Source organism: Buchnera aphidicola (Thelaxes suberi) (genome assembly GCF_964059005.1).
GTDB classification, from domain to species: domain Bacteria; phylum Pseudomonadota; class Gammaproteobacteria; order Enterobacterales; family Enterobacteriaceae; genus Buchnera_I; species Buchnera_I aphidicola_C.
On the sequence record NZ_OZ060389.1, the window covers coordinates 403,700 to 446,215 of the forward strand.

Consider the following 42,516-nt stretch of genomic DNA (forward strand, 5'->3'; position numbering starts at 1 on the left):
GCAGGTATGGCAATTGGTTTGGCTTTACAAGGATCTTTATCTAATTTTGCAGCAGGCGTGATGTTAGTAACATTACGACCATTAAAAACAGGAGAATACATAGACTTAGGAGGTGTTTCAGGTACAGTAATGAGTATTCATATATTCTACACCACTCTAAAAACATTAGATGGTAAGATTATCGTTGTGCCTAATGGAAAAATTATTTCGGGAAATATTATAAATTATTCTAGAGAACCAGCGCGAAGAAATGAATTTGCAATTAATGTCTCTTATCAAAGTGATATAGACTTAGTAATTAAAGTGCTTCAAGAAGTACTACAAAATGAAGATCGAGTAATTAAAAATAGAGATATGACTGTAGGTTTAAGTGAATTTGGTCCTTGTTCAATAAATTTTGTTGTAAGATGCTGGAGTAAAACAGAAGAACTAAATACAGTATACTGGGATTTAATGTTACAATTCAAAAAAGCATTAGATCAAAATAACATTAATATTCCATTTCCTCAGATGGATATTCGATTTTATAAAGGAAAACCAGAACAATTTAATTAAATTTAAAAAAATATTATTTATGTTAAAAATATATGAATTTAATCAATTAGAACAATTATTTGAAACAAATTGTAAAATTATTAAAAAAAAAAATAACGATTTTTTTGAGCCTGAAATATTTTTAATTAATAAGAATATTTTTCTTTCTCAATGGTTAAAAATCAATTTTGCAAAAAAAAATAGCATATGCGCGAATTATTATATTCAAAACATAGAAAAATTTTTTTATAAATTTTTAAAAAAAATATTACCAAAAAATCATTTTTACTTTCAATTATATTCTTCCTGTTTAATATGGAAGATTATGCAAATTAATGACTTAGATTGTTTTCCTCAATCATTACGCAATAATAATACAGCATTGAAAAAATACGAAATTGCTGTATCAATGTCTGTATTATTAAAAAAATATTTTTTACATCATAGTAATTGGAATACAGAATGGTTTTTAGAAAAAAAATTACATTTTTTAAATAATCAATATACATGGCAAAAAAAAATATGGAATAAAATTATTTTTAATAATCTAAATATAAAAAAAATAAATAATAAAAATTATAACATATTGAAATTTATTTTTAAAAAAATACGATATCTGTTCAAAACAAATAAAAAAATTATTCCGAAAAGAATTTTTATATATGATATCTGTTGTTTATCTCCTTTTTATATCAATATAATAAAAATATTAAGTTTATATTCAAAAATTTTTATTTTTTATGTAAATATACATATTTATAATTTAATATATAAAAAAAATTTAATACCGATTAAAAATATTGCTCATAATAATAAAAAAAAAAAAATAAAATCTAATGATTGGAATAACTATTTTTTTTATTTCGAAAAAATTATTAATAATAATATCCAAAAAAAATATTTTAAACTTACAACATTTAAAAATAATAATTTGCTTAATTTTTTAAAAAATGAAATTTTAAAAAATGATATCTTTTATCATACAAAAAAAGAAAAAAAATTTGATTTTATATATAACGATCAATCAGTATCAATTCATTCCTGCATTAACATTAGAAAAGAAGTAGAAGTAGTTTTTAAAGAAATATTATATAAGATTAAAAAAAATAATAAATTAAATCCGCAAGATATCTTAATTTTTGTAAAAAATATCGATGAATATAAACCATATATTACATCAATATTTAATTCCTATGATAAAAAAAAATATATACCTTTCATCATTATTACAAAAAAACAAAAAATAAATGACTCAATAATTAAATTTTTTAAAAAAATTTTATTATTAAATAATAGTAGAATTACATTAAAAGAAATATTTGAAATGATACAATTTAAATTTATTCATACAAAATTTTCTTTAAAAACTGAAGAAATAATGTTATTTAAAAAATGGAGTAAAAAAATCAATATTAAATGGGGGTATGATAAAAATCATTTTATTGATTTAAAAATGGAAAAATGTAATGTTGAAAATACATGGAAACATGGAATTAAAAGGATGTTGCTAGGAACATCAGTGCACAAAACAAGTAAACCATGGAAAAATATTCTTCCGTCTATTTATCATACATATGATTTCATGCATATAATTAGTGTGTTTACAGAATTTATATGTCTTGTTAATCAATGGAGAAAAAAGCTTTTAACGTCAAAACCATTAAAATCATGGAACAAAATATGTGATTTAATTATAGACCAATTTTTTAATACAAATGATTATGATATCAATCAAATAATTAATAATATTAAAATAAAATGGAAAAAAATTTTTCCAGAAATAATACAAAAAGAATATAAAAAAAAAATAAGCATTAAAATAATATATGCAGAATTTAAACGTCAATTTAAAAATAGATTACCTAAAAAAAATCTTTTTTCTAATTCAATAATTTTTTCTGATTTTAACTATTTTGAAAATATACCGTTTAAAATGATCGGAATACTAGGATATAATTCTGATATCTTACATCCAATAATTCAAAATAAATTAGATTTAACACAATATAATTTAAACATATCAGATATATGTTCTAATAATAAAGAAAAGAAACGTTTCTTAAACATAATTACTGCAAGTAAAGATTTTTTATACCTGAGTTTTATTAATAGTAATGTTCATGATGTATCAATGTCTACAGCTTCTCCTTTAATTATGCATATAATAGATTATCTTTCAAATAATATTAATTTTCCTCAACAAACAAAAATAAAAAAAAATAAAGAAACAATCAAACAATTCATTATTAAAAAATTATGTACATTTCATAACAATGATGTATTAATTACTGATTATATTAATGATTATATGTTAATACGTAAAAACATAGAAAAAATAGAAAATAATATTAAAACTATTTGTAATAATGATAACAAAATATTCAATAATAATAGTATTAATATACTAACATTAATAAATTTTTGGAAAAATCCAATTAAATTTTATTTTAATAAAATTATTAATGTTAATTTCAATAGTTATGCAACTAATATAATAGAATCTGAACCATTCACAATTGATCATTTAAATAAGTATAAAATCAATAAAAAAATTTTTAGTTTTATATTAAAAAAAAAAAATACAAAAGAATTATTAATCTTTTATAAAAGAACTGGAATTATTCCACATGGTCATCTAGGTAATATTTTATTCAATCAACAAATTAAAATTGTACAACAATTAGTCCAAAATTTTTTAAATATTGACAATGTCGTGATAAAAAAAACTGTTAATTTTAATATTAATAATATTAATGTATTTGGAAAGTATTATTTAGGAACAAATACAGGAATAATAATGTGGAAACCATCACTATTAAGATATGTAGATCAAATATCATTATGGATATACCACATAATATACTGCTATTTGGGAGGGAGAAATAATAGTTTTATTATAGGAACACAAAATTCTTTTTATGGGTTTTATAATATTAGTTATAACCAAGCAAAAAAATATCTTATTGAATATATTCAAGGGTATTATGAAGGATTAAATGATCCCGTGTATTTGATACAATCAGGTTATGAATGGATAACAAATTGTTTTGATAAGTCTTCACTTACAATATCAAACAAAAAAATAAATGTTGCTTTTAAAAAATGTTTACAAACATGGAATGGTAACAATTTTATAAAAGGAGAAAAAAAAGACAATTATATTAATAAAATTATATTAGATTTAAATCAAAAAAACAGGGATAAAATCTATATGACAACAGAAAAATGGATTTTACCAATTTTAAAAAATAAAATATGGAAGTTACCTATAAAGAAAATTAATAATAAATCATAAAAATAAAATATGAAAAACATAATACCATTAAAATTAAATATACTAAATAGCCCAATTAAAAATTATACCTTAATTGAAGCTTCTGCTGGAACTGGAAAAACGTTTAGTATAGCATTAATATATGTCAGAATTATTTTACAAATTAATATTAATAAAAATAAAATTCCCAATAACAGTATCTATTCAAAAATTTTATTATTAACATATACCAATCAAGCAGTATTAGAATTACAAAAAAAAATTTTTAATATTATTCATGAATTAAAAAAAGCTTTAATTACAAAAAAAACAAAAAAAAAATATATAAAAAATTTTTTTAAATATATTCATAATACACAAGACACTATTAATCTTTTACAAAAAATAGAAAATCACTTTCATAACATCTCTTTATTCACTATACATTCTTTTTTTTTAAAAATTATTAAAGAAAATCACTATTTATTTAACCAAATAAACAATTTTTCTATTACAAATAATATAAAAAAAATATATTTAAACGCTACTTACGATTTTTGGAGACAATATTGTTATACGTTACCTTATGATATTATGAAAATAATTTATTCATATTGTAAAAATCCTGAAGATCTTTTATTAAAAATTTATCCATTAATTCAGAATTCATCTAACTTTTTTAAGTTATCAAAGAAAAATAGTAATGCGTTATTAATTCATAAACATTTTACCTTAATTAAAAAAATTCAATATTTTAAAAAATATTTGTCTGGTAAAATTAATCAAATTAAGGTAATAATTCAAAAAATAGTACATAAAAAAAATAATATTATATCTAATAAAATATTATCTTGGATTAATGATGAAACAAAAGACTATTTTATTCCCAAAGAAATATTGCATATACAATTAATATTATTAAAAAGTTATTCATTAAAAAAAGAAAAAGAATGTAAGATTCTATTACATAAATTTATTGATTTTAATAAAAATAATTTTTCAATTAAAAAAGATTTTTTATCTTATGCTGTAAATAATATAAAAAAAAATATAAAAAAAATAAAAATTAATGAAAGTCAATTTGAGTTTGATGATTTAATTAATTTTATTTATAAAAAAATTGTAATCAAAAAAAATTACAGTTTAATGAATACTATTAGAAATTCTTTTCCTATAGCAATTATAGATGAATGTCAAGATATTGATAAAAAATCAAATGATATTTTTTTTAAAATATATAATAAACAAAAAAATCTTTCAATAATTTTAATAGGTGATCCTAAACAAACAATATACGAATTTAGAGGTGCAAATCTTAGTTTATATCAAAAATATAAAAAGGATATTCATCAACAATATTTTTTAAATACTAACTGGCGTTCATCACCTGAAATTACTAAAAATATTAATTTTGTTTTTTCTTTAAACAAAAATTCATTTTTAAATAAATATATTACATATAAAAAAATATTAACTCCTAAAATTAATTATAAAATGTTTTTTAAAATAAAAAACATTGTACAACCTGCATTCCGTATATTTTTTAATAATCAAATAGATTCAATTAGTTTACAGGATTATTATGATTGGAGTAGTAAACAATGCGCTGAAGACATTTATTTTTTAATGCAACAAATTCAACAAAATACTGCTAAAATATTTATTCAAAACAAAGAACGCTTACTTTCTATTCAGGATATTACTATTTTAGTACGAAACAAAAATGAAGCATTAATAATTGAAAATGCATTAAAAAAAAAATATATAGATTCTTATTACTGCTCTAATCAAAAAAGTATTTTTAATACACAAGAAGCTGAAGATATTCTAATAATATTAGAATCATTATTATCTATTAATAAAGAAAAAGATTTAAATAAATTATTATTAACAAGATTAATTCATATTACAGATATTTATTCTTTACAAAAAATAAATAATAATAAAAAAATAATTATATTAAACTTACTACATCAATATTTAAAAATTTGGAATAAAAGCGGATTTTTAAATTTAATTAAATATTTAATTAATAAAAACATACATAATAATAATATATTAATTACACCTGAATCAATTACTAACTATTTACATCTCGGTGAGATTATAGACAAAAAAAATACTCAAATAAATAAAAAAAATATGATTTTGTCTTGGTTACAAGACAAAATGATTAATAAACAACAAATTAATAATTTATTTTATTTTACAAGAAATTATATTAATACTAATTCTTTAAAAATTATCAGTATTCATCAATCCAAAGGTTTAGAATTTCCATTAATATGGATACCTTTTTCATCAAGCTATTCAAAAAATAAAATTTATTCTTTGAATAGATCTTCTTCTGATTTAAATATTTTTTTAAAAAAACGATATTTAAATCAAAAAAATCAACTACAAAAAAATATGTCTGAAGAAATTAGACTATTATATGTTGCAATGACACGATCAATATTGCATTGTAGTTTTACTATTGCTCCTATTGCGGAAAAAAAAAACGATGTATATACTACTTTTCATAAAAGCGGGCTTGGCTATTTAATCACCTCAGGAAAAAAAATTACAACAAATAATTTCAAAAAAAATATTCAAAAATTATTCAATAAACGACCAGAAATAGAAATTTTTTATGGATTATGTTTTTTAAAAACAAAAAATACATTAAAAAATACATCAAATAATATTATACAAGAAATAAAAAATCTACCGATATTAAATACATCAAGAAAAAATTTTATAATAACTAGTTATTCAAATTTAATAAAAAAATACAATAAAAAAATATCATTTAATGATAATTCTTTAGAAGAATACTGTGAAAATAACAAATATTTTTTACAAGAAAAGTTAAATAATAAGAATAAAATTGATTTTACTTTACAAAAAGGAATAAAAATTGGAAATTTAATACATAAAGCGTTAAAAATAATTAACTTTAATAAACCTGTCGATATAGATATAATATCTAATTTGCTTAAAAATGATTATTTACCTATAAAATGGATTGAAAAATTACAATTATGGTTAAAAAATATTATTAATACTCCTTTAACTCCTCTATCTGTAACATTGAATAAATTAAATTCAAATAATTATATTAAAGAATTTGAATTTTATATATCAGTTAAAAATAATTTAAATAATTCTGTGTTTAATAAATGTATTCAAAAAAATGATAAAATTTCTTTATTATCTTCACCTTTAAAATTTCATTCTTTTTCAGGTATTATTACAGGATATATTGACTTAATTTTTAAAAAAAATAATAAATATTTTATTGTAGACTACAAATCCACTTGGTTAGGAGAATCTAATCAAGATTATAATCAAAAAAATATAGAAAAAAAAATGATACTTCATAGATATGATATACAATACCATATATATAGTATAGCATTACATAGATATTTAAAACAAAAAATCAATAATTATTCGATAAAAAAAAATTTTGGAGGAATTTTTTATCTATTTTTAAGAGCAATGCATCCAAATAATAAAAACCCTGGTATATTTTTTATACCTCCTAACAAAAAATTAATTAATAATTTAAATATTATTTTATAAATATCGAAAGTAAATAAATATGTGTATAAAAAAAATATTATTACAAGCTATAAAAAAAAAAATGATTGATCCTTTTGATTTTTATTTTGCAACTTACTTATTTGAAGAAAAAAATACAGAAATGATATTAGCTGCATTATGTACTAATTATGTAACACGTAGAGGTCATGCATATTTAGATATAAAAAAAATGAACAAAAAAACAGTATTTCCCTATAAATATAATAATTTAACTGAAAAATTATGGAATTTTAACCAACATGTTAATAATTGGATAACATTTTTGTCAGATAAAATGTTTGTTTATAATAAAATTGATACATTTCCTTTATTTTTTGAAAAAAATAAACTTTATATAAAAAAAATATGGATAATGAAAAACTATATTAATAAATTTTTTTTTCATAAAAAAGTAGATACTAATATTGATTTATATAAAGCAAAAAAAATTATTCAAAATATTTCTGAGCAGAACTATGATGTTAATCAAAATATTGCTATATCAATTAGTCTCATTAAAAAAATTACATGTATTATTGGAGGTCCAGGTACCGGAAAAACTACTACAGTTACAAAAATATTATTATCTTTACTTCGATTATATAAAAACAATATTAAAATAAAAATTTGCGCACCTACTGGTAAAGCAGCAACAATTCTTTTAGAGTCATTGCATAAAACATTAAAAATATTTCAAACCAATATAGATGAAATAAAAAAAATACCAAAAACGGCTTTTACATTGCATGAATTAATTTTGTTAAACAATAAAAAAAAATATAATTGTAATAATAATAATAATAATGTAATGAATATATTAATAATAGATGAAGCATCAATGATAGATCTTGTTTTAATGTATAATTTACTTAAATCAATAAAAAAAAAAACAAAAGTTATATTTTTAGGTGATTTTAATCAACTCCCTTCGATAAGAATAAAATCAATATTAGCATTGATATGTAAAAAAGCAAAAAATATATACAATATCGAAACAGCTAAAAAAATTAATTTTCTTACTAATGAAAAAATTATATTTAGAAAAAAAAATATTCCTACTATTTATAATAGTATACACAAGCTACAAAAAAATTATAGATTTCAGTTAAATTCTCCTATTTATACTTTGTCACAATTAATTCTTAAACAAAAAAATAAAGCAATTTTTAATTTATTTAACGAAAAGAAAAATAAAATTAAATTCTATCCTATTATTAATGAAAAAATGTATCACTTAATAATAAACAAGATTTTTTTTCATTACTGTAGTTATTGGGAAAGTATTACAGAAAACACTGAATATGAATCAATATTAAAAAAATTTAATAAATTTAGAGTTTTATGTGCAGTAAATGAAGGATATTTTGGAACGAATAAAATTAATTTAATAATAGAAAAAATGATATATAATTTATATTTCAAAAAAAAGAAAAATCAAAAACTATATAATGAAAATGAATGGTACTTTGGAAAAACTATTATTATTACTAAAAATCAAAAAATATTAGGAGTTTTTAACGGTGAAATAGGTATTGTTTTAAAAGATAAGAATCAAACAAAAAAAGTTTTTTTCCATTCTTTAAATGGAAAAAAAAGATCGTTCAACCCCGAACTAATTAAATATTATCAACCTGCTTGGTGCACTACTGTACATAAAGCACAAGGCTCAGAATTTTCTAAAATTTATTTTATTATACCTAATAATTTTATATGTATATTAAGTGCATCACTTATTTATACAGCGGTAACACGTGCAAAAAAAGAAATTACTATTTTCGGAGATAAAAAAATTATAGAAAAAATGATACAAAATAAAAATTGTTAAAATAAAACAATTATATTTATACAATATTTAATATTAAAATTTTTGATCCTCTTTTATAATTATACATTTTTTTTTTACTATCTGGTAAAAAATTAATACTTGTTGGAATAAATCCTTTTTCTTGAAACCAATGAATACTATGAGTTGTTAAAACAAAAATTTTTTTTAAATTAAGCTTCTTAGCTTGAAGAATAACTTCATTTAATAACGATTCTCCTCTAGAAACACTACGATAATCAGGGTGAACAGCTAAACACGCCATTTCTCCTATTTGTTCTTGAAAAAATGGATATAATGCTACACAAGAAATAATTAAATTATCTTTTTTAATAATAGTAAAATTCTTTATTTCTATTTCTAATTGTTCTCTAGAACGGCGAACTAAAATTCCTTTTTTTTCTAAAGGTTTTATTAAATTTAAAATTCCTCCTATATCATGAATAGAAGCTTTTTGTATTTTTTCAGAAGATTCCATTACTATTTGAGTACCAATTCCATTACTAGAAAATAATTCTTGCAATAATGAACCCTTATCTTTATAACTAATTAAATGAATTCTCGATACACCATGGCGAGAAGAATTTATAACTCCTTCTAAAAATCTAGTAAATTCATAAGAATATTCTTGTTGTATTGAAAAAGATTTAATATATTTATGTAATTTTTCGGAAATTAATTCAGAAATTATTTGATTACTGTCATCTATAATTCCTTTTTGATCAAAAAAACCAATTAATTTTTTTGCATTAATTTTTAATGACACATAATTGGCTATTTCTTCTGAATTTATATTAAAACATTCTCCTGTCACTGAACTCGCAATAGGGCCAATTAAAACTATAGAGTTATTGTATAATTGACGATTTATTTCCTCAAAATTCACTCTTCGAACTTTCCCAGTATGAAAATAATCTATTCCTTCATCAACTCCTAAAGGTTGAGCAATAATAAAATTTCCACTTACTACACTAATATTAGCACCTTGTAAAGGAGTATTACATATACTCATAGACAACTTAGCAGTAATTTCTAGTTGTACTTTACCTGATATTTTTTTTGCAGAATTTAAAATTTTAGATGTAGTAACATGAATATTTTTATGTAATAAATATTCTATATTATTTTTTTTTAAATATGATTGTATTTGAGGGTAAATACTAAATACTATAACAATATGAATACCTAAACTATGTAATAAACCAATATCATTAATAATATCAGAAAAATTAGAATGATTAATTGCATCTCCTGTAAGGAATATAACAAATTTTTTACCCCGATGCATATTAATATATGGAAGAATGCGTCTAAAACTTTGAATCAATGTCGTTTCTATTTGATTCACATCAACACCTCACTATCTTATTATATAATAAAAATTTATTACACAATGATATTTAAAATTTAATAAAAATACATATAAATAAAAAAATTTTTCTTAATTTATTTATTATTATTATTTTTTTGCGAGAAAATTAAGTAATGAGGTTTTGTATCTAAATATTAATTAAAATGGTTGCGGGAGTTGGATTTGAACCAACGACCTTCGGGTTATGAGCCCGACGAGCTACCAGACTGCTCCATCCCGCGATTTGTTTTATAATTTAAATATTTTACTATTTTTTACAAAAAAAAACAACTTTTTTTTTTAAAATTATTTTTAACTTCGTTAAAAAATAAAATACATAAAAAAGTTAAAATTTTTATTAGCATAATTTTATTTTTTTAAAAACATGTTATATTAAATAAAGAATTATTTTAACTATAATGAAATCTTATAATTTAAATTAGGAATAAAATACATATGAATTTAATAAAATCAGAAATTTTCAATCAAAATATTAAAATTGTAATTATAGCTTCTAGAACAAACAATTTTATTAACCAACATTTAATAGAAGGAGCAACAGATATACTACATAGAATAGGGAAAATAAAATTAAAACAAATTAAAATTATACGAACTCCTGGTGCATATGAAATACCTTTAATAGCAGCTACATTATCTTCATCAAAAAAATATGATGCAATAATAGCATTAGGAACAATTATTAAAGGAGAAACTATTCATTTTAAAAAAATAGCTTTTACTGTAATTAATTCTTTACTTAAAATTAGTATAAAATATATTATACCTATTGCTTCCGGTATTATTATAGCTGAAACAACTAACCAAGCTATAGAACGAGCAGGTGTAAAACAAGGTAATAAAGGAAGTGATGCTGCTTTATGTGTTTTAGAAATGATTGATATTATTAATAGTTTAAAAAACACACATAATAATTAAAATAGCAGACAATTTATTTTTATTTAAAATATATTTTAATATATTAAATTAATACTAATATTTTATATATTATTACAATTTAAAAAAATATTTTTATACTTAATTATCACAATAAGAGATAAATATGGAAAAAGATTTTTATTTTATGGAGAAAGCTATTCTTTTATCAAAAAAAGGAGAATTCACTACTTCTCCTAATCCTAACGTAGGTTGTATTATTGTCAATAAAAAAAAAATTGTAGGTAAAGGTTGGCATCAATATGCAGGATCAGATCATGCAGAAATAATCGCATTAAAGGAAGCTGGAAACAAGGCTATTCATGCAACTATGTATATTACTCTAGAACCGTGTACACATTTCGGTTTAACTCCTCCTTGTTGTGAAAAAATTATTCAAAGTAAAATATATAAAGTAGTCATTGGATCAATTGATCCAAATCCTCATGTATCAGGAAAAGGAATAATACTACTTCAAAAGCAAGGAATTAAAGTAGTAGTAGGAGTTTTAGAACAAAAAATAAAAAAAATAAATTGCGGATTTTTTAAACGGATGCAAAAAAATATACCTTTTATTAGATTAAAATTAGGTATATCACTAGACGGTAAAATTGCAACCAAAAAAGGAGAAAGCAAATGGATTACATCAAAAGAATCAAGAGAAAATGTCCAGTATTTCAGAGCAAAAAGTTGTGCTATATTGACTAGTTATAAAACTGTATTATTAGATAATCCGCTATTAACAATACGAAAACATTTTTTTTATGAAAAAAAAATAAATAATTATCATAAAAAAAAACAACCTTATAAAATTATTATAGATAATAAAAACTTGGTTCAATTAGAACATAAATGTATTAATCCCAACGGAAAAGTCATACTTATAAAAACAAAAAAAGATAAAAAAATTTGGCCTAAGCACGTATCACAACACTTTTGTCCTAGCAAAGAAAAAAAGAACCAAATAGATCTAAAAAAAATGTTATATTTTTTAGGAAATAAAAAAATTAATAATATTCTAGTAGAATCAGGAGGAGTATTATCAGGAATGATGTTACAACTAAATTTAGTAGATGAACTAATAATATATATAGCTCCTATTATAATTGGTAATGAAGGAAAATCTATGTGTGTATTAAATAATATAGTACATCTATCAGAATCATTACACTTTTCTATTGTGAAAACTGATTTTTTTGGCCCAGATATACGTATAATTATGCAACCAAAAAAACAAAATGAATATTGAAAAAAAAAATAATATTCATCATTATAAAATAATAAGGAATTCAATCTTGAAATCCAAATCTCGAAGAAAAGCAAGGGAATATGTATTACAAGCATTATATTCTTGGCAAATTTCTAAAAATCATATTCAAACAGTTATGAATCAATTTAATAAAAAAATAAAAAAAAATAATGCTGATTCAAAATATTTTTATGAATTAATAATAGGTATATTCCAACATCACTTAAAAATAGATGAATTTATGAAACCTTATTTATCACGTACGATAGATAAATTAGGGCAAATAGAAAGAGCAATTTTACGTATTGCATTTTATGAACTATTAAACCGTGACGATATTCCGTATAAAGTTTCTATTAACGAAGGGATAGAATTAGCTAAATTATTTGGTGCTGAAGATAGTCATAAATTTATTAACGGAGTATTAGACAAAGCCGCAATTGCAATACGTTTAAATCAAAAAAAGTATACATATAATAAAAAAAACTAGTAAAAATTTTTTATATTATTACTAATTCAGTAACATGATTATCAACCATCAAATCTACTTCAAGTAATATTTGAATATAAAACATTGATTAATTATTCATATATAAATTACAATAAAGAAATTGCTAAATACAACAAATATATGTAATAAATTTCATATTTATTACACTCTACATTACTAATATTTTACATTATTAATATGAATCGTTACTTTTATAAAACAAACGAAAAAGATGAATTTGGATATTTAAAAAATTACAAAAAATGGAACAAATCTATTGCTATAGAAATAGCAAAAGAAGAGCTGATTATCCTTACATCTCATCATTGGGAAATAATATATTTAATTCGTGAATTTTATATAGAATTTAATATTTCACCTTCTTTCAGAATGTTATATCAATTTGTAAAAAAAAGAAAAAAAATAAAAATTAATAGTCTATTTTTATTTAAATTATTTCCCAAAGGAATAGAAATTCAAGCAACAAAAATAGCAGGAATACCTAAAAATCATCGGTGTATATAAAATTATTATTAGTAATAATCATATTTATTTACTATCTAAACCTATCATTAAATTAAATATACAAATAACGATAATTGAGAAAAAGAAGGATAATCGAGACCATTTTGCTTTATTATCTTGAAAACAACCTATTAATGTTATAAAAAACCAAATAAAACTAAAAAATAATGTAATTATCAAATAATTACTACCAACATATTTTAAACAAAATAATAACGAAATAAACATTATAAATATTAATATATTTATCAAAATATATAATTGAGTTAAAGCGACTCCATTACTAATAGAAAAAACAGCAATATTAATTTTTCTATAATCTTCTATACGAAATATTGCAATAGAATAAAAATGTGCTATTTGCCAAAAAGTTAATATTAAAAATAAAATAAAAAAACAACAGTTTATTTCATTAGTAACTGTTTCATAACCCATTAACACCGGAGAAGATCCAGCCATACTGCCAACTAAAGTAGCATATGGCATATAACGTTTCATTAATAATGAATATATTACTACATATATAACAAAACCAAACAAACCAATAAAAAAAACTATTTTATTCGTAAAAAAAAATAAAATTAAAAAACCAATAAATCCTAAACTACACGCAAAAAAATAAGCATGGTTTAAGCTAATTAGTCTTGTTACTAATACTCTATTTTTAGTTCGATTAATTTTTTTATCAATATCTCGATCAATAATATTATTAAAAACACAACCAGAAGATATTATAAAAATAGTACCCAAAAAAGAAATAAATAATAAAAAAAAATTTATTTGTCCATGAGAAGATAAAAAAAATCCACCTAAGAAAGACAATGCATTTCCAAAAATAATACCAGGTTTAATTATATTAAAATATATTTTTATATACTTTAAAATATTTAATAAATTATTCAAAATGATAACAATCAAGATTGTGCATAATCCAAATTGATCCGCTTATAATAATACATATTACTAACAAAGAAAAAAAGAACATACCTAATATTGAATTTAAATCTGAAAATTTTTTTATATCGAAAAAAAATATAAGATGACTAATAATTTGCAAAATACATAGAAATAATAAAACAAAAAAAGTATAAGATTTAAATAATTTATAATTTTTTGCAATGATAAAAGAAACAATACTTATCATTAATGTCCAAATCCAACCAAAAAAATAAATATTATTCCTGTTAGAAAAAAAGAAATATTGAATTAAAAAATTTTTCATACATTAAATCCTATAAAATAAATAAAAGTATATAAAATTATCCATATAATATCTAAAAAATGCCAAAAAAAACTTAAACATACTAAGTTAGTATAATTACTGCTATTAATTTTAAAATAATAATTCTGCAAAATAATACATATCATCCATATTAAACCTATAATGACATGCGCTATATGCATAGAAAGTAAAGTTATAACACTCGAAAAGAAGCCATGTGAACTAGGTTGCATTCCCATTTTAAAAAAATATAATATTTCATTAAATTCTATGCAAACAAAACTTAAACCAAAAATAAAAGTAGCAATAATCCAAATATAGGTATTAATTATATTTTGTTTACTCATTGCTATAACCGCAACACCACAAGTAACAGAACTACATAACAGCAATATAGTTTCAATTAAAATTGAATCTAAATTACACTTTATTTGTAGTAACGTACTATCTAACACAGAATGCGATCTAATCACAAAATAAACAGCAAAAACACAAGCGAAAATAATAAAATCGCTCATTAAATATAACCAAAAACCCAGCATTTTTTTTTCATTTAATTTAATTAATTTATCACTCGTTTTTTCATTATTTATAGAAACAAAATTCTTAATCATATATTTTCCTCTTATTTTTTAAAAATTTTTTTCTAATTTTTTTATTTCATTTATTGAAATTAAATGATCATTTTTCTTTCTTAAGCTATAATAAAAAAGAATTAGTATAATTCCAGTTATCGATGAAAAAAATAACCATGTAATATGCCATACAGCAGCAAATCCTCCTATAATACTACAAAACCCAATAAAAAATCCTAAGCTAGTATTATTAGGCATTTTAAAATCACTAAATAACCCATTTATTTTTTCATTTCTTATTTTTTTATTCCAAAAATCATCTCGATATAAAACATGAGGTAAAATTGCAAAATTATAAAAAGGAACAGGGGAATTAGTAGACCATTCTAACGTTCTTCCATCCCAAGGATCCGCGATATTTTCTTTTAATTTATTGCGGTTTTTAATAGAACTACATAACTGTATTATTTGAAATATAATACCTAATGCGATTAAACAAGCGCCAAAAGCTGATACTGTTAACAAAGTATGAAACTGTGAGTCAATATGTTGGCCTATACGTCGAGTCATTCCCATTAAGCCCAAAGCATACAATGGTAAAAAAGCAACTAAAAATCCTATAAACCAAAACCAAAAAGCTATCTTTCCATAAGTTTCATTTAATTTAAATCCAAACATTTTTGGAAACCAATATGTAATTCCAGCAAAACAACCAAACACTACACCACCAATAATAACATTATGAAAGTGAGCAACTAAAAATAAACTATTATGCAATACAAAATCAGCTGGAGGTAAAGAAAGAAGTACTCCTGTCATTCCACCAATAGAAAAAGTAGTTATAAAACCTATTGTCCACAACATAGTTGAATGAAACTTAATTTTTCCTTGATACATAGTAAATATCCAATTAAATATTTTTACCCCAGTAGGGATAGCTATGATCATAGTAGCAATTCCAAAAAAAGCATTTACATTTGCGCCTGAACCCATAGTAAAAAAATGATGCAACCATACTAGAAAAGATAATACTGTAATAACAATAGTTGCCCATACTAAAGAAACATAACCAAATAACGATTTTTTAGAAAAAGTAGATACAACTTCAGAAAAAATGCCAAATGCAGGCAAAATTAAAATATATACTTCAGGATGCCCCCAAATCCAAATTAAATTAATGTACATCATGGGATTACCTCCCATTGAATTTGTAAAAAAATGAAAACCAAAATACCTATCTAAAGATAATAAAATCAAAGTTATAGCTAATACTGGAAAAGAAGCTAATATTAAAATATTAGAACATAAAGCAGTCCAAACAAAAACAGGCATTTTAAACATTGACATTCCTATAGTTCTCATTTTTAAAATAGTTACTATAAAATTAATTCCTGTCAATGTTGTTCCAATTCCAGCAATTTGTAAACTCCAAATCCAGTAATCAACACCCACTCCTGGACTATATTCAATACCTGATAAAGGAGGATAAGCTAACCATCCAGTTTTTGCAAATTCACCCACTCCTAAAGAAATATTTACTAACATTGCTCCCGAAAATGTTAACCAAAAACTTAAATTATTTAAAAATGGAAAAGCTACATCACGAGCTCCAATTTGTAAAGGTACTATAAAATTCATTAATCCTATTATTAATGGCATAGCAACAAAAAAAATCATGATCACACCATGTGCAGTAAAAATTTGATCATAATGATTGGGAGGTAAAAATCCTTCTCCTGAATTAGAAGAAGCCATAAATTGTTGAATTCTCATCATAATAGCATCAACAAATCCTCTAAATAACATAATTAAACCTAATAATAAATACATAATTCCTATTTTTTTATGATCAACAGAAGTAATCCAATTACTCCAAATATACATCCACATTTTATTATATGTAATCAATATACCTAATAATAAAACAGTGGCAATAATTATAGAATAAGTGAACATAATAATAGGTTCATTAAATGGAATTGCATCTAAAGTGAGTTTACCAAACATTATTTTTTCCCTTTTCGTTATAGATATAATCTATAAAAAAATAAAAAATTATTATAATTAATAATTGTATTTAATATCTAAATTTATTGTATTAAATATAAAAAATTATTTTTTATGCATATTTTTTATTACATAGTTAAATAAATCAAAACACACACACGAAAAATATATTACTTTTTTCGAATGATTCGGCTTTGCAATATTTAAATATTCTTCATAATTACATATTGTATTTTTGTCTGATTGTACTTTCTTAATCCATTCATTATAAGCAGTATTATTCTCTACTACTAAAACATTAAATTTCATATCAGAAAAACCGCTTCCACTATAATTTGAGGAGATTCCTTGATATTTTCCAGGTGTATTTGCAATTAAATTAAGCGAACTTTTCATTCCAGCCATGGCATAAATTTGACTTCCTAAAGCAGGGATAAAAAAAGAGTTCATTACAGATCCAGATGTAATATGAAATATAATTGGAGTATTTATTGGAATAGCAATTTCATTGATTGAAGCAATTCTTTCTTTTTTATAAATAAATAACCATCTCCAATCTACAGAAATAACATCGATAACAATTGGTTGGTTTTTTGATATAATTGTTTTATTTGGATCAAGTTGATGAGTGCTATTCCAAGAAACTAAACCTAAAAATAATATAATCAAAAAAGGAATAGTCCAGATAACTAATTCTAGTTTATTTGAATGCGACCAATTAGGATTGTATTTTATATTTGTATTTTTTTCATTATATTTTAAGAAAAAAAAAATAGACAAAAAAATAGCAGGTATAACAACAATAAGCATTGTAATAAATGAAGTTAAAATTAAATTTTTTATTTTTGCACCTATCATTCCTGATGGATGTAATATAACCGAATTACATCCAGTTAACAAAAGAAATGTACTACTTATCATAAAAACCTTAAAAATTTTATACATGTTCATATTTTGTAACCTTAAATAAAAAAATTATATAAAAAATATAATAAAAATTTTTAAAAATATTATTTTATAATTAAAAAATTAAATCTAATTAGATATAAATAGTTTTAAAAAAATGAAGTACCAACTATATGTAATAAAAAATTTATTTAAATAAAAAATTAATTTTTACAATTAAAACTTTATTTTTTTTATTGAATATTGTATAAATATATAAATTTTGTATTACAAAATGCTATTCTAACCTCTATAAATTAACAATATTTAATTTTATACATTACTAAAAATAGTATTAATATACCTATGATAAATAAAATTGAAAAAAAAATTAAAGAAAAAATAAATGTAATATCTTTATCAATAAATAATGAAAGCTATCTGCATAATAATAAAAATAAGCAGCAGCACTATAAAATAGTTATAATATCCAATCAATTCAATAATATCACTTTAATCGAAAGACATAGAACTATCTATAAAATACTTAATAATGAATTTAATAAAAGCATATTTTCATTAAATTTATATACTTTTACTCTAATAGAATGGAAAAAAAAAAATAGTAAAATATTTTCTATACCTTGTTTAAATATATAAAATAAATATGTACTTTAAATACATTTAAATTTTAAATAAATTATTTTTTAACATATATAATATATAAAAACGTGTTTATAAAAATTTAATTTTCTAATATCATATTAGACACGAAATTAAAAATTAAATAAATAATTTTATTAAAAGACATACTTATCTAAGATCTTATCTTACATTTATTTTTTAAATTTTGATGATATATATTAATTTTATCAAAAAAAAACTATAAAAAAAATAAAAAAATAAAAAATTATGTTATCACAATTTTAACAAGTCCTTTGATAATAAATTAAAAATCTCAATAAATACGATGAATTAAAATATAAATTGAAATTGTTATTTTATTTGAAAAATAGCAATATTTTATATTATATATATTTGTATTAAGGATGCTTTACATGAATAATGTAATCAAAAAAATAAATGAATTACAGTACGAATGTACAATTTTTCTATCTAAAGAAAAAATTCAAAAATTAATACAAAAAAAAATTAATTCAATTCAAAAAAAAAATAAAATAAATGGATTTAGAACTGGTAAAGTTCCGTTACAATTGATTAAAAAAATGTACGAAGATGAAATTCAATATAATTTAATTAACCAATTAGTAATTGATCAAATAAATAAAATTACTAAAAAAGAAAAAATAGAAATTTTTGATTATGCTAATTTAAAACATAAAATAAATGAAACCAATGAACATCTAATCTATTTTATAAAATTTGAATCTAAACCTAATTTTAAAATAAAATTAACAAATCGCGATAAAATTATACAAATAAAAATAAAAAAAAATAACGCATTAGACAAAAAAATAATCAATGAAAGCTATTTAAATGAAGAAAAAGAAATCGAAACAACGATTAACTTTAATAGTATTGTAACAATTGATTATGCTATTTATTTAAAAAATCAAGAAAAAGAATTTTACTCTATACAAAATTTTTCATTTTTATTTGGTAATAATATGTTAGATTTTAGAATAGAACAAAAACTTATTGGAAAGAAAAAAAATAAAAAAATAACTATAGATTTTTTATTTTCTCGTATTCATCCTGAAAAAAAACTAAGAAATCAATCATCAAAAATACTAATATTTATAAAAAAAATAACAAAAATAAAAAATACAGAATTAATTTTTGACAATAATGATGAAAAAAATTTGTTTTTACAATTAGAAAAAAAGAAACAATACTATTTCATAGATAACAAAATAAAAAATAAAACTTTTTTATTGATAAATAAATATATTAAATATCAAATTTTACAAAATATTATTCAAAACAACCCTATCTGTATTCCTGACCAACTATTAAAGCAAGAATATAAAAAAACTTATTACAATTTAATATCTTTATATAAAAATAAAGTAAAAAATTTACTTAGTTATTATTCAAATACATTAATTAAATTAGAAGCGTTAAGAAACGCTCACATAACATTACTATATGAAGAAATAATAAAAAAATATAAAATTCAAAACAATAAACAAGAAATACAATATATTCATGAATACGTAAAAAAATTATATTATCAAAATAAAAGAAAAATAGAAATCAATAAAAATAATAAAATATTGTTACAATATTTAAATAAAATATTTTTAGAAAAAAAAATAATTGCAACACTGTATAATGAAGCTATAATCATCGAAAAAGAAATGTCAACAAAAGAAATAATTTCTAATTATTTGCTACAACAAATATAAAAATTTAATACAAAAAATTAAATATAAAAATAACTAATTATATAATAAGAGTTTAAATTTATAATGAAAGAAATCAATAGAAAAAATATAAAATCAACATTAATTCCAGTAGTAATCGAGCAAACAGAACGAGGAGAAAGATCATACGATATTTATTCTCGTTTACTAAAAGAAAGAATAATTTTTATATCCGGACAAATAGAAGATTTTATGGCTAATATCATTATTGCGCAATTACTTTTTTTAGAATCAGAAAATGCAGCAAAAGACATTTATCTATATATTAATTCACCGGGAGGTATTGTAAGTGCTGGAATGTCTATTTATGATACTATGCAATTCATTAAACCAAATATTAATACTATTTGTATAGGGCAAGCTTGTTCTATGGCAGCGTTATTATTATGCTCTGGAAAAAAAGGTAAAAGATATGCATTACCTAATTCGCGTATGATGATTCATCAACCTCTCGGTGGATTTGAAGGACAAGCTTCTGATATTGAAATACATGCTCAAGAAATTATAACAATTAAAAAAACTATCAATACATTAATTGCCAAACACACTAATCAGTTATTAAAAAAAGTAGAACAAGATACAGAAAGAGACCATTTTTTTTCCGCAAAAAAAGCTGTTAAATATGGATTAATTGATGATATTTTGAATAAAAGGTGCTAATTTTTAATATTTTTATATTAAAACTATATATTAATTTTATAAAGGTATAACAACAATGAGTGATAATAAAAAAAATATTTCTTGTTCATTTTGCGGAAAAAACGAAGGAGAAGTGAAAAGATTAATAATGGGTGAAAAAACATGTATCTGCAATGAATGCGTTATATTATGCCATAATGTTATTATGCAAGACAAATCTAAAAAAAGAACAAGAAAAAGAAAAAGAAATAATTTAACACCTCGCCAAATAAAAAATCATTTAGATTACTATGTTGTAGGTCAAGAAAAAACAAAAAAAATATTATCAGTAGCAGTTTATAATCATTACAAAAAATTGTATTTTGATAATATAAATAAAGAAAGAGATGTAGAAATAGAAAAAAGTAACATTTTAATGATAGGACCTACTGGTAGCGGAAAAACCCTAATTGCTAAAACATTATCAAAAATATTAGATGTTCCTTTTGTAATAACTGATGCTACATCTTTAACAGAAGCAGGATATGTTGGTGAAGACGTAGAAAATATTTTACAAAGATTATTACAAACATGTAATTATAACATCGAAAAAGCAGAAAAAGGAATCATATATATTGATGAAATAGACAAAATTTCTAAAAAAACAGAAAATATGTCTATTACTAGAGATGTATCAGGTGAAGGAGTTCAACAATCATTATTAAAAATTATTGAAGGAACTATTGCTTTAGTACCTCCTAAAGGAGGAAGAAAACATCCAAATCAAGATTTTATAGAAATTGATACTTCTAAAATATTGTTTATTTGTGGAGGATCTTTTTCTGGTATTAAAAATATTGTAAAAAAAAGAACTGAACTAAAAGCAAAAATTGGATTTAATGCACATTTTGATAAACAAAATATTAACGCAGATAAATGCAATATTTTAGATAAAATTGAATCAAAAGATTTAATTAAATTTGGATTAATACCAGAGTTTATTGGAAGATTACCAATACTAACTACACTTGAAGATTTAACAGAAGAAGCTTTAATAAAAATTTTGTCTGAACCTAAAAATTCTATTACTAATCAATATAAAAAAATATTTGAGATGGATGGTGTCAAATTAAAATTTGAGAAAAAAAGTTTATGTGCTATTGCAAAAAATGCATTACATAAAAAAACAGGAGCTAGAGGATTACGATCCATACTCGAAAATATTTTATTAAATATCATGTATGATCTACCTTCGTTAAAAAATGTTTCTGAAGTAATTATTAATGAATCAGTAATCAATAATTCTACATTACCTGAATTTATTTTTACAGAAAAAAAATAAAATTAAAATATTTTTTACTTAATAATATGAATCCCTTCTATTTATTAAAATTTATTATTTGTTTAATATTTAATACATATTTAATCAGCTTAAATATTTTTTTAATTTTAAAAAAAAATGACATTAAAGATATTGTGTCAGCATATATTTAGTAATATAAAATTAACTAAGAGAGAATTCTGAATGAATCTTGAATCTTCTGAATTTATTGAAATTCCTGTTTTACCATTACGTGATATAGTTGTTTACCCTAATATGGTTATACCATTATTTGTAGGAAGAGAAAAATCAATAAAATGCATTGAAAAATCTATAAAAACTAATAAAAAAATTATTCTAGTGACACAAAAAACGCTAAATAAAGAAAATCCTAATCCTGATGATTTATTTAAAGTTGGAACTATCTCTCTTATTATCCAAATTTTAAAACTTCCTGATGGTACAATTAAAGTATTAGTAGAAGGAATACAACGAGCTAGTATTAGTACTATAAAAGATACAGGGAAATATCTTATTGCTAAAATTAAATTAATGTCTCCTTCCAAAGAAAACAAAGATAAAAGAGAAAAAAAGACTTTATTACGTATATCGATTGATAAATTCAAAGAATATGTTTCATTAAACAAAAAAATTCCATTGGAAATATTATCATCTGTAAAAAATATAACTAATACTGAACAATTATCAGATGTTATTGCATCTCATATGCCTTTAAAAATATCAGAAAAACAAACAATATTAGAGATGAATAACTCTCATGATCGTTTAGAATATTTAATGTCAGCAATAGAATCAGAAATGGATTTATTAGAAATAGAAAAAAAAATACGATTACGTGTCAAAAATCAAATGGAAAAAAGTCAAAAAGAATACTACTTAAACGAACAAATGAAAGCTATTCAAAAAGAAATAGGAGAAATAGAAAATAACTATAACGATTATGAAAAATTAAAAGAAAAAATAAAAAAAACAAAAATGCCTAAAGAAATAAGATCTAAAACAGAGTCTGAATTTTATAAATTAAAAATGATGTCATCGATGTCAGCTGAAGCATCAGTAATACGAGGGTATATTGATTGGATTTTACAAATTCCTTGGAATAAATATAGTAAAATTAAAAAAGATTTAAAAAATACGCAAGAATTACTCGACGCTGATCATTTTGGATTAGAAAAGATCAAAGAACGAATTTTAGAATATTTATCTCTACAATATCGTATGAAAAAAGCAAAAGGACCTATTTTATGTTTAGTGGGACCTCCAGGTGTAGGTAAAACATCGTTAGGAAAATCTATTGCTTTAGCCACAGGAAGAAAATACGTTAGAATTGCATTAGGAGGGATAAGAGACGAAGCTGAAATTCGAGGACATCGTAGAACATATATAGGATCTATGCCTGGAAAAATCATTCAGAACATTGCTAAAATAAAAGTAAATAATCCTTTATTTCTTCTAGATGAAATTGACAAGATATCATGCAATGGAAGAGCAGATGCTGCTTCTGCATTATTAGAAGTTCTTGATCCTGAACAAAATAATGCATTTAATGATCACTACCTAGAAATGAATTTTGATTTATCTAATATTATGTTCATAGCTACTGCAAATTCTATGAAAATTCCATCTCCTTTATTAGATAGAATGGAAATTTTAAAAATATCTGGATATACTGAAGAAGAAAAAATAAATATAGCAATAAACCATTTAAAACCAAAACAAATAATGCGTAATGCTCTTCAAAATAATGAAATTGAAATAAAAAAAAATGCTATTTTAAATATTATTAGATATTATACAAGAGAAGCAGGTGTTCGTAATCTTGAAAGAGAATTAGCAAAAATATGTAGAAAAGTGTTAAAAAAAATAATTTTAAATAAAAATATAAAAAAAATTGTTATTGATAAAAATAATATACAAGAATATTTAGGAGTAAAAAAATTTGATTATGGAAAAACTAATAATATTAATCAAATTGGGCAAGTAATTGGATTAGCTTGGACAGCTGTAGGAGGAGATTTACTAAATATAGAAACAGTATCTATAACTGAAGGAAAAGGAAAGCTAACATATACTGGATCTTTAGGGGAAGTAATGCAAGAATCTATCCAAACTGCCTTAACCGTAGTTAAAACACAAGCGAAACAAATAGGATTAAACCAAGATTTTTTTGAAAAAATAGACATTCATGTCCATGTACCTGAAGGATCCATACCAAAAGATGGTCCTAGTGCAGGAATTGCAATGTGTACTGCATTAGTTTCTTCTTTTAAAAAAAATCCAGTACGTTCTGATGTTGCTATGACTGGCGAAATTACATTAAGAGGAGATGTTTTAACTATTGGAGGTCTTAAGGAGAAACTAATAGCAGCACATAGAGGCGGGATTAAAAAAGTCATTATTCCTTATGGTAACCGACATGATTTATTAGAAATGCCTAATAGCATTACTCAAAATTTATGTATACATCCGATAAAAAATATTAAAGAAGTATTACAACTTGCTTTAGAACATCCTCTTTATAAAAAATAAGATAAATTTTAAAAAATATTATTTTAATATTGCTGGCATAAAAAGTTGCCAGCTCTATAACTTTAAAAGTTATTAACTTATATATAAATATATCAATTCTATAAAAATACTTAATATTGGAATACAAATTATGAACTGTAAAATTTTTAATTGTAAAAAAATTATTTTCACTATTATTATAATTTCATTAGTTTTTAGTGGAATAAGTGCATATTTACGATTTAATTTTTATCCGAATAACAACTCTGTAATACACAGTTACAGTTATGAATCTATTTCACAATCCAATAAAAACATAAAGTAATGAATAAACCTATATATTTATAATTAAAAAATTAAAAATACATTAGTTCTCATTTTATTCATTTAAAAAAATCATATAAAAAATTTTTATTTATATATTTAAAAATATTTTAAATATTCATATTTTATTATATAAATAATTATTTAAAAATAAGGAACTGTGTGAAATTATTTAAACAACTAACCTGGTATTTTATAAAAGAATGGAAAAGATATTCCAGTGCTATATCTTTATTAATTATAATTGCATTATTACAATTAATACCACCTAAAATAACAGGAGAATTAGTTGACATTATTGTAAAAAAAGAAATTAATAACAATCAAAAAATTATTTTTTATATCATATCACTGATAATAATCGCTTTTATTATTTATATACTCAGATGTATATGGAGAATTCTATTATTTGGAGCCGCATATAGATTATCAATCCATCTGAGAACTAAATTTTATACTGCTTTAAGTTATAAACAACCATGTTTCTATTTTAAAAATAGAACTGGAGACCTGATGACTAAAGCAACTAATGACATTGATAAAGTAGTATTTGCTGCAGGAGAAGGAGTTTTAACATTAGTAGATTCTTTTTTTATGGGGATATCTGTATTATTCATGATGTGTCAACAAATTAGCTTTCAACTAACTTTAATTGCTTTAGCGCCTATGCCTATTATGGCTATAATCATTACTAATTATGGAAAACAACTTCATGAAAAATTTCATGAATATCAAAAAAAATTTTCTGCATTAAATAACTATACTCAAGAATGTTTAACCAATATTAGAATGATTCGCGCTTTTGGATTAGAAAAAGAAAAATTTTATAAGTTTGAGCAAATAGCTAAAGAAGCGGGATTAAAAAATTTAAAAACTGCTAATATAGATTCTAAATTTGATCCAGTTATCCATGTTGCAATTGCTTTTTCTAATCTATTATCTATTGTTATAGGAAGTTGGTTTGTTTCTAATAACAAAATTTCATTTGGACAATTAACTACCTTTATTATGTACTTGGGTTTAATGATTTGGCCTATGTTAGCTCTAGCATGGATGTTTAACATTGTAGAACGTGGAAGCGCTGCATGGGAAAGAATATCACCTATTTTAATACATAAAAAAAATAAAATTCGTGATCACTACTTTTTTTTTGAAAAAATTTATCCTATTTTAAAACTAAAAAAAATAGAAATTAAAATAAATGAATTTACATATTCTATACACAAAAAAATAACATTAAAAAATATTAATTTTACTATTACTAAAGGAGATATTATTGGTATTTGCGGACCAACTGGATCAGGTAAAAGTACTATAATACAATTAATACAAAGAAATTTTGAAAATTACAAAGGGGATATATTATATAATTCTATTTCTATAAAAAAATTTTCTTTAAAAGAATGGAGATCAAACTTATCAGTAGTAAACCAATCTACTTTTTTATTTTCAGATACAATTTATAAAAATATTACACTTGGAAAACCTCACGCTTCATATTCAGAAGTAAAAAAAGTAGCTAAAATAGCAAATATACATAACGATATAATAAATTTTGAAAATGGATATAATACTCAAGTAGGAGAAAAAGGTATTATGTTATCAGGTGGGCAAAAACAAAGAATTTCTATTGCTCGTGCGTTATTATTTAACAGCAATATACTTATATTAGATAATGCATTATCTGCTGTTGATGCAATAACTGAGTACAATATACTTAATAACATAAATAAATGGAAAACAAGTGATAAAACTATCATTATAGTTTCACATCGTATGAGTACTCTAAAAAGAGTAAATATAATTATTGTAATGAAAGAAGGAGAAATTCTTCAAAAAGGTACGCATACAAATTTAATGAAAGAAAAAAATTGGTATCAGCAAACATATTTTTATCAAAAAATGGAATTATGTTCAAAAAAAGGAATATATTAATAATAATGAAAAAAAAAAAGCAATTTCAAAATTTAAATTTTTGGAATACATTAAAAAGATTACTTCAATATGGCGTAAAATGGAAAAATTTATTTTTTTACGCTTTAATGTTATTAATATTCGCTTCCTTTTGCGAGATACTGTCTCCTTTATTAATTAGTACGTTTATCAAACATACAATTTTATTAAATAAAATAAATAAAATTTTTATATTCTCCTTAATTATCAGTTTTATCATATTACAAATAGGAGCTGCATTTTTAAATTATTTAGAAAGTGTTTTAATAAATAAAATATCTGTTTATATTGTTCAAAAAATCAGAACTGAAGTTATGCAATCTGCATTAAACCAACCTATTGTTGAATTTGATAACCAACCTATTGGTCAAATTATTGCTAAAGTAACCAGTGATACTGAAATTATCAAGGAATTATACGATACAGTTATTCCAACATTTATACGTAGTTTTATTTTAATAGTAATAATGATTATTACAATTTTTGTATTGTCATGGAAAATGGCTTTAATTGCATCAACTATTTTTCCAATTGTTACAATTATTATGATAGTGTATCAACACTATAGCGTTCCTTTGCTACGAACTTCTAGGAATTATTTTGCTGAAATTAATAATAAATTTAACGAAGCGATTAGCGGCATGACAGTTTTACAACAATTTAATCAAGAATATGCTTATGGAAAAAAAATTAAACAAGCGAGTTATCAACATTACTTAATTAAAATGAAAATGTTGAAACTGGATGGATTTTTATTACGTCCTTTATTAAGTTTATTAAGTTCTTTAGTATTATGCGGTTTAATGACTTTAATCAGTTTATTTCCTACTAATATATTTGAAATAAGTATGTTATATGTTTTTATTAACTATCTAGGTCGATTAAATGAACCTTTGATTGCTATCACTAACCAACAATCAATATTACAACAAGCAATAGTTTCTGCAGAAAGAGTATTTCAATTGATAGATTCCCCAAAACAAAAATATGGAAATAATACAAGTAAAATATTAACAGGAACAATTAAAATAAAAAACTTAAATTTTTCTTATAAGCAAAATAATCATTTTGTACTAAAAAATATCAATTTTGAAATATTAGATAAAGAATTTATTGCTTTAGTTGGCCATACAGGAAGTGGTAAAACTACTTTTGCTAATATATTAATGGGGTATTATCCCTATTATGATGGCAATATTAATATTGATAGGAAATCGTTGACTTCAATTCATCCATATGTTTTAAGAAAAAATATATCTATAGTACAACAAGATCCAGTAATTTTTGCAGATACTATATATAATAATATTACTTTAGGACAAAATATTCCAGAAAAAAAAATATGGAATATTTTAAAAAAAATTGGTTTACTAAAACTTGTTCAAGAAATGCCAAATAAATTATCTGAAATACTAGGAGAACAAGGTAATAATTTATCCATTGGTCAAAAACAGCTAATATCATTAGCCCGAATATTAGTTATTCAACCAAAAATATTAATTTTAGATGAAGCTACTGCAAATATAGATTCTGAAACAGAATTAAATATACAGAAATCTCTTTCTGTTGTTAACCAATATTCTACTATAATAAGTATAGCTCATCGACTTTCTACAATTATTCATGCAAATAGAATTATATTTTTCTATAAAGGAGAAGTTAAAGAAGTAGGCAATCATTATGAATTAATGAAAAAAAAAGGAAAATATTGGAATATGTATAATTTACAATCTAAAAAAAATGCTTTTTTTTTATAATATTCTATAAAAAAAATTACTCTGCTAGCTACAATTATAGTACCTAAGTTTTATTGAACTGGATGCTTTCTTCCGAACCTGACCGGGTTTTTCAAAAAAAATAGAACTATAGCACTATACAGAGTAATTTTTTATATATCAAATTATTTTTTAATTTAATAATAATCTATTAGTGATATAATATTAAATTATTTAACTGTTGTAAACAATTAATTTTTTTTTATATAAAATATATTGTTTATTCATATGTATTTTAATAAAAAAAAGATAATCAGGAATTAATTTCATGGTTTATCAAATTCTTGCGCAAAAATGGAGACCACAATCTTTTAAAGAAATAATTGGTCAAAATTTTGCTACCGTAGCATTAAAAAATAGTTTTATTTTAAATAAAGTACATCAATCATGGATTTTTCATGGAACAAGAGGTATTGGTAAAACATCAATCGCAAGGATATTATCTAAAGCTCTTAATTGTATACAACTTATTCAAGGCGAGCCATGTCAATATTGTTTAAATTGTAAAGAAATAAAGAAAGGAAATTTTGTTGATCTCATAGAAATAGATGCAGCATCAAAAACAAAAGTAGAAGATATTAAAGAAATATTAGAAAATATTCAATATGCTCCAATTAAAGGATTATTTAAAATATATCTAATTGATGAAGTTCATATGTTATCAAAACATAGTTTTCATGCTTTATTAAAAATATTAGAAGAACCGCCTCATCATATTAAATTTATACTTGCTACTACTGATATTGCAAAAGTACCTAATACAATCATTTCTAGGTGTTTATGTTTTAGTTTAAAAAAACTAACAAATAATGAAATTTATGTACATTTAAAACATATTTTAAAGAAAGAAAAAATTGAATTTGAAACTAAAAGTATTCAAATAATTGCAAATCAATCAAATGGAAGTATCAGAGATGCTCTTAATATACTAGAACAAGCTATAGCATTAGGCAATGGAGTTGTATCATCCAAACAAGTAATAAATATGTTTGGTTTAATAAAAAAAGAAATAATTTTTTTTATTACAAAAACATTAATATTACAAGATTATCAATCTTTACTAAATTTTTTATATAATAAAAAAAATTCAGAAATAAATTGGAAAAATTTATTAATAGAAATTATGCGTTTATTACATTATATGATACTTATTAAGTGTAATGTAGAAGATCAAAATAAAAATAATACTTTTATTAATAAAAAAATAGAAAAAGAAGTATTAAATTTAGCTAATCATTGTCATATAAATAAAATTCAGCTATATTATAGAGTATTAATTGTTGGTTTAAAAGAAATACATAATGCTCCAAATTTAAAAATAGGAGCTGAAATGACGTTTTTTAGAATAATAAATATAGAAAAATCAATTTTATCTAATACAATCCAATGCTATACACACAATTTTTCTAATCCAATTTAAAATATATTTTTAATTAAGGTATTGTATTTATAAAAATATAAAAAATAAATAAATATATATAAAAAAATAAATGAATTTAATTAATGTTTTAATAATTTTTATAAAAATATTTAAATATAAAATTAATAATTAAATAAATTTATCGCTTTATAACATTAAAAAAATTTTATTAATACTCACATAAATATAAAATTAAAAATAAAAATATTTTCAATTACTTATTAATTAAACAGGAAAATAATGTTCAACTCAAATAATTTAACTCATCTAATTCAACAAGCTCAAACAATGCAAGAAAAAATAAAAAAAGTTCAAAAAGACATAGAAAATTTAGAAATAATTGGTGAATCAGGAGCTGGATTAGTTAAAATAACTCTCTTTGGTAATCATAAATGTAAAAAAATAGAAATTGATCATTCTTTATTAATCAAAGAAGAAAAAGAGATATTAGAAGATTTAATTACAGCTGCTTTTAATGACGCTAGTCGTAGAATAACCGAAGAAAAAAATAATAGAGTTTCAAATGCTTCAAATAAATTTAACCTACCTCCAGAATTTAATTTAAACTTTTAATTTTAAGTTGTTATATAATTTTTAATTTAACAAAATAATCATTTTATAAAAAATAATTTTTTAAGAGAATTTATGAATAACATGAACAAAGAAATCCATCAATTTCAATCAGAAACTAAACAAGTGCTACATTTAATGATTCATTCTTTATATTCAAATAAAGAAATTTTTTTAAGAGAATTAATTGCTAATGCATCTGATGCATTAGATAAATTAAGATTTCTTTCTAATACTAATCCTAATTTTCATTCATATAATAAAAATTTATCTATTAAAATTTCAATATCAAAAAAAGATAATACAATTATTATTAGTGATAATGGAATAGGAATGAATAAAGAAGAAGTGATTGAAAATTTAGGAACAATTGCAAAATCAGGAACAAAAAAATTTTTGTCCTCTATAGAGCAGAATTATCAAAACAATAAACCAAATCAAATTGGACAATTTGGAGTAGGTTTTTATTCTTCATTTATTGTTGCTAACTTTGTATCAGTACATACACGATCAGTATATAATACAGAAAAAGAGGGTATTTTTTGGACATCACATGGGACAGGTGAATTTTCTATTGAAAAAAAAGAAAAAAAAGAAATTGGAACTACTATATATTTAACCATTAAAAATGAAAACAAAGAATTTTTAGAATTATGGAAAGTAAAAAATATTATTCATAAATATTCTGAGTATGTAAGTTTTCCTATACAAATAAATAACGAAAAAAAAGAATGGGAACAAATTAATAATGTTCAAGCTATATGGTTACAAAACAAATCAGAAATTAGTGAAAAAAAATATATAGAATTTTATAAAAATATAACAAAAGATGATCATGCACCTTTAACATGGATTCATAACAAAGTTGAAGGAAATCAAGAATATACTCTTTTATTATATATTCCATCTAAATTACCAATGAATATATGGAATAAAGATAACAAATATGGAATTAAATTATATATACAAAAAATATTTATTATGGAAGATGTAGATAAAATATTACCTAATTACTTAAGATTTATTAAAGGAGTTGTTGATTGTAACGATCTTCCGTTAAATATTTCTAGAGAAATATTACAAGAAAATAAAATCATAAATATACTTAAGAAATCAATTACTAAAAAAATACTCAATATTCTAACGTTTATGTCCGAAAAAGAGCCAGAAAAATATACAATGTTTTGGAAAGAATTTGGATCAATTTTTAAAGAAGGACCTGCAGAAGATATATCCAACAAAAACGCAATTTTAAATTTATTACGATTTAATTCAACGAATGATAATAATAAAGATAAATTTATTTCATTAGAAGAATATACAAGTAATATGGATAAAAATCAAAAAAATATATATTTTATTAGCGGAGATAATTTTACTGCCGCACAAAATAGCCCTCATTTAGAACTATTTAAAAAAAATAAAATTAATGTATTACTTTTATCAGAAAAAGTAGACGAATGGATGGTTAATTATATAACTGATTTTAAAGGTATCAAATTACAATCTATTACCAAATATGATCCATCATTAAATAAAATATTTAAAGAAAAAGTAGAAGTTGATAAAATCGATGATAGTATTCATGAACTAATAAAAAAAATAAAATTAATTTTAAAAAATGAAGTAATTGATGTAAAATTAACTTGTAAACTAACCAATACTCCAGCAGTATTAACTCCAGATTCAAATGAGATGTCTACTCAAATGGCAAAATTATTCCTTTCTGCTGGACAAAATGTACCTGCAATAAAATATATTTTAGAAATTAACCCCATACATCCTTTAATAAAAAAAATTTCTCGTATGAATCAAGAAGAAGAAATAAAAAATTGGATAGAAATATTATTTGATCAAACCGTATTGATTGAAAAAGGAAGTTTAGAAAATCCTAATAACTTTATTCAAAAAATAAATAAAATATTAAGCATTTAAAATATATTTTTATTTTTAATAAATTACTAGAGAAATCTTGATTATGCATATTATTTTGTTAGGAGCTCCTGGAAGTGGAAAAGGAACTCAATCTCATCTTATTAGTAAAAAACTAAATTTACCTATTATTTCAACTAGCTATCTTTTAAAAAAACAATCATTATATTCTTCTAAAAAAGAAAATATTATAATTAATAATTGCATTCAAAATGGTATTTTAGTTCCAGATAATATTGTAATAAATTTAATTAAAAAAAGAATAACGAAAAAAGATTGTAAAACAGGTTATATATTAGACGGATTTCCAAGAACAATAAAACAGGCAGATTCGATGGAGTCTGCTAATATATTTATTAATTGTGTAATAGAAATTATTGTAGATGAAAAAACACTTATTAAAAGAATATCAGGAAGAAGAGTTCACACTCAATCTGGAAGAATTTATCATACAATATTTTCTCCTCCTATAATAAAAAATAAAGATGACTTAACAGGAGAAAAGTTAATTATTAGGTCCGATGATAACCCGAAAACTATTAAAAAAAGAATCGAAGAATACAATAAAACAAAAGTATGCCTAATAAATTTTTTTAAAAAAAGAAATAAAGTTTTTCAAATTAACGGCAATCAATCAATAGAAAAAATTCATCAAGATATTGTTGATATAATATAATTTTTATAGCAATATAAAATTTATTTTATTTATATGCACTCTACAAGATTCGAACTTGTGACCTACGGCTTAGAAGGCCGTTGCTCTATCCAGCTGAGCTAAGAGTGCTAATAAAAAAGTTTTTTATTATTATTATACAATATTTCTTATATAAAAAACAATTTTTTATATAAGAAATATATACAATTTACTCATTTAAACACATAAAATTAAAATATATGCCCATATCAAAAAAAATAATTGATGGAAATTTAATTTCCAATATTTTTAAAAATAAAATGCAATTAAAAATTAAAAAAAAAATACAAGAAGGATATAGACCGCCATGTTTAGCGGTAATATTAGTAGGAAATAATTCTTCTTCTCTTATCTATATTCAAAACAAAAAAAAAGCTTGTGAACAAGTTGGTGTATTATCTAAAAATTGGTTTCTTTCTGAAAATACTAAAGAAATAGACTTAATCAATTTAATTCAATCATTAAATAGAAATCCATTAATTGATGGAATACTTGTACAAATACCTCTTCCAAAAAATATTGATCCAAAAAAAATTTTTCAAAGTATTGATCCAAAAAAAGATGTCGATGGATTTCATCCTTATAATGCTGGATGTTTATTACAAAAAATACCAAAATTTAGGCCTTGCACTCCTAAAGGTATTATGCTTTTATTAAAATATTATAATATTAATATGTATGGTTTACATGCTGTGATATTAGGGGCATCAAATATTGTCGGTAGACCTATGTGTATGGAATTATTACTTGCAGGATGTACAACAACTGTAACACATCGATTTACTAAAAATTTATATGAACATATCAATAAAGCAGATCTATTAATTGTTGCAATCGGAAAATCGAATTTTGTACAAGGTCATTGGATAAAAAAAGAATCTATTATTATAGATGCAGGAATTAACAAATTACCCGATGGTAGCATAACAGGTGATGTAGATTTTAATTCTTCTATTTCTCAATGTTCATTAATTACTCCTGTTCCGGGAGGAGTAGGTCCTATGACTATTACTGCATTACTACTTAATACTATAAAAGCTTATCAAAAAAATATTTATAAAAAAAACCATGATGTATTAAATTCTGCGTCTTTTACATGCACTCCCAATGAAAGTAATTTATAACGTATTGAATCAGCTTTACTCCATATTTTTAATAATCGTGCTTGATTACGCAATTTAATCAATAATTCAATTTTTTTTATATCTAAATTATAAAAAGCTTTTTTATTTTTTAAAAACATATCAGGATCATGAAATAAAATTCCTAATATATTTCCGATAAATTTTAACTGTGAAGCCAATTTATTTGCCTGTAATAAATTTTTATTTTTTAATATATTTATTTTTTTTACAATAATAAACATCATAGACAATACTTTAGGTATATTAAAATCATTGTTCATAGAATTATAAAACTCTAAAAAAGTATTACTTTTTTTACTATGAATATTTTTTATTGGTTCCATATTGGTATTTAATAAAGCGGTATATAACCGATATACAGCATAATTAGCTTGTTTTAAACCTGACTCGTTATATTGTAATAACGAACGATAATGTTTAGATAAAACATAAAATCGAATAACTTCTGGATCATATTGTTTTAATAAACTACTTAATTTTTTTACGTTATTTAACGATTTTGACATTTTTTTATTTTTTAATATAACTGATCCGACATGCATCCAATGCTTTACATATTGATATCCATAATAACAATCTGATTGCGCTTTTTCATTTTCATGATGAGGAAAAAGCAAATCAGATCCTCCTCCATGTATATCACAATGTTTTTTAAAATAAGTTGAATTGATAGCTGAACATTCTATATGCCATCCTGGTCTACCAGGACCCCATGGTGAATTCCAATAAGGTTCATTTTTTTTTGACATTTTCCATAATACAAAATCTAACTGATTTTTTTTAACAGAATTATATTTTTTGTTTTTTTGAGAAATTACTTTTGATAAAATTTGATTAGATAATCTACCATATTCAATATAATTATTTATAGAAAAATTAATATCACCATTTGTTGAAATGTAAGCATATTTATGTTTGATTAATTTTTTAATCATATTAATAATTTCATGAATATGGTGTGTAACTAATGGTTCTTTATCTGGCTTAATCATATTTAAAATAGAAAAATTATGATGCATATTATGAATTGCACGATTCGAAATTTCTCTATAATCTTTTTTTTTTAATAAAGATTTAGCAATAATTTTATCATCTATATCAGTGATATTACGTACATAATAAACATTATAACCAATATGACGTAAATAACGAACTACTACATCAAAAAATATAAATGTTCTACCATGTCCTATATGACAATCATCATAAGATGTAATACCACATACATATAAATTAATATTTTTTTTTTGTAAAATACAATCTATTTTATTATTTAAAGAATTAAAAATTTTTATCATAAAATAAATTTATTCTCCTATAATAAAAATATTTTTTATTCAATAAAAAAATAAAACAAAATATGATATTATTAACATTATTAAAAATAATATTAAATAATACATTTATAAAATTTTATTTGAATAAAAGGGGTTTTAATGAAAAGTAAATTAGAAAAACTATTAAATTTTCCTTGTTCTTTTACTTATAAAGTAATTGGATTTTCAAATCCGGAATTAATTGATAATGTAATAAAAATTGTTCAAATTCATATACCAGGAGATTATGTACCTCAAATTAAATCAAGTAATAAAGGAAAATTTATTTCTATTTCAGTTACAGTATTTGCTACTACATTCTCTCAAATAGAGAATTTATATATAGAACTTAGTAAAATTAATACAGTAAGAATTGTTCTGTAATAGATAAAATTAAAAAATTAATTGAAACAATAGAATACTATCTTTCATTTGAAAAAGACTTTTTATAGGTCTATTTCAAATGAAACTAAAATGGTATTAAAATATGTATAAAGACTTTTCTCTAAAGCTAACTGTTTTATTTACTATAAACTGATAACGTTAGTAGCGGATGGTCCTTTTACCCCTTCAGTGATTTCAAATTCAACGCTTTGACCCTCTGCTAATGTTTTGAATCCATTGCTTTGGATAGCTGAAAAATGTACAAAAACGTCTTTACTTCCATCTTCAGGAGTAATAAAACCAAACCCTTTAGATTCATTAAACCACTTAACATTACCTTTAATCTTGGACATCTAATATTACCTTTAACTTGAAAATACATATTAAATATAAATTAATAAATATAAATTAATATTTTTTATTAAAAATTATAATACTCAAAATAAATAATATTTTTACGTACTCTTAGTATTAAGATATTATTTATTTTGAATATTAGCGTAGTAATAAATTTAAACCTGGCAATGTCCTACTCTCACACGGGGAGGCCCCGTACTACCATCGGCGTTATAGCATTTCACTTCTGAGTTCGATATGGATTCAGGTGGTACTACTACACTATTGTTGCCAGGTTGTAAACTTAAATTATTATAAACAATACATAATAAATATTATTTATAATAATAAAATTTCGGTTTAACAAGCTGAATATTCTATTTATTATTTTTTATTTTAATATTTTAGAACATCTCTGGTGTTACAGGATTAAGCCTCTCGGGTCATTAGTACTGGTTAGCTCAACATATTGCTATGCTTACACATCCAGCCTATCTACGTTGTAGTCTTCAACGTCCCTTCAGTAAGTTTTTTTAAAACTTCAGGGAAAATTAATCTTAGGGCAAGTTTCGTGTTTAGATGCTTTCAACACTTATCTTTTCCGCATTTAGCTACCGGGCAATGCCATTGGCATGACAACCCGAACACCAGTGATGCGTCCACTTCGGTCCTCTCGTACTAGAAGTAGCCCCCCTCAATTTTCCTACGCCCACGACAGATAGGGACCGAACTGTCTCACGACGTTCTAAACCCAGCTCGCGTACCACTTTAAATGGCGAACAGCCATACCCTTGGGACCTGCTTCAGCCCCAGGATGTGATGAGCCGACATCGAGGTGCCAAACACCGCCGTCGATATGAACTCTTGGGCGGTATCAGCCTGTTATCCCCGGAGTACCTTTTATTTGTTGAGCGATGGCCCTTCCATACAGAACCACCGGATCACTAAGACCTGCTTTCGCATCTGTTTGCGTTATCACGCTTACAGTTAAACTGGCTTATATCTTTATACTAACCTTACGATTTCCAACCGTAATTAGCCAATCTTTGTACTCCTCCGTTACTCTTTGGGAGGAGACCGCCCCAGTCAAACTACCCACCAGACACTGTCTCTGTACCGGTTAACGGTACTAGGTTAGAATACTAATATTTAAAGGGTGGTATTTCAAGGTTGACTCCCTTGTTACTAGCGTAACAATTTCATTGTCTCCCACCTATCCTACACATTAAATTTCAGAATTCAGTGTCAAGCTATAGTAAAGGTTCACGGGGTCTTTCCGTCTTGCCGCGGGTACACTGCATCTTCACAGCGATTTCAATTTCACTGAGTCCCAGATGGAGACAGCCTGGCCATCATTACGCCATTCGTGCAGGTCGGAACTTACCCGACAAGGAATTTCGCTACCTTAGGACCGTTATAGTTACGGCCGCCGTTTACCGGGGCTTCAGTCTAGAGCTTCAAATAATTTAAAAAATTATTTTAACCCCTTCGATTAACCTTCCGGCACCGGGCAGGCGTCACACCGTATACTTCCACTTACGTGTTTGCACAGTGCTGTGTTTTTAATAAACAGTTGCAGCCAGCTGGTATCTTCGACTAACTTCAGCTCTAAGAGTAAATCTTGTTACTTACATGTTAGCGTGCCTTCTCCCGAAGTTACGGCACTATTTTGCCTAGTTCCTTCACCTGGGTTCTCTCAAGCGCCTTGGTATACTCTACCTAACCACCTGTGTCGGTTTGGGGTACGATTTAATATTATTTTTTTATTTTTTTTGCTTAGAGGCTTTTCTTGGAAGCATGGTATTAGTCACTTCTTTATTACTTTTAATTAATAAATCGTCATCACGCCTCAGTTTAAAAAAAACCGGATTTTCCTAATTTTTATGCCTACACGTTTAAACCAAGTCAACCATCGCTTGGATGACCTAACCTTCTTCGTCCCCCCAATCGCAATAATACTAAGCACAGGAATATTAACCTGTTGTCCATCGACTACGCCATTTGGCCTCGCCTTAGGGATCGGCTTACCCTGCCCCGATTAACGTTGGACAGGAAACCTTGGTTTTTCGGCGAGCAGGTTTTTTACCTGCTTTATCGTTACTTATGTCAGCATTCGCACTTCTGATACCTCCAATATACTTTTCAATATATCTTCTATGGCTTACAGAACGCTCCCCTACCCAATATAATTTATATTTAAAATAAATTTTTAATATTTATGATAAAAATAAAAAAAAGATATTTTTATTATATTGTCGCAGCTTCGGTATATAGTTTAGCCCCGTTAAATCTTCCGCGCAGGCCGACTCGACCAGTGAGCTATTACGCTTTCTTTAAATGATGGCTGCTTCTAAGCCAACATCCTGGCTGTTTATGCCTTCCCACATCGTTTGCCACTTAACTATAATTTAGGGACCTTAGCTGGCGATCTGGGTTGTTTCCCTTTCCACAACGAACGTTAGCACCCGCTGTGTGTCTCCCGTGATAGCATTCTATAGTATTCGGAGTTTGCATTGATTTGGTAGGTCGGGATGACCCCCTAGTCAAAACAGTGCTCTACCCCTATAGATGAATTCACGAGGCGCTACCTAAATAGCTTTCGGGGAGAACCAGCTATCTCCCGGTTTGATTGGCCTTTCACCCCTAGCCACAAATCATCCGCTAATTTTTCAACATTAGTCGGTTCGGTCCTCCAGTTAGTTTTACCTAACCTTCAACCTGTTCATGGCTAGATCACCGGGTTTCGGGTCTGTATCCTGAAACTAATAAAATTTTTCAATTTTTTTCGCCCTTTTAAGACTCGGTTTCCCTTCGGCTCCCCTAATTGGTTAACCTTGCTACAGAATACAAGTCGCTGACCCATTATACAAAAGGTACGCAGTCACTTTTATGATATTGCAAAAGCTCCTACTGCTTGTACGTATACGGTTTCAGGATCTATTTCACTCCCCTAACCGGGGTTCTTTTCGCCTTTCCCTTACGGTACTAGTTCACTATCGGTCAGTCAGGAGTATTTAGCCTTGGAGGATGGTCCCCCCATCTTCAAACAAGATTTCTCGTGTCTCGCTCTACTTTTTGAGATCTTTATATAAATTTTTTTATGTACAAGGCTATCACTTTGTATCGCTGATTTTTCCATATCATTCCACTAAAATTTATTTCAAGATTTTTTCTCTGGGCTTTTCCCTTTTCGCTCGCCACTACTTAGGGAATCTCGGTTGATTTCTTTTCCTCAAGGTACTTAGATGTTTCAGTTCTCTTGGTTTGCTTTTCTATTCTATAGATTCAAATAGAAATAATGTATTTTTAATACATTGGGTTTCCCCATTCGGATATTACCGGATCAATTGCTTCTTATCAGCTAACCGATACTTTTCGCAGATTAGTACGTCCTTCTTCGCCTCTGACTGCCTAGGCATTCACCGTATACGCTTACTTGCTTAATCCTGCAACACCACAGATGTCTTTAAAAATTAATTAAAATTTTTAATATAACATTTAGCTTGTTCCGATTTTTTAAAGAGCATTTTTTCATTCATTTAAGAATTATCTTAAATTAAATTAACAATAACATATTATTTTATAACAGTACAGAAATAATTTTAAATTTTAATCATATTTATATAATATAAAAAATTTATTTCTTGTCCCCTAGGGGATTTGAACCCCTGTTGCCGCCGTGAAAGGGCGATGTCCTAACCACTAGACGAAGGGGACATATTTTATTAATTGAATAACTGTTAATATTTGTATAATAAAAAAATATAATCATTTTGTTAAAAAATTATTTTTTCATATTAATGTATACGAGTCAAGTTTTTTCTTAATTAAAATATTTAATTTGTTAAATTAATAAGTATTTTTTTTTTAAAATATTTTGATCTAATTATTTAGAAAAAATTAATTTTTTGTTTTTTTTAAAGTAAGTCAAAGTTGCATCTATCATATTTTCAATAAATAAATAATCTTTATTCCATATTGAGAAAGAATAAGCAGCTTGACAAACTAACATTCCGAAACCATCTGAATAATATATAGCTCCATTTGTTTTACACCATGATAAAAATGAAGTATCTTTTTTTAAATCATAACATATATCATAAAAAAAAGTCGTTTTAGAAAAAAATTGTTGGGAAATATATTTCACATCTTTTGAAAAAATACAAGAAGTAGTATTAATAATTAAATCAAAATGAATTTTTTTATTATTAAAATATGTAAAATTATGTACGTTACCTAATATTTTAAATTGTTTAATAAGGTTATCAACTTTTTCTTTAGTACGATTATGTAAAAAAATATTACATCCATATTTTATTAAGGATGGAATAATACCTTTTGCCGCTCCTCCAGCACCTAATATTAATACATTATTTTTTTTTATTAAAAATTTTAATCTTTTTAAATCATACAATAAACCTATTCCATCAGTATTATCGCCTAAAATAATATCATTGTTTATTTTAAATAATGTATTTACAGACCCTGCAATAAAGGCTTTATCTGTTAACTTGTTAGCAAATAAAAAAGCCTTTTCTTTATAAGGAGCAGTGATATTAGCACCTATTCCATAACGATTCGTAAAAAAATCATACAAGATTTTATTAAAATCATCTAAAGGAACTAAAACAGATATATATTCGTAATCTATTTTAGTATAATAAGAAAAATAATTATGAATTAAAGGTGACAAACTATGAATAATTGGATTACCAAAAACAGCAAAACATTTTTTTTTTATATTAACCATAACGAATTACCTTACCAGAAAAAATATTAACGATACAAGAAGGTTTTTTATAACCTAAAAAACCTTTTAATATTGGTATTTTTGATCCAAAAACATTGATAATTTCGTTTTGATTATAACAAGGTTTTGATCCTGATAAATTAGCACTAGTTGATATAATTGGTTTTTTAAATAATTTACATAATTTTCTTATCGATGGATGAGAAGTAACACGAGCAGCAATCCATACAGAATTGCCAGTGATCCATTCTGGAGTAGTATGATTTTTAGGTAACAATAATGTTAAAGGCCCGGGCCAGACTTGTTTAATTATCTTTTTTTGTATTAAAGAAAGTTTCTGTTTTTCTATATAAGTATTCAGTTGATTAAAATAAGCAGAAATTAATATTAAACCTTTATTAATAGATCTTTTTTTTATATCTAATAAACTTAAAACTGCTTTCTTACTATCTGGGTCACACCCTAATCCAAATACAGATTCAGTTGGATATGCGATAATTTGTTTTTTTTTTAATGCATTTAAACAACGTTTTGTTGAAGAAAATAAAATTGATTGTTTCACGAATATTTCCATAAAATGTTCTATTGTTAATTTTAATTAAATCAAATTTTTCATAACAATGTTTATAAAATTAATTCACAAAAA

31 protein-coding genes, 3 tRNA genes, 2 rRNA genes and 1 other RNA gene (1 of these 37 running past the window's edge) are annotated in these 42,516 nt (G+C 23.4%); 21 read left to right on the top strand and 16 right to left on the bottom strand.

Annotated features, from left to right (window positions below; all coding sequences use genetic code 11):
• The 4 genes in view from mscS to recD are tightly spaced (at most 19 nt apart) and all read left to right on the top strand, a layout consistent with a single transcriptional unit that may run on beyond the window.
• A protein-coding gene (gene mscS, locus AB4W61_RS01840; protein WP_367678826.1) for a small-conductance mechanosensitive channel MscS crosses the window boundary here: on the top strand, window positions 1-555 show its 3' portion. Its footprint begins 306 nt before the window's first position; the window shows 555 of its 861 coding nt (coding positions 307-861); the start codon falls outside the window, past its left edge; the stop codon is at window positions 553-555.
• A gap of 19 nt (window positions 556-574) precedes the next feature.
• A complete protein-coding gene (locus AB4W61_RS01845; RefSeq protein ID WP_367678827.1) occupies window positions 575-3,829 on the top strand; it encodes an exodeoxyribonuclease V subunit gamma in 3,255 nt (1,084 codons plus the stop codon).
• Window positions 3,830-3,838: 9 nt separating this feature from the next.
• Window positions 3,839-7,354 (top strand): exodeoxyribonuclease V subunit beta, encoded by a 3,516-nt coding sequence (recB, locus tag AB4W61_RS01850; protein ID WP_367678828.1) that lies wholly within the window; start codon window positions 3,839-3,841, stop codon window positions 7,352-7,354.
• Window positions 7,355-7,373: 19 nt separating this feature from the next.
• Window positions 7,374-9,179 carry an exodeoxyribonuclease V subunit alpha gene (gene recD, locus AB4W61_RS01855; RefSeq protein ID WP_367678829.1) on the top strand — a complete coding sequence of 602 codons (1,806 nt, stop codon included), beginning with the start codon at window positions 7,374-7,376 and terminating at the stop codon, window positions 9,177-9,179.
• A gap of 16 nt (window positions 9,180-9,195) precedes the next feature.
• On the opposite strand, the gene argA is transcribed toward recD, so the two are convergent.
• Complete coding sequence (gene argA / locus AB4W61_RS01860; protein WP_367678830.1) at window positions 9,196-10,524, bottom strand: amino-acid N-acetyltransferase; 1,329 nt, start codon at window positions 10,522-10,524, stop codon at window positions 9,196-9,198.
• 168 nt (window positions 10,525-10,692) lie between these two features.
• Window positions 10,693-10,769: transfer RNA gene (locus AB4W61_RS01865), tRNA-Met, on the bottom strand.
• A gap of 214 nt (window positions 10,770-10,983) precedes the next feature.
• On the opposite strand from AB4W61_RS01865, the gene ribH reads away from it, so the two are divergent.
• From ribH to AB4W61_RS01885, 4 genes are all read left to right on the top strand, one after another.
• Window positions 10,984-11,466, top strand: a complete 483-nt coding sequence (gene ribH, locus AB4W61_RS01870; RefSeq protein WP_367678831.1) for a 6,7-dimethyl-8-ribityllumazine synthase — start codon at window positions 10,984-10,986, stop codon at window positions 11,464-11,466.
• A 124-nt stretch (window positions 11,467-11,590) separates the two neighbouring features.
• Window positions 11,591-12,712, top strand: a complete 1,122-nt coding sequence (ribD, locus tag AB4W61_RS01875) for a bifunctional diaminohydroxyphosphoribosylaminopyrimidine deaminase/5-amino-6-(5-phosphoribosylamino)uracil reductase RibD (protein WP_367678832.1) — start codon at window positions 11,591-11,593, stop codon at window positions 12,710-12,712.
• Between the two features lie 46 nt (window positions 12,713-12,758).
• Window positions 12,759-13,202, top strand: a complete 444-nt coding sequence (gene nusB / locus AB4W61_RS01880) for a transcription antitermination factor NusB (protein ID WP_367678833.1) — start codon at window positions 12,759-12,761, stop codon at window positions 13,200-13,202.
• A 198-nt stretch (window positions 13,203-13,400) separates the two neighbouring features.
• Window positions 13,401-13,727 (top strand): TusE/DsrC/DsvC family sulfur relay protein, encoded by a 327-nt coding sequence (locus tag AB4W61_RS01885; protein WP_367678834.1) that lies wholly within the window; start codon window positions 13,401-13,403, stop codon window positions 13,725-13,727.
• 24 nt (window positions 13,728-13,751) lie between these two features.
• Here the strand turns inward: AB4W61_RS01885 and cyoE are convergent, their stop codons facing one another.
• From cyoE to cyoA, 5 genes are all read right to left on the bottom strand, one after another.
• Window positions 13,752-14,645, bottom strand: coding sequence for a heme o synthase (gene cyoE / locus AB4W61_RS01890; protein ID WP_367678835.1), 894 nt, complete (start codon window positions 14,643-14,645; stop codon window positions 13,752-13,754).
• Window positions 14,623-14,949, bottom strand: coding sequence for a hypothetical protein (locus tag AB4W61_RS01895; protein WP_367678836.1), 327 nt, complete (start codon window positions 14,947-14,949; stop codon window positions 14,623-14,625). The genes cyoE and AB4W61_RS01895 overlap by 23 nt, the downstream gene beginning before the upstream one ends.
• Window positions 14,946-15,563 (bottom strand): cytochrome c oxidase subunit 3, encoded by a 618-nt coding sequence (locus AB4W61_RS01900; protein WP_367678837.1) that lies wholly within the window; start codon window positions 15,561-15,563, stop codon window positions 14,946-14,948. Before AB4W61_RS01900 ends, AB4W61_RS01895 begins: the two co-directional genes overlap by 4 nt.
• Before the next feature lie 18 nt (window positions 15,564-15,581).
• A complete protein-coding gene (gene cyoB / locus AB4W61_RS01905) occupies window positions 15,582-17,531 on the bottom strand; it encodes a cytochrome o ubiquinol oxidase subunit I (protein WP_367678838.1) in 1,950 nt (649 codons plus the stop codon).
• 105 nt (window positions 17,532-17,636) lie between these two features.
• On the bottom strand, window positions 17,637-18,452 hold the full coding sequence (gene cyoA, locus AB4W61_RS01910) for a ubiquinol oxidase subunit II (RefSeq protein WP_367678839.1): 816 nt from the start codon (window positions 18,450-18,452) through the stop codon (window positions 17,637-17,639).
• Between the two features lie 330 nt (window positions 18,453-18,782).
• Here cyoA and AB4W61_RS01915 point away from each other — a divergent pair, with 330 nt between their 5' ends.
• The 7 genes from AB4W61_RS01915 (at window position 18,783) to AB4W61_RS01945 (ending at window position 29,305) form a co-directional block, all read left to right on the top strand.
• Window positions 18,783-19,076, top strand: a complete 294-nt coding sequence (locus tag AB4W61_RS01915; RefSeq protein WP_367678840.1) for a BolA family protein — start codon at window positions 18,783-18,785, stop codon at window positions 19,074-19,076.
• Between the two features lie 398 nt (window positions 19,077-19,474).
• The gene (locus AB4W61_RS01920) at window positions 19,475-20,785 is read left to right on the top strand and encodes a trigger factor (protein ID WP_367678841.1); all 1,311 of its coding nucleotides are present in this window, start codon (window positions 19,475-19,477) and stop codon (window positions 20,783-20,785) included.
• A 63-nt stretch (window positions 20,786-20,848) separates the two neighbouring features.
• Window positions 20,849-21,463, top strand: a complete 615-nt coding sequence (gene clpP / locus AB4W61_RS01925; RefSeq protein WP_367678842.1) for an ATP-dependent Clp endopeptidase proteolytic subunit ClpP — start codon at window positions 20,849-20,851, stop codon at window positions 21,461-21,463.
• A 55-nt stretch (window positions 21,464-21,518) separates the two neighbouring features.
• Complete coding sequence (gene clpX / locus AB4W61_RS01930) at window positions 21,519-22,763, top strand: ATP-dependent Clp protease ATP-binding subunit ClpX (protein WP_367678843.1); 1,245 nt, start codon at window positions 21,519-21,521, stop codon at window positions 22,761-22,763.
• A 183-nt stretch (window positions 22,764-22,946) separates the two neighbouring features.
• Window positions 22,947-25,292, top strand: coding sequence for an endopeptidase La (gene lon, locus AB4W61_RS01935; protein ID WP_367678844.1), 2,346 nt, complete (start codon window positions 22,947-22,949; stop codon window positions 25,290-25,292).
• Window positions 25,293-25,757: 465 nt separating this feature from the next.
• Window positions 25,758-27,530, top strand: coding sequence for an ABC transporter transmembrane domain-containing protein (locus AB4W61_RS01940; protein WP_367678845.1), 1,773 nt, complete (start codon window positions 25,758-25,760; stop codon window positions 27,528-27,530).
• Between the two features lie 5 nt (window positions 27,531-27,535).
• Complete coding sequence (locus AB4W61_RS01945; RefSeq protein ID WP_367678846.1) at window positions 27,536-29,305, top strand: SmdB family multidrug efflux ABC transporter permease/ATP-binding protein; 1,770 nt, start codon at window positions 27,536-27,538, stop codon at window positions 29,303-29,305.
• Window positions 29,306-29,324: 19 nt separating this feature from the next.
• Here AB4W61_RS01945 and ffs read toward each other — a convergent pair.
• An RNA gene (gene ffs / locus AB4W61_RS01950) (signal recognition particle sRNA small type) lies at window positions 29,325-29,425 on the bottom strand.
• Window positions 29,426-29,591: 166 nt separating this feature from the next.
• Between ffs and dnaX the strand changes: the two genes are divergently transcribed.
• The 4 genes from dnaX to AB4W61_RS01970 all read left to right on the top strand — a co-directional run bounded on the left by dnaX (window position 29,592) and on the right by AB4W61_RS01970 (window position 33,921).
• A complete protein-coding gene (dnaX, locus tag AB4W61_RS01955; RefSeq protein WP_367678847.1) occupies window positions 29,592-30,743 on the top strand; it encodes a DNA polymerase III subunit gamma/tau in 1,152 nt (383 codons plus the stop codon).
• A gap of 240 nt (window positions 30,744-30,983) precedes the next feature.
• Window positions 30,984-31,316 (top strand): YbaB/EbfC family nucleoid-associated protein, encoded by a 333-nt coding sequence (locus AB4W61_RS01960; protein WP_367678848.1) that lies wholly within the window; start codon window positions 30,984-30,986, stop codon window positions 31,314-31,316.
• Between the two features lie 72 nt (window positions 31,317-31,388).
• The gene (gene htpG, locus AB4W61_RS01965) at window positions 31,389-33,248 is read left to right on the top strand and encodes a molecular chaperone HtpG (protein WP_367678849.1); all 1,860 of its coding nucleotides are present in this window, start codon (window positions 31,389-31,391) and stop codon (window positions 33,246-33,248) included.
• Window positions 33,249-33,291: 43 nt separating this feature from the next.
• A complete protein-coding gene (locus AB4W61_RS01970; RefSeq protein WP_367678850.1) occupies window positions 33,292-33,921 on the top strand; it encodes an adenylate kinase family protein in 630 nt (209 codons plus the stop codon).
• 34 nt (window positions 33,922-33,955) lie between these two features.
• On the opposite strand, the gene AB4W61_RS01975 is transcribed toward AB4W61_RS01970, so the two are convergent.
• Window positions 33,956-34,029: transfer RNA gene (locus AB4W61_RS01975), tRNA-Arg, on the bottom strand.
• A gap of 116 nt (window positions 34,030-34,145) precedes the next feature.
• On the opposite strand from AB4W61_RS01975, the gene folD reads away from it, so the two are divergent.
• On the top strand, window positions 34,146-35,063 hold the full coding sequence (gene folD / locus AB4W61_RS01980) for a bifunctional methylenetetrahydrofolate dehydrogenase/methenyltetrahydrofolate cyclohydrolase FolD (protein WP_367679164.1): 918 nt from the start codon (window positions 34,146-34,148) through the stop codon (window positions 35,061-35,063).
• Here folD and cysS read toward each other — a convergent pair.
• Window positions 34,994-36,382, bottom strand: coding sequence for a cysteine--tRNA ligase (gene cysS, locus AB4W61_RS01985; protein ID WP_367678851.1), 1,389 nt, complete (start codon window positions 36,380-36,382; stop codon window positions 34,994-34,996). The two genes, folD and cysS, sit on opposite strands and share 70 nt — an antisense overlap.
• 138 nt (window positions 36,383-36,520) lie before the next feature.
• On the opposite strand from cysS, the gene ybeD reads away from it, so the two are divergent.
• Complete coding sequence (ybeD, locus tag AB4W61_RS01990) at window positions 36,521-36,784, top strand: DUF493 family protein YbeD (protein ID WP_367678852.1); 264 nt, start codon at window positions 36,521-36,523, stop codon at window positions 36,782-36,784.
• Window positions 36,785-36,927: 143 nt separating this feature from the next.
• Here ybeD and cspE read toward each other — a convergent pair whose 3' ends face one another.
• The 6 genes from cspE to AB4W61_RS02020 all read right to left on the bottom strand — a co-directional run bounded on the left by cspE (window position 36,928) and on the right by AB4W61_RS02020 (window position 42,432).
• Window positions 36,928-37,137: a transcription antiterminator/RNA stability regulator CspE gene (gene cspE / locus AB4W61_RS01995; protein WP_158353696.1), complete on the bottom strand. Its 210-nt coding sequence runs from the start codon at window positions 37,135-37,137 to the stop codon at window positions 36,928-36,930.
• Between the two features lie 163 nt (window positions 37,138-37,300).
• Window positions 37,301-37,416 (bottom strand): 5S ribosomal RNA (gene rrf, locus AB4W61_RS02000).
• Between the two features lie 129 nt (window positions 37,417-37,545).
• Window positions 37,546-40,566 (bottom strand): 23S ribosomal RNA (locus tag AB4W61_RS02005).
• 199 nt (window positions 40,567-40,765) lie between these two features.
• A tRNA-Glu gene (locus AB4W61_RS02010) sits at window positions 40,766-40,837 on the bottom strand.
• 169 nt (window positions 40,838-41,006) lie between these two features.
• Entirely contained in the window at window positions 41,007-41,870 is an 864-nt protein-coding gene (aroE, locus tag AB4W61_RS02015; protein ID WP_367678853.1) for a shikimate dehydrogenase, read from the bottom strand.
• Window positions 41,863-42,432, bottom strand: coding sequence for an L-threonylcarbamoyladenylate synthase (locus AB4W61_RS02020; RefSeq protein ID WP_367678854.1), 570 nt, complete (start codon window positions 42,430-42,432; stop codon window positions 41,863-41,865). The genes aroE and AB4W61_RS02020 overlap by 8 nt, the downstream gene beginning before the upstream one ends.
• Window positions 42,433-42,516: the final 84 nt, after the last annotated feature.

Excerpts from the sequence above, each read along its gene's own strand:
- AB4W61_RS01845 (WP_367678827.1), top strand. The coding sequence starts at position 575 with ATGTTAAAAATATATGAATTTAATCAATTAGAACAATTATTTGAAACA.
- recB (WP_367678828.1), top strand. The coding sequence starts at position 3,839 with ATGAAAAACATAATACCATTAAAATTAAATATACTAAATAGCCCAATT.
- recD (WP_367678829.1), top strand. The coding sequence starts at position 7,374 with ATGTGTATAAAAAAAATATTATTACAAGCTATAAAAAAAAAAATGATT.
- ribH (WP_367678831.1), top strand. The coding sequence starts at position 10,984 with ATGAATTTAATAAAATCAGAAATTTTCAATCAAAATATTAAAATTGTA.
- ribD (WP_367678832.1), top strand. The coding sequence starts at position 11,591 with ATGGAAAAAGATTTTTATTTTATGGAGAAAGCTATTCTTTTATCAAAA.
- AB4W61_RS01885 (WP_367678834.1), top strand. The coding sequence starts at position 13,401 with ATGAATCGTTACTTTTATAAAACAAACGAAAAAGATGAATTTGGATAT.
- AB4W61_RS01895 (WP_367678836.1), bottom strand. The coding sequence starts at position 14,949 with ATGAAAAATTTTTTAATTCAATATTTCTTTTTTTCTAACAGGAATAAT.
- AB4W61_RS01900 (WP_367678837.1), bottom strand. The coding sequence starts at position 15,563 with ATGATTAAGAATTTTGTTTCTATAAATAATGAAAAAACGAGTGATAAA.
- cyoB (WP_367678838.1), bottom strand. The coding sequence starts at position 17,531 with ATGTTTGGTAAACTCACTTTAGATGCAATTCCATTTAATGAACCTATT.
- cyoA (WP_367678839.1), bottom strand. The coding sequence starts at position 18,452 with ATGATAAGTAGTACATTTCTTTTGTTAACTGGATGTAATTCGGTTATA.
- AB4W61_RS01915 (WP_367678840.1), top strand. The coding sequence starts at position 18,783 with ATGATAAATAAAATTGAAAAAAAAATTAAAGAAAAAATAAATGTAATA.
- AB4W61_RS01920 (WP_367678841.1), top strand. The coding sequence starts at position 19,475 with ATGAATAATGTAATCAAAAAAATAAATGAATTACAGTACGAATGTACA.
- clpP (WP_367678842.1), top strand. The coding sequence starts at position 20,849 with ATGAAAGAAATCAATAGAAAAAATATAAAATCAACATTAATTCCAGTA.
- clpX (WP_367678843.1), top strand. The coding sequence starts at position 21,519 with ATGAGTGATAATAAAAAAAATATTTCTTGTTCATTTTGCGGAAAAAAC.
- lon (WP_367678844.1), top strand. The coding sequence starts at position 22,947 with ATGAATCTTGAATCTTCTGAATTTATTGAAATTCCTGTTTTACCATTA.
- AB4W61_RS01945 (WP_367678846.1), top strand. The coding sequence starts at position 27,536 with ATGAAAAAAAAAAAGCAATTTCAAAATTTAAATTTTTGGAATACATTA.
- dnaX (WP_367678847.1), top strand. The coding sequence starts at position 29,592 with ATGGTTTATCAAATTCTTGCGCAAAAATGGAGACCACAATCTTTTAAA.
- AB4W61_RS01960 (WP_367678848.1), top strand. The coding sequence starts at position 30,984 with ATGTTCAACTCAAATAATTTAACTCATCTAATTCAACAAGCTCAAACA.
- htpG (WP_367678849.1), top strand. The coding sequence starts at position 31,389 with ATGAATAACATGAACAAAGAAATCCATCAATTTCAATCAGAAACTAAA.
- AB4W61_RS01970 (WP_367678850.1), top strand. The coding sequence starts at position 33,292 with ATGCATATTATTTTGTTAGGAGCTCCTGGAAGTGGAAAAGGAACTCAA.
- cysS (WP_367678851.1), bottom strand. The coding sequence starts at position 36,382 with ATGATAAAAATTTTTAATTCTTTAAATAATAAAATAGATTGTATTTTA.
- ybeD (WP_367678852.1), top strand. The coding sequence starts at position 36,521 with ATGAAAAGTAAATTAGAAAAACTATTAAATTTTCCTTGTTCTTTTACT.
- cspE (WP_158353696.1), bottom strand. The coding sequence starts at position 37,137 with ATGTCCAAGATTAAAGGTAATGTTAAGTGGTTTAATGAATCTAAAGGG.
- aroE (WP_367678853.1), bottom strand. The coding sequence starts at position 41,870 with ATGGTTAATATAAAAAAAAAATGTTTTGCTGTTTTTGGTAATCCAATT.